This window comes from Streptomyces sp. NPDC043176 (assembly GCF_056436715.1).
Genome location: NZ_JBWKCA010000019.1, coordinates 56,265 through 113,935 on the forward strand (window position 1 = coordinate 56,265; position 57,671 = coordinate 113,935).

Sequence of the window (57,671 nt, forward strand, 5' to 3'; positions counted from 1 at the left end):
CACGGGTCCTCGCTCAGCGCAGCGGCCGCGTTCTCGCCGAGGGCGGCGGCGACCTGGCCGGCCAGGGCCTCGGGCGCACCGCCCTTGGCCAGGACCTCCCGCACGGCGGCCGTGGTGCCCGCCGTCGGCGCGGCGGCCCGCTCGGGCGCCGGGGGCCGTACGGTCGCGGCCGGGACCGCCTCGGGCGCGGGGCGCCCGGGGGCGGGCTCCGGGGCCTCGTAGAACGCGCTGCCCGTGGCCGCGCCGCCCTCCACGGCCCGCACCGCCGCGAGCAGGTCGGCCGCGGTGCCGCTCAGCTTGGCTCCGCTGGACACCGTGCCGTCCTTGTCGGCCTTCCGCGCCTCGATCCTCGCCCGCAGCTCCCGCTGCGCGGCCAGCTCGGCCTGCGCCTCGCTCAACTCCGGCGCGCCGCCCGCCCCGGCGACGGCCTCCCCACCCGAACCCGGCTCGGCAGCGGCTTCCGGCTCTCCACCGGCTTCCGGCTCTCCACCGGCCTCCGACTCCTCGCCTGCCCGCGGCTCTTCGGCGGCCGCCGACCTCTCGCCGGCTCTTGAGTCCTCAGCGGCTTCCGGCTCCTCAGCGGCTTCCGGCTCCTCGGCCGTGGCCGGCTCCTCGGGTCCGTCGGGTGCCTCGGGAGCGTCCGGGGCGGTGGTCCGGGTCTGGGCCCCGGGGGTTTCCTCCTGCGGGTCCTCGGTGGGCTGCGCGGCCTCGGGCGCGGTCTCCCCGGAAGGCTCGGTCACAAGGTGCTCCAGTCGTGATCCGGATAGCGGTGCACGGGCGCCGACACATCGTCCAGCGCCCGACAGATCTCGTCAGGAAGACTAAGGGTCTCCACCGACAACGCGGCCGTGAGCTGCCGCGCCGTGCGCGCGCCGACGATGGGGGCGGTCACCCCGGGCCGGTCGCGGACCCAGGCGAGGGCCACGTGCAGGGGTGTCGTCGCGAGGCCGTCGGCGGCCGTCGTGACCGCGTCGACGATCCGGCTCGCGGCGTCGTCCAGGTACGGCTCCACGAACGGCGCCATGGTCTCCGAGGCGCCCCGGGAGTCCGTGGGCGTCCCGCCGCGGTACTTGCCGGTGAGGACCCCGCGCCCGAGCGGTGACGAGGGCAGCAGGCCCATGCCGAGGTCCAGGGCGGCCGGCAGCACCTCGCGCTCGACGCCCCGCTGGAGCAGCGAGTACTCCAGCTGGGCCCCGGCGAGGCGGGTCCGGTCGCCGGCGAGCTGCCAGGTGCCGGCCTTGGCCAGCTGCCAGCCGCAGAAGTTCGCCACGCCCGCGTACCGGGCGCGCCCGGTACGTACGGCGATGTCGAGTGCCTGGAGGGACTCCTCCAGGGGCGTGTGCGGGTCGAAGGCGTGCAGCTGCCAGAGATCGACGTGGTCGGTGCCGAGCCGGGCGAGGGAGGCGTCGAGCGCGGCGAGCAGGTGTCCGCGCGAGCCGTCGATGCGCCGGTCGGGGTCCGGCACGCTGCCCGCCTTGGTGGACAGGACGAGGTCCTGTCGGGGGACCAGCCGGTCCATGAGGCGGCCGAGCAGGTACTCCGCCTCGCCCCCGCCGTACACGTCGGCGGTGTCCACGAGCGTGCCGCCCGCGTCCCAGAACGCCTTCAACTGCTCGGCGGCGTCGTGCTCGTCGGTGTCCCGGCCCCAGGTGAGGGTGCCGAGTCCGATGCGCGACACACGCAGGCCGGTACGTCCGAGATGCCTCTGCTCCATGGGCGCGAGATTACTGGCCAGGGCACCACGCGGAGAGAGCCTGTGGACAACCATGCCCTGACGGATGCCGCGACCGCGCGCTAGAGTCCGGCCCAGAGAGACGTTACCGATGGGTAAGGGGTGTGTGGAATGCGGCTCGGCATCAACCTCGGCTACTGGGGCGCCGGCATGGACGGCGACAACCTCGCCGTCGCCCAGGAGGCGGACCGCCTCGGCTACGACGTCTGCTGGGCCGCGGAGGCGTACGGCTCCGACGCCCCCACCGTCCTCGCCTGGGTCGCGGCGAAGACCGAGCGGATCGACGTCGGCTCCGCGATCATGCAGATCCCGGCCAGGCAGCCCGCCATGACGGCGATGACCGCCGCCACCCTCGACTCGCTCACCGGCGGCCGTTTCCGCCTCGGCCTCGGTGTCTCCGGGCCACAGGTCTCCGAGGGCTGGTACGGCGTGAAGTTCGACAAGCCGCTCGCCCGGACCCGCGAGTACGTCGAGATCGTCCGCAAGGCCATGACCCGCGAGCGCCTCAGCTACGAGGGCGAGCACTGGACCCTGCCGCTCCCGGGCGGCCCCGGCAAGCCCATCAAGCTCACGGTCCACCCGCAGCGCGAGCACATCCCGCTGTACATCGCCGCCATCGGCCCCAAGAACCTGGAGCAGACCGGCGAGATCGCCGACGGCGCCCTGCTGATCTTCCCCTCCGCCGACCACCTGGAGGAGACCGCGCTCCGTCACCTGCGGGCGGGCCGGGAGAAGGCGGGCCTGACCATGGACGGCTTCGACGTCTGCCCCACCCTGCCGCTCGCCCTGGGCGAGGACGTGAAGGCCCTCGCCGACGTGTTCCGCCCGTACACCGCGCTGTACGTCGGCGGCATGGGCAGCCGCAAGCAGAACTTCTACAACCAGCTCGCGCAGCGGATGGGGTACGAGAAGGAGGCCGCCGAGATCCAGGACAAGTACCTGGCCGGCGACAAGGCGGGGGCCGCGGCCGCCGTGCCGCACTCCCTGATCGACCAGACCGCCCTGCTCGGCTCCGTGGAGCGGATCGCCGAGCGGATGACGGCCTACGCCGAGGCCGGCGTCACCACCCTCACCCTCGCCCCGGCCGGCTTCACCCTCGACGAGCGACTCGCGGCCCTGCGGGCCGGCGTCGAGGCGATGGAGCGCGCGGGTCTGGCGTAACGCCGTCCGCGAGGAGTGGTCTGCGGCCGTGGTGGGGGCTCGGGGGTCTTCCCCGCCACGGCCGTCATGCAGCACAACGCCTCCGCGGGGTCCCCGGTTACGCCTCCGGGTCTCACTCTTTCGGCCGAGTCGCCGGGTCCTGCTGTTGCCCGGCGCGCCGGACCGGACTTGACTCGTTCTCCCCGGACGTACCGGAGTACGGGCGTCCGCACGGAGGTGGCGGCGATGCTCACGGCCAAGGGCCTGTTCCAGGAAATCATCGACAACGACGAGTCCTTCCGGCTCTTCTGTTCCATCGCCGCGAGCGGCGAGGCCCAGGGAGGCTGGGAGAACGCCCGGATCGCGGCCCTCGTCGCGCCCGGCATGCGGGACCTCACGCCCAAGATCACCCGGCACGGCGCCGACGAGGACAAGCACGGCCGGATCTTCCACGCGCTGATGAGGAAGCGCGGCCTGGACCCCGTCCCGGTCCCGGCCGACACCGACTACACGATGCTGCTCGAGGAGCGGGGCATCGGTCTCGCCCACGAGAAGCTCCGCGCCGACCGGCCGCTGACCGAGGAGGACGTCATCGTCTACCTCGCCCACAGCCGGGTCACCGAGCAGCGCGCCGCCGACCAGATGGGCATGCTCGTCACGTACTTCGGGGACCACCCCGAACTGGGCAAGGCCATCCACATGATCGACAACGACGAGGCGAACCACCTCGCCTACTGTCACGAGGAACTGCTCCGGCTGGCGCGCCAGGGCCACGGCCGGCTCATCCAGCGGACCCTGCGGGAGTCCGCCCTCGCCGAGATCCAGGTCTACCGCGACGTCAGCCTCGCGGTGATGCGCCACATGGGCCGGATCCTGAAGTGGCCGAAGCCCAAGGCGGCCGCCCTCTCCGCCGGGATCCACGCCGTGTACGTGTACGAACGGGCCGCCGGCTGGCACAAGATGGTCGACCTGCGGATGCCCGAGCGGCTGAACGCCCTCGGCGGCCCCATGACCCCGGCGCCCGCCTTCTGAGCGCACCCGCCTTCCGTGCGCACCCGCCTTCCGGGCACGCCCGGCCCGGGCGGGTCTCACATCCAGCCGCGCCGCTTGAACACCCGGTACAGCATGACGACGATGCCCGTCATCACGACGATCACCACCGGGTACGACCAGGTCCACCGCAGCTCCGGCATGTGCTCGAAGTTCATGCCGTAGATCCCGGCGACCATCGTCGGGACGGCGGCCATGGCGGCCCACGCCGAGATCTTCCGCATGTCGTCGTTCTGGCGCACCCCCATCTGCGCGAGATGGGCCGACAGCACGTCGGACAGCAGCCGGTCGAGCCCCTCCACCTGCTCGTTGGAGCGCAGCAGGTGGTCGTTGACGTCGCGGAAGAAGGGCTGCGCTTCCTCGTTCACGAACGGCACCGCACCGGCCGTCAGCCGGGACATCGGCCCGGCCAGCGGCCCGCTGGCCCGCCGGAACTCCAGGACCTGGCGCTTGGCCGTGTAGATCCGTTCGGCGGTGTTCGCCGGATTGCCCCCGGAGGGCGCGAAGACGTCCGCCTCCAGCTCCTCCAGGTCCACCTGGAGTTCGGCCGTCACGTCCAGGTAGTGGTCCACGATCGCGTCGCTCACCGCGTACAGCACCGCCGTCGGCCCGTGCTTGAGGAGCTCCGGGTCGGCCTCCAGGCGCTTGCGCACCGCCATCAGGGGTGCGCCCTCGCCGTGTCGGACGGTCACCACGAACGAGTCGCCCATGAAGATCATGAGCTCGCCGGAGGAGACCCGGTCGCTCTTCGGCTCGTACACGACCGGCTTGAGCACCACGAACAGCGAGTCGTCGTAGACCTCCAGCTTGGGCCGCTGGTGGGCCTTCAGCGCGTCCTCGACGGCGAGCGGATGCAGCGCGAACTCGGAGGCGACATGGTCGAACTCCGCCGCCGTGGGCTCGTGCAGCCCCACCCACAGGAAGGCGTCCCCGGCGGCCCGGGCCTCCTCCAGGGCGTCGGAGAGATCGGCGGGCCCGTCCGTGCGGCGCCCGTCGCGGTAGATGGCTGAGTCCACGATCACGCGGCGCATTCTCCCCCGAACGCCTCCGTCGCGCACGTGTGCGTCCGCGGGGAAGGCCCGTGACCGGGCTCACACGTGCGTGAGTCCGCCCAGGGTGTCCTGCCGGTCGTGGGGGGGGGGGGGGGCCCGCCCCCCCCCCCCCCCCCCCCCCCCCCCCGGCCTGCACACCGCCTAGGCTGGCCCGCATGGCCACGTTGATCCTCGTCCGGCACGGACGCTCCACCGCCAACACCTCCGGGGTACTCGCCGGGCGCACGCCCGGGATCGCGCTCGACGAGCGCGGGGCCGCGCAGGCCGCGGCCCTGCCGGGGCGCCTGGCGGGCGTCCCGCTCGCCGCCGCCGTCTGCAGCCCCCTCCAGCGCTGCCGGGAGACCCTGCGGCCCCTCCTGGACGCCCGCCCGGAGCTCCCCCTCCACGTCGAGGACCGGATCAACGAGTGCGACTACGGCGACTGGTCGGGCCGCAAGCTGGCCGAGCTCAACGACGAGCCGCTGATGGACGTCGTCCAGGCGCACGCGTCCGCCGCCGCCTTCCCGGGCGGCGAGTCGATGCGCGCCATGCAGAACCGCGCCGTCGAGGCCGTGCACGACTGGAACGCCCGCGTCGAGGCCGAGCACGGCGAGGACGCCACGTACCTCATGTGCTCCCACGGGGACATCGTGAAGTCGATCGTGGCCGACGCCCTCGGCCTCCACCTCGACCTGTTCCAGCGCGTCCACGTCGACCCCTGCTCGGTCACCGTCATCCGCTACACGCGCCTGCGTCCCTTCCTCCTCCGCCTCGGCGACACCGGTGACTTCGCCGGCCTCGCGCCCCGCGACCACCCCGACAGCAGTGGGGCGGCGGAGGTCGGTGGTGGTGCGGGCGCACCGTGATCCCCTTGCGCAGTAGGGTGGACGCGCCGCTGTAGTACGACCGTCGAGACGCAAGGGAGTCGGGAACGTGTCCCGTCAGGTGTTCCTCTACGACCCACCGGAGCGTTTCGTGGCCGGCACGGTCGGGCTGCCTGGCCGCCGCACCTTCTTCCTCCAGGCGTCCGCGGCCGGCCGGGTCACCAGCGTCGCCCTGGAGAAGACGCAGGTCGCCGCGCTCGCCGAGCGCATCGACGAACTCCTCGACGAGGTCGTGCGCCGCACCGGGGGCAACGCCCCGGTCCCCGCCGTCGCCCCGGCCGAGATCACGGACACCGCGCCGCTCGACGCGCCCGTCGAGGAGGAGTTCCGGGTCGGCACCATGGCGCTCGCCTGGGACGGCGAGGAGCAGCGCATGATCGTCGAGGCGCAGGCCCTCGTGGAGCTCGACGTGGACTCCGAGGAGGACCTCGCCGAGGCGGAGGAGCGGCTGCTCCAGGACGAGGAGAACGGCCCGCCGATGCTCCGGGTCCGCCTCAGCGGGGCCCAGGCCCGGGCCTTCGCCAAGCGGGCCCTCGACGTCGTCAACGCCGGCCGGCCGCCGTGCCCGCTGTGCAGTCTGCCGCTCGACCCCGAGGGGCACGTCTGCCCGCGCCAGAACGGATACCGCCGCGGCGCATGAGCAGCAGCCCTTCGACCCCGCAGGACGCCGAACTGCTCGCCCGCGGTGAGCTGACCGTGCGCGGCCGGGTCCGCGAGGCGTCCAACGCCGTGCTGTACTGCTCCGTCGCGTACGGGGGCCGTGAGACGGCCTGCGTCTACAAGCCGGTCGCGGGGGAGCAGCCGCTGTGGGACTTCCCCGACGGCACCCTCGCGCAGCGCGAGGTGGCCGCGTACGAGCTCTCCGAGGCCACCGGCTGGGGGCTGATCCCGCCGACCGTGCTCCGTGACGGACCGTACGGGGAGGGCATGGTCCAGCTGTGGATCGAGGCGGACCCCGAGGCGCGGCTGCTGGCGCTCACCGAGGACGACGAGGCCGGCGAGGGCTGGAAGGCCGTCGGGCCCGCCCAGGTGGACGAGGACCGCACCGCCCTGCTGGTGCACGCGGACACCCCCGAGCTGCGGCGGCTGGCCGTCCTGGACGCCGTCATCAACAACGGCGACCGCAAGGGCGGGCACCTGCTGCCTGCGCCGGACGGCCGGCTGTACGGCATCGACCACGGCGTCACCTTCCACGTGGACGACAAGCTGCGGACGCTGCTGTGGGGCTGGGCGGGCGAGGAACTGCCCGTCGAGGCGGCCGGGGTGCTCGACCGGCTCGCCGGTTCCCTGGCTCCGGGAGCGCCGCTCGCCGCCCGTCTGGCGGAACTGCTCACCGGTGCCGAGGTGGCGGCCGTACGCGCCCGCGTGGAGGCCCTGCGGGTGACCGGGCGGCACCCGGAGCCCTCGGGCCGGTGGCCGGCGATCCCCTGGCCTCCGGTCTGAACCGGGCCGAAAGGTTTCGGCCAAGGCGCCGAAGGGCGTAGGGACCCCTAGGGGGTATGCACGCACGCCCCTCACCCGCAAGAGCGCCTAATCGGTCAAGATCCCGGATCCGGTTCGTATCCGGAACACCTGTCCGGTTAGGCTCGGGTCATGCATGCCTGGCCCGCTTCTGAGGTCCCCGCCCTTCCCGGCAAGGGCCGCGACCTCCGGATCCACGACACCGCGACCGGCGGACGAGTCACCCTCGCCCCCGGCCCCGTCGCCCGTATCTACGTCTGCGGCATCACGCCGTACGACGCGACCCACATGGGTCACGCGGCGACCTACAACGCGTTCGACCTCGTTCAGCGCGTGTGGCTCGACACCAAGCGGCAGGTGCACTACGTCCAGAACGTGACGGACGTGGACGACCCGCTCCTGGAGCGCGCGATCCGCGACGGCATCGACTGGGTCGGCCTCGCCGAGCGCGAGACCGCCCTGTTCCGCGAGGACATGACCGCCCTGCGGATGCTGCCCCCGCAGCACTACATCGGCGCCGTCGAGGCCATACCGGGCATCGTCCCGCTCGTCGAGCGGCTCCGGGACTCGGGCGCCGCCTACGAGCTGGACGGCGACATCTACTTCTCCGTCGACGCCGACCCGCACTTCGGCGAGGTCTCGCACTACAGCACCGAGCTGATGCGCCACCTGTCCGCCGAGCGCGGCGGGGACCCGGAGCGCCCCGGCAAGAAGAACCCGCTCGACCCGATGCTGTGGATGGCGGCCCGCGAGGGCGAGCCGAGCTGGGACGGCGCCGGCCTCGGCGCCGGCCGTCCCGGCTGGCACATCGAGTGCGTCGCCATCGCCCTCGACCACCTCGGCATGGGCTTCGACGTGCAGGGCGGCGGTTCCGACCTGATCTTCCCGCACCACGAGATGGGCGCCTCCCACGCCCAGACCCTCACCGGCGAGTACCCGATGGCCAAGGCGTACGTCCACGCCGGCATGGTCGCGCTCGACGGCGAGAAGATGTCCAAGTCCCGGGGCAACCTGGTCTTCGTCTCGAAGCTGCGCAAGGACGGCGTCGACCCGGCCGCCATCCGGCTCGCGCTCCTGTCCCACCGCTACCGTGACGACTGGGAGTGGACCGACCAGGTCCTCCGGGACGCCGTCGACCGCCTCGGCCGCTGGCGCGCCGCGGTGTCCCGCCCGGACGGCACGCCCGCGGACGCGCTGGTCGAGGAGCTCCGCGAGGCGCTCTCCGACGACCTGGACACCCCCACCGCGCTCGCCGCGGTGGACCGCTGGGCCGCGCTCCAGACGGCCGAGGGCGGCGACGACGACTCCGCCCCCGGACTCGTCTCCCGCGCCGTCGACGCGCTCCTCGGCGTCGCCCTGTAGCAGGCGATCCGTACAACTCGCCTAAGGGCAACCGCTCTTGGACTTCTTCAGGAAGTCCGGGGGCGGTTCCTTTTTGTCCTGTCGCGATGCTCGAATCTGCGCTAAATAGGCCCCATGCAATCATCAATGCGCATGAGAGCTGCAGTCGTCGGTGCACTCCTCGGGTTCGTCGCCACCCTCGCGGGACCCGGAGCCACCGCCACGGCCGAACCGTCCGACACCACCGTCGGCGACGTCACCGGCTTCGCCGCCGACGGCCCCGTCTACCGGCTGACCGCCGGTCAGGCCGAGGCCCGCGTCTCCTTCGTCACCGCCGACACCTTCCGCATCGAACTCGCCCCCGACGGCAGGTTCACCGACCCCACCGGCACCGACATCACCCTGCCCCAGGGCCCGGCGCCGGCCACCACCTGGCGCGACCTCGGCGACCGGTACGAACTCGGCACCGCCGACGTGACCCTGCGGGCCTACAAGGCTCCGCTCCGCTTCGCGGCCGTCCGGGCCGACGGCACCCCCCTCTGGAGCGAGACCCGGGGCCTCACCTGGAACCAGGACCGCACCGTCCAGACCCTCGCCCGCGGCGCCACGGAGCAGTTCTACGGCGCCGGCATGCAGAACGGCCGCGGCAACACCTCCCACCGCGACAAGACCGTCGAGGTCGGCGTCGACTACGACTGGAACGACGGCGGCCACCCCAACTCCGTCCCGTTCTACCTCTCCTCCGCCGGCTACGGCGTCTACCGCAACACCTACGCCCCCAACACGTACGCCTTCACCGCGCCCGTCACCACCACCGCGAAGGAACGGCGCTTCGACGCCTACTACTTCACCGGCGCCGGCCGCGACGCCGCCAAGGACGTCATCGGCCAGTACACCCGGCTCACCGGCAAGCCGTTCATGCCGCCCGTGTACGGCCTGGAGATCGGCGACGCCGACTGCTACCTCCACAACGCCAACCGCGGTGAGCGCCACACCCTCGACGCCCTGAAGGTCGCCGACGGCTACGTCGAGCACGACATGCCCAACGGCTGGATGCTCGTCAACGACGGCTACGGCTGCGGCTACGAGAACCTCGCCGAAGCCTCCGCCGGGCTCGGTGAGCGGGGCATGAAGCTGGGCCTGTGGACCGAGGACGGCATCGACCGGCTCGGCGAACAGGTCAAGGCCGGCCAGCGGGTCGCCAAGCTCGACGTCGCCTGGGTCGGCGAGGGCTACAAGTTCGCCCTCGACGGCTGCAAGGACGCCCACGCCGGCATCGAGGCCAACAGCGACGCCCGGGGCTTCACCTGGGCCCCCGAGAGCTGGTCGGGCGCCCAGCGCTGCGGCGTCCAGTGGTCCGGCGACCAGTCCGGCAGCTGGGAGTACATCCGCTGGCAGATACCCACCTACGCGGGCGCGTCCATGTCCGGCCTCGCCTACACCACCGGTGACGTCGACGGCATCTTCGGCGGCAGCGCCAAGACGTACACCCGCGACCTCCAGTGGAAGACGTTCCTGCCCGTCACCATGACCATGGACGGCTGGGCGGCCAGCGACAAACAGCCCTTCCGGTACGGCGAGCCGTACACCACGATCAACCGCGCCTCCCTCAAGCTGCACGAGGCCCTGCTCCCGTACATCTACAGCCACGCCCACCGGGCCACGAAGACCGGCGTCGGCCTCGCCCGGCCGCTGGCCCTGGAGTACCCGGACGACCCGAAGGCCGCGGGCGACGCCGCGAAGTACGAGTTCCTCAGCGGCGAGGACTTCCTGGTCGCGCCCGTCTACCAGGACGCCGTCGAACGCGACGGCATCCACCTGCCCGCCGGCACCTGGATCGACTACTGGAGCGGGCGCGTCCACCAGGGCCCGGTGACCCTCGACGACTACAGCGCGCCGCTCGACACCCTGCCCCTGTTCGTACGGGCCGGGGCGGCCGTGCCGATGTGGCCCGGCGGCATCCGCTCGTACACCGACCGCGCCCCCGGCGACCCGCTCGCCTGGGACGTCTACCCCAAGGGCACCTCGTCCTTCGAGCTGTACGAGGACGACGGCGTCACCCGCGAGCACCGCACCGGCCGGTACGCCACCCAGCGCGCCGAGGTCCGCGCCCCGAACGCGGGTCCCGGCGACGTCTCCGTCCGCGTCGGACCCAGCACCGGCTCGTACACCGGCAAGCCGGCCGCCCGGCCGTACGCCTTCACCGTCCACACCGGCGACGCCCCCGGCAGCGTCCGGCTCGACGGCCGCAGGCTGCCCGGCCTCACCTCCCGTGCCGCCTTCGACGGGGCCGCCGAGGGCTGGTGGTACGACCGCGACGAGCGCGGGGGAGTGGTCCGCGTCAAGACCGCGGCCCTGTCCACCGCCCGCGGCTTCGAGCTGCGGCTGACCGAGACCAGCGCGGTCGGCGGCGCCGTCCCGGGCGCCGCCGCCGTCCTGGCCGCACCCACCGGCCAGGAGCTCGGGGCCGGCGCCCCCGGCACCGTCGCCGTGGACGTCACGGCCGGCGCCGCGGACGCCACCGACGTCCGGGTCTCCCTGGACGTCCCGGCCGGCTGGCAGGTCACCCCGGCGGCGCCGCTCGGCCGCGTCCCGGCCGGCACCACCCGCCGGGTCCAGGTCGCCGTCACCCCCGCCGCGGACGCGAAGCCCGGCGAGGCCACCCTCACGGCGACCGCCCGGCACCGCGCCGCGGGCACCGACCGCACCGCCTCCCAGCGGCTCGCGGTCGGCGTGATGCCCCCGCCGCCGAGCGGCGACGCCTGGGCGGGCGACCTGGTCTGGCTGCGCTCCGTGAACGGCTGGGGACCGCCGGAACGCGACCGCTCCAACGGCGAGTCCGGCGCCGCCGACGGCCGGCCCCTGACCCTCGCGGGCAAGACCTACGCCAAGGGGATCGGCGCCCACGCCGACTCCGACATCGAGGTCTACCTCGGAGGCCGCTGCACCGCCCTGACGGCCGACGTCGGCATCGACGACGAGATCGACGGATACGGGGACGTGGCCTTCTCCGTCGAGGCCGACGGCCGGGTCCTGTGGACCTCGCCCCGGCTGACCGGAGCCTCCGCGACCCTGCCCGTGAACGTCGACGTGACCGGGGCACGGCACCTCAGGCTGCGGATCACCGACACCAACGGGTCCAAGAGCGGCGACCACGGGGACTGGGCGGCGGCCCGCCTCAGCTGCGGCTGATCCCGGCCTCGCAGCCGCGAGATCCGGCCAAGCCCCCCGAGGGGAAAGCGCGTTGTGATGGGCTGTGAGTGCCAGTAGACCGTTTGTACGAAAGGGCACTCAGTGCAGCATCCCCTCGCACGCAGAGGATTCCTGGGAGCCGCCGTCGCCCTCGGCGCGGCGGCTCTCACCGGCCCCCTCGCCGCCGGCCCGGCGCAGGCGGCCGCACCCGGCGGGCGGTGGCCGACCGAGCTCCCGCTCCCGCTGGGCTTCCAGCCGGAGGGCGTCGCCATCGGCCACAGCCCGTACGCCTACTTCGGCTCGCTCGGCAACGGCGCCGTCCACCGCGCCTCGCTGGCGACCGGTGAGGGCCGGATCGTCCACCAGGGCCTCGGTGACGGCCACAGCACCGTCGGGCTCAAGATCGACCGGGCCGAGCGCCGGCTCTTCCTCTCCGGCGGCTGGAGCCGGGAGATCCGGGTCGTCGACGCCCGCTCCGGCGCGCTCCTGCGCCACTTCACCGGCCTCGGTGCCGACACCACCATGGTCAACGACGTCGTCCTGACCCCCGGCGCCGCCTGGTTCACCGACTCCTTCCAGCCCCAGCTGTACCGGCTGGACGTCGACCGCGCCGGCGAACCCGGCGACGCGGTGACGACCGTCCCGCTGGGCGGCGACTGGGCGCAGGGCGGCGACTTCACCGCCAACGGCATCGAGCGCACCCCCGACGGCCGGGCGCTGCTCGTGGTCAACGTCTTCAAGGACGGCGGCACGCTCCTGCGCGTCGACCCGCGCACGGGCACCGCCCGCACGGTCGACCTCGGCGGCCTGAAGATCCCGCACGGCGACGGCCTGCTGCTCCTCGGCCGCCACCTGTACGTCGTCCAGCAGGCGATCGACCAGATCGACGTGGTCCGGCTCGACGCGTCCGGATCGCGCGGCACCGCCATCGCCCGGATCACCGACCCGGAGCGGTTCCGCGTCCCGACCACCGCGGCCGCCTGGGGCGACCGGATCTACCTGCCCAACGCCCGGTTCGGCCTGGACCCCGACCCGGCCACCGCCACCTACGACGTGGTGTCCGTGCCGCGGGTCTGACCCCCGGCCGGCCCGGGCGTGCCCGAGGCCGGAAAGCCGTACGGGAGGGGCGGCCGCGCCACCCCTCCCGCACCGGTCACTCCTCCGCGTCGCCGCCCGCGCCCCCGGCGGGCGGCTCGGGCTCGGCGCCAGGGCTCCCGTCCGACGGCCCTGGCTCGGCGCGAGGGCCTCCGTCCGACGGGTCGGGCTCGGCGCCCGGGCCTCCGTCCGACGGCCCTGGCCCGGCGCCCGGGTCCTCGGCCGCTTCGGGGCCCCTCGCCTTCGCCGGTCCGCCGGCCGCCTCCGCGTCCGGCGCCGGTCCGGGATCCGGCTGCTCCGCACCAGGGACCGCCTCCGGTCCGGGCTGCTCGGGCTTCGGCGGCCGCGTCCGGCCGCTGCCGGACTCCCGCAGGAACGGGGAGTCGCCGCCGTCCGTCGCCACGCCGGGGCCCGGCCCGGTGCCGGGCTCGCGCCGCCGCAGGTACCGCTCGAACTCGCGGGCGATCGCCTCGCCCGAGGCCTCCGGCAGCTCCGCCGTGTCCCGCGCCTCCTCCAGGGTCTGCACGTACTCGGCGACCTCGCTGTCCTCGGCGGCCAGCTGGTCCACGCCCAGCTGCCAGGCCCGCGCGTCCTCGGGCAGCTCGCCCAGCGGGATGCGCAGACCGATCAGGTCCTCCAGGCGGTTGAGGAGCGCCAGGGTCGCCTTGGGGTTCGGCGGCTGCGACACGTAGTGCGGCACCGCGGCCCACAGGCTCACCGCCGGCACGCCCGCGTGCGTGCACGCCTCCTGGAGGATGCCGACGATGCCCGTCGGGCCCTCGTACCGGGTCTCCTCCAGGTCCATCGTCCGCGCCAGGTCGGGGTCGGAGGTGACCCCGCTGACCGGGACCGGCCGGGTGTGCGGGGTGTCGCCGAGCAGCGCGCCCAGGATCACCACCATCTCCACGCCCAGCTCGTGGGCGAAGGCGAGCAGCTCGTTGCAGAAGGAGCGCCAGCGCATCGAGGGCTCGATCCCGCGCACGAGCACCAGGTCGCGGGGCTTGTCGCCGCCGACCCGGACCACGGAGAGCCGGGTCGTCGGCCAGGTGATCTTCCGGACGCCGTTGTCCAGGAAGACCGTGGGCCGGTTGACCTGGAAGTCGTAGTAGTCCTCGGCGTCGAGCGCCGCGAACACCTCGCCCTTCCATTCCCGGTCCAGATGGGCGACCGCGGTGGAGGCGGCGTCGCCGGCGTCGTTCCAGCCTTCGAACGCGGCCACCATGACCGGGTCGATCAGCTCGGGTACCCCCTCGAGCTCGATCACCCAGCGCCTCCTTTTCGAAGTTCCTGTCGTACGGAGCAACCTTACGGCTTTCCGGTGGCCCGTCCGCAGCCCCCGGACATCCCCGAAAACCCGTGCGGCCTTGATCGACTACCCAGGAACTCCCCTCCGCACACGGCCGGCTCACTCCTCCCAGAGCGTGCTCGGCGCCTCCCTCCGCACCACCGGCGCGATCTCCTCCGCGAAGCGCTGGAGCGTCTCGGCCTGCTCGGCCGTCGACTGGCCGAAGGTGTCGACCGTGACCGACTGCAGGTCGTGCCCGTAGTGCTCGTGGTAGCCGAGGATCTTGTCGATGATCTGCTGGGGCGAGCCGATCAGCTGGGGGCCGCCCGCGATCGCGTCCTCGATGGTGCGGAACGGCGTGTTGTACCCGGCCTTGCCCTCCAGGTGCGGGCGGAAGCTCTGCCGCACCTTCGCCTCGTACAGGTCCTTGTAGCGGGCGACCGCCCGTTCGGCGGTGTCGGCGATGAGCAGGCCGCCGGAACCGGCCGCCACGCGCGCGTGGGCCGGGTCGTGGCCGTGCTCCTCGAACTTCTCGCGGTAGTGCGCGATGAGCCTGGCGTACGCCTCCCTGGGCTGGATGGCGTTGGCGGTGAACAGCGGGTCGCCGTGCTCGGCCGCGAGCTCGGGGGAGTTCAGGCTGGTGGCCGAGCCGTGCCAGATCCGCGGCGGGCCGGCGTACGGACGCGGCACGGTGGTGACGTTCTTCAGCGGCGGGCGGAACTCGCCCTCCCAGTCGACGCCCTCCTCCGTCCAGAGCCGGCGGAGCAGCTCGTACTTCTCCCTCTGGAGGTCCCACTGCCGCTCCTCGTCCAGCCCGAAGAGGTCGAAGTGCCCGGCCTCCGCGCCCTTGCCGACGACGAGTTCGAGCCGGCCCCGGGAGAGCTGGTCGAGGGTGGCGTAGTCCTCGGCGACGCGGACGGGGTCCAGGACCGCGACGACGGTGACGCCGGTCAGCAGCCTGATCCGGGTGGTCCGGGCGGCGAGGGCGGCCAGCAGGACGGTCGGGGCCGAGGAGAGGAACGGGCCCGCGTGCCGCTCTCCCACCGCGTACGCGTCGAAGCCGAGCCGCTCGGCGGTCTCGCCGAGCGTGACGACCTGCTCCAACCGGTCGGCGGCGGAGAGGATCTCTCCGGTGAGCGGGTGCGGGGAGTGGTGGACGATCGACAGCACCTGAAACTTCATGCGTCCACTCTGCGCGCCGAGTGTTGCGGCCGTGTGGACGGCGCGTGGCACGCGGCAGGGGCGGCCCCTCGGAGAGGAACCGCCCCTGGCCGTACGCCGGTTACTTGCGCAGCATCGAATCGACGCCGGCACGGATCTCGTCCGTCGCGAGACCGCGGATCGTCAGCGTGGTGCGGCGGCGCAGCACGTCGTCCGCCGTCTCGGCCCACTCGTGGTCGCGGGCGTAGGCGACCTGCGCCCAGATCTCCGGCGCGTCCGGGTGGATCCGGCGGGCCAGCTCGGGGTTCTCGTTCGCCATGCGGGCGATCTCGAAGGAGAGCGAACCGTAGTGCGTCGCCAGGTGCTTGGCGGTGTCGGCGGCCATCCGGGGGCCGGGCGCCGGGCCGTCGACGAGCAGCCGGTGCGCGACCGCGTTCGGGTTGGCTATGCCGGGCAGCGGCAGCCGCTTCGGCAGCGTCGAGACCGGCTCGTAGTCCTCGCCGAGCGGGTGGCCGGGGAGCTGCTCCAGCTTCTTCATGACCGTACGGCCGATGTGGCGGAAGGTCGTCCACTTGCCGCCGGCCACCGACAGCATGCCGCCGCGGCCCTCGGTGACGACCGTCTCGCGCTTGGCCTTGGAGGTGTCGCCGGGGCCGCCGGGGAGCACCCGGAGACCGGCGAAGGCGTAGGTGATGAGGTCCCGCGACAGCTGCTGGTCACGGATGGAGAAGGCGGCCTCGTCCAGGATCTGGGCGGTGTCCTTCTCGGTGACCTCGACCTGGCCGGGGTCGCCCTCGTACTCCTCGTCGGTGGTGCCGAGGAGGAGCATGTCCTCCCAGGGGAGGGCGAAGGTGATGCGGTACTTGTCGATCGGGGTGGCGAGCGCCGCCTTCCACGGCGAGGTCCGCTTGAGGACCAGGTGCGCGCCCTTGGAGAGACGGATGGAGGGGGCCGCGTTCGGGTCCTCCATCCTGCGCAGGTGGTCGACCCAGGGGCCGGTCGCGTTGAGCACCAGGCGGGCGGTGACGCCGAACTCGTCGCCGCTGGTGCGGTCCTTGAGCTCGGCGCCGGTGACCCGGCCGCGGGTGAAGCGCAGTCCGGTGACCTCGGCGTGGTTGAGGACGGTGGCGCCGGCGTCGACCGCCGCGCGGACCGTCATCAGGGCCATGCGGGCGTCGTTCATCTGGTCGTCGCCGTAGACGGCCACGGCCTTCAGGTTGTCCGTCCGCAGCTCCGGCACGTCCTGCGCGGCCTTGGCGGGGGAGAGCAGGTGCCCGACGCCGTCGCCGAAGGCCGACAGGGCGGAGTAGGCGAAGACGCCGGCTCCGAGCTTGGCCGCGCCGTGCGGGCCGCCCTTGTAGACGGGCAGGTAGAAGGTGAGGGGGTTGGCGAGGTGCGGTGCCACCTGGCGGGAGACCGCACGCCGCTCGAAGTGGTTCTCCGCGACCAGCTTCACCGCGCCGGTCTGCAGGTAGCGCAGACCGCCGTGGAGGAGCTTGGAGGAGGCGGAGGAGGTGGCGCCGGCGAAGTCGCCGGCGTCCACCAGGGCCACCCGCAGGCCCGACTGCGCGGCGTGCCAGGCGGTGGAGATGCCCAGGATGCCGCCGCCGATCACCAGGAGGTCGTACGTCGCCTTGGAAAGCTGTTCCCGGGTCTCGGCGCGGCTCGGCAGGGAGCCGGACGCCGGGTGCGTCCCGAGGGCAGGGACGCTCTGCAGGGTGGTCATGTCGAATTACTCCTCGTCCTCGATCCAGCCCATGGTCCGCTCGACGGCCTTGAGCCAGCTCTTGTACTCGCTGTCACGCTTGTCGGCGTCCATGCGAGGGGTCCATTCCGCCGCCCGGCGCCAGTTGGCGCGCAGCGCGTCGGTGTCCGGCCAGAAGCCGACGGCCAGGCCGGCGGCGTAGGCGGCGCCGAGGCAGGTGGTCTCGGCGACCATCGGGCGCACGACGGGCGCGTCCAGGAAGTCCGAGAGGGTCTGCATCAGCAGGTTGTTGGAGGTCATGCCGCCGTCGACCTTCAGCGCGGTCAGCTCGACGCCGGAGTCCTTCGTCATGGCGTCGGTGATCTCGCGGGTCTGCCAGGCGGTGGCCTCCAGGACGGCGCGGGCGATGTGCGCCTTGGTGACGTACCGGGTGAGGCCGGCGATCACGCCGCGGGCGTCGGAGCGCCAGTACGGGGCGAACAGGCCGGAGAAGGCCGGCACGAAGTAGGCGCCGCCGTTGTCCTCGACCGAGGACGCGAGGGTCTCGATCTCGGCGGCGGACTTGATGAGGCCCATCTGGTCGCGCATCCACTGCACCAGCGAACCGGTGACGGCGATCGAGCCCTCCAGGGCGTAGACCGGCTTCTGGTCGCCGATCTGGTAGCCGACCGTGGTCAGCAGGCCGCTGTAGGAGTTGATGATCTTGTCGCCGGTGTTCATCAGCATGAAGGTGCCGGTGCCGTACGTGGACTTGGCCTCGCCCTCGGCGAAGCAGGTCTGGCCGAACAGGGCGGCCTGCTGGTCGCCGAGCGCCGAGGCGACCGGGACACCGGCGAGGGCGCCGTCCTTGACGTGGCCGTAGACCTCGGCGGAGGACCGGATCTCGGGGAGGACGTTGAGGGGGACCCCCATCGACTCCGCGATCTTCTCGTCCCAGGCCAGGGTGTGCAGGTTCATCAGCATGGTGCGCGAGGCGTTGGTGACGTCGGTGACGTGCACGCCGCCGTCGGTGCCACCCGTGAGGTTCCAGATGACCCACGAGTCCATGGTGCCGAAGAGGATGTCGCCGGCCTCGGCGCGCTCGCGCAGCCCCTCGACGTTGTCGAGCATCCAGCGGATCTTCGGGCCGGCGAAGTAGCTCGCAAGCGGCAGGCCGGTCTCACGGCGGAAGCGGTCCTGGCCGACGTTGCGGCCGAGCTCCTTGCAGAGCGAGTCGGTGCGGGTGTCCTGCCAGACGAGGGCGTTGTGGACGGGCTCGCCGGTGTTCCTGTCCCAGAGCAGCGTGGTCTCGCGCTGGTTGGTGATGCCGATGGCCTTGACGTCGGTGGCGGCGATGCCGCCCTTCGTCAGGGCGCCGGCGACGACCTCCTGGACGTTGGCCCAGATCTCGGCGGCGTCGTGCTCCACCCAGCCCGGCTTCGGGAAGATCTGCTCGTGCTCCTTCTGGTCGACCGAGACGATCCGGCCGTCCTTGTCGAAGACGATGCAGCGCGAGGAGGTGGTGCCCTGATCGATGGCCGCGATGAACGGGCCGGAGGTGTGTGCGTCGGTCACGGTGTGCTCCAAGGGGGGTCTGGAAGAAGGACGGCTCAGGCGAACGCGATGTTGTAGATACCCGCGGCGATGGCGCCACCGATCAGCGGACCGGCCACCGGGATCCAGGCGTAGCTCCAGTCGGAGGTGCCCTTGTGCGGCAGCGGGAGCAGGGCGTGCACGATGCGCGGGCCGAGGTCACGGGCCGGGTTGATCGCGTAGCCGGTCGGGCCGCCGAGCGAGAGGCCGATGGAGACCACGACGAACGCGGTGATCAGGGCGCCTATGACGCCGAGACCCTTGCCGCTGTCGTTGAGGCCCTGGGTGAGCACGGCCAGGACGAGCACGACGGTGCCGATGATCTCGGTGGCCAGGTTCTGCCAGGTGTTCCGGATCTCGGGGCCGGTGGAGAAGACGCCGAGCACCGGGCCGGGGCCCTCGATCGGCTTCTTGCCCGAGGCCTCCGGGTCGGCGAGGTGCGCCTGGAACTGGCCGTAGTAGGCCACCCAGACCAGCACCGCCCCGATCATCGCGCCGAGCATCTGGCCCGCGATGTAGACGGGCACGTCGCCCCACTCGCCGTCCTTGATCGCGATTCCGACCGTGACGGCGGGGTTCAGATGGGCGCCCGAGAGGGAAGCGGTCATGTAGACGGCCGTCATGACGGCGAAGCCCCACCCGAAGGTGATCGCGAGCCAGCCCGCGTTGCGGGCCTTGGAGCCCTTGAGCGTCACGGCGGCGCACACACCGCCGCCGAGCAGAATGAGTACGGCGGTACCGATGGTCTCGCCGAGGAAGATGTCGGAGCTGGACACCCGCGACTCCTTTGTCCTTCGTCCAGGGGAAGGCGAACCCCGGGTCCCTCCGGTGGTCCGCGCCCTCGTGTTGAGGGCGTTACCGGCCCTTGGCACTGCCACACTCTAGCGCGTATTGCCGTTAGGTGTTCGGCAATGCCGACCGGTGAACGGAAGTTTTGCCCCCGGGTGAACAGCGCGTCAAGGGTCCGGGGCGCGAAAAACCCGCCGATAACGCGATCGTTACCGACGGGTTCGGTCGTGCCCGGAGGCCGCTGGAAGGCGTACCTCCCCGGCGTGTCAGAAGCGGCCCGCCCCCAGGTCCCTGGACACCGCGCGGGCGCAGTCCCGCACCGCCGCCACCAGCTCCGGGCGCAGCTCGCCGTCCGGGCAGAGCCGCTCCACGGCGCCCGTCACGGCCACCGCGCCCACCGGCATCCGCCGCCGGTCGTGGATCGGCGCCGCCACCGACGCGACGCCCTCCCAGGTCTCCTCCGCGTCCGCCGCCCACCCGCGGGCCCGCACCAGGTCGAGCAGCGCCTCGAACTCCCCGGGCTCCGTGGTCGTCCGGGGCGTGAACGCCTCCCGCTCGACCTCGAGGGCCTCGCTGTGCGCCACCGGGTCGTACGCCGAGATGACCTTGCCGAGCGCCGTGGAGTGCAGCGGTTGCATGGCCCCGACCTCCAGCACCTGCCGGCTGTCGTCCGGCCGGAAGACGTGGTGCACGATCAGCACGCCGCGCTGGTGCAGCACCCCCAGGTGCACGCTCTCGCCGCTGGACCGCGCCAGGTCGTCCGTCCAGACCAGGGCGCGCGCCCGCAGCTCGTGCACGTCCAGATAGCTGTTGCCGAGCCGCAGCAGCTCCGCGCCCAGCTGGTAGCGGCCGGAGGTCGCCTCCTGCTCCACGAAGCCCTCCGCCTGGAGGGTGCGCAGGATGCCGTGCGCGGTGCCCTTGGCCAGTCCCAGTGAGGACGCGATGTCGGACAGTCCGAGCCGGCGCTCGCCGCCCGCGAGCAGTCGCAGCATGGCTGCCGCCCGTTCAAGCGACTGGATGTTCTTCGCCATCGCCCGGCCCCTTATCCCTCTCACGTTGTTCGACAATGCTGAACACTATCGGTCGATGCCGACCTTGTGCGTCACCTGACAGTGTCGGTCAAGAACGGGCCGGACCGGGAGTCCCCGCACACAGGATGCCGTCCGCCCCGTGGGACGCCGTGTCCACCCCGGGCCGAGCACGGTTACGCTGGCCACGTGCCCCCTCCACCGAGGGCGCAAAGCCGACAGCCGTCGCATCCCAGGGAGCTCATCCATGGCCTCGTTGCCGACCCCTTCCGCTGACAGCCGGACCCGTGTCGCAGCCCTTCGCGAGGCGCTCGCGAACCGGGTCGTCGTCGCCGACGGAGCCATGGGCACCATGCTCCAGGCCCAGGACCCCACCCTCGAGGACTTCCAGGACCTCGAAGGCTGCAACGAGATCCTGAACGTCACGCGCCCCGACATCGTCCGCTCGGTCCACGAGGCGTACTTCGAGGTCGGCGTCGACTGCGTCGAGACGAACACGTTCGGCTCCAACCACTCCGCGGCGGGCGAGTACGAGATCGCGGACCGCATCTTCGAGCTCTCCGAGGCGGGCGCCCGCATCGCCCGCGAGGTCGCCGACGAGTTCGGCGCCCGGGACGGCCGGCAGCGCTGGGTCCTCGGCTCCATCGGGCCCGGCACCAAGCTGCCGTCGCTCGGCCACACCACGTACGACGTGCTCCGGGACGGCTACCAGCAGAACGCCGAGGGCCTGCTGGCCGGTGGCTCCGACGCCCTGATCGTGGAGACGACCCAGGACCTGCTGCAGACCAAGGCGAGCCTGATCGGCGCCCGCCGCGCCATGGCCGCGCTCGGCGTGGACGTGCCCCTGATCTGTTCGCTCGCCTTCGAGACCACCGGCGTCATGCTGCTCGGCTCGGAGATCGGCGCCGCGCTCACCGCCCTGGAGCCGCTCGGCATCGACATGATCGGCCTGAACTGCTCGACGGGCCCGGCCGAGATGAACGAGCACCTCCGCTACCTCGCCCGTCACTCGCGCACGCCGCTGATGTGCATGCCGAACGCCGGCCTGCCCATCCTGACCAAGGACGGCGCCTACTTCCCGCTGACGGCGCCCGAGATGGCCGACGCGCAGGAGAGCTTCGTCCGCGACTACGGCCTCTCGCTGGTCGGCGGCTGCTGCGGCTCCACGCCCGAGCACCTGCGCCAGGTCGTCGAGCGGGTCCAGGGCCTCACGCCCCCCGAGCGCGCCCCGCAGCCCGAGCCCGGCGCCGCCTCGCTCTACCAGACCGTGCCGTTCCGCCAGGACACCTCCTACATGGCGATCGGCGAGCGCACCAACGCCAACGGTTCCAAGAAGTTCCGCGAGGCCATGCTGGAGGCCCGCTGGGACGACTGCGTGGAGATGGCCCGCGACCAGATCCGCGAGGGCGCGCACATGCTCGACCTGTGCGTCGACTACGTGGGCCGCGACGGCGTCGCCGACATGCGGGAACTCGCCGGCCGCTTCGCGACCGCCTCCACCCTGCCGATCGTCCTCGACTCCACCGAGGTCGACGTCCTGCGCGCCGGCCTGGAGAAGCTCGGCGGCCGCGCGGTCATCAACTCCGTCAACTACGAGGACGGCGACGGCCCCGAGTCCCGCTTCGCCAAGGTCACCCGCCTGGCCCAGGAGCACGGCGCCGCGCTGATCGCCCTCACCATCGACGAGGAGGGGCAGGCCCGCACCGCCGAACACAAGGTCGCGATCGCCGAGCGGCTCATCGACGACCTGACCGGCAACTGGGGCATCCGCGAGTCGGACATCCTCATCGACACCCTGACCTTCACCATCTGCACCGGCCAGGAGGAGTCCCGCAAGGACGGCATCGCCACCATCGAGGCGATCCGCGAGCTGAAGCGCCGCCGACCGGAGGTCCAGACGACCCTGGGTCTGTCGAACATCTCGTTCGGCCTCAACCCGGCCGCCCGCATCCTCCTGAACTCGGTCTTCCTCGACGAGTGCGTCAAGGCGGGCCTCGACTCGGCGATCGTCCACGCGTCGAAGATCCTGCCGATCGCCCGCTTCGACGACGAACAGGTCACCACCGCCCTCGACCTGATCCACGACCGCCGCTCCGAGGGCTACGACCCGCTGCAGAAGCTGATGGCCCTCTTCGAGGGCGTCGACACCAAGTCGATGAAGGCAGGCAAGACCGAGGAACTCCTCGCCCTGCCCCTGGACGAGCGCCTCAAGCGCCGCATCGTCGACGGCGAGAAGAACGGCCTGGAGGCCGACCTCGACGAGGCCCTGACGACCCGGGCCGCCCTCGACATCGTCAACGAGACCCTCCTCGACGGCATGAAGACGGTCGGCGAGCTCTTCGGCTCCGGCCAGATGCAGCTCCCCTTCGTGCTCCAGTCCGCCGAGGTCATGAAGACCGCGGTCGCGCACCTCGAACCCCACATGGAGAAGTCCGAGGCCGAGGGCAAGGGGACGATCGTCCTCGCCACCGTCCGCGGCGACGTCCACGACATCGGCAAGAACCTCGTCGACATCATCCTCTCCAACAACGGCTACAACGTCGTCAACATCGGCATCAAGCAGCCGGTCTCCGCGATCCTCGAAGCCGCCGAGGAGCACTCCGCCGACGTCATCGGCATGTCCGGCCTCCTCGTGAAGTCCACGGTCATCATGAAGGAGAACCTGGAGGAGCTGAACCAGCGCGAGCTGGCCGCCAAGTACCCCGTGATCCTCGGCGGCGCCGCCCTCACCCGGGCGTACGTCGAGCAGGACCTCCACGAGATCTACCAGGGCGAGGTCCGCTACGCCCGCGACGCCTTCGAGGGCCTGCGCCTCATGGACGCCCTCATCTCCGTCAAGCGGGGCGTCCCCGGCGCCACGCTCCCCGAGCTGAAGCAGCGCCGTGTCGCCAAGCCGGCCACCGCCGCGCTCCAGGTCGAGGAGCCGGAGCCCGGCGGCCGCTCCGACGTGGCCACCGACAACCCGGTGCCGACCCCGCCGTTCTGGGGCACCCGGGTGGTCAAGGGCATCCCGCTGAAGGACTACGCCTCCTGGCTCGACGAGGGCGCCCTCTTCAAGGGCCAGTGGGGCCTCAAGCAGAACCGCGCCGGCGACGGGCCGGCGTACGAGGAGCTGGTGGAGACCGAGGGCAGGCCGCGGCTGCGGGGCTGGCTGGAGCGCCTCCACACCGAGAACCTGCTGGAGGCGGCCGTCGTCCACGGCTACTTCCCCTGCGTCTCCAAGGGCGACGACCTGATCATCCTGGACGAGGCGGGCAACGAGCGGACCCGCTTCTCCTTCCCCCGTCAGCGCCGGGGCCGCCGCCTGTGCCTCGCGGACTTCTTCCGTCCGGAGGAGTCCGGCGAGACCGACGTCGTCGGCCTCCAGGTCGTCACCGTCGGCTCGCGGATCGGCGAGGCCACGGCCAAGCTGTTCGCGTCCGACTCCTACCGCGACTACCTGGAGCTGCACGGCCTCTCCGTCCAGCTGGCCGAGGCCCTCGCCGAGTACTGGCACGCCCGCGTCCGCGCCGAGCTCGGCTTCGCGGGCGAGGACCCGGCGGACGTCCAGTCCATGTTCGACCTCAAGTACCGCGGCGCGCGCTTCTCCCTCGGCTACGGCGCCTGCCCCGACCTGGAGGACCGCGCGAAGATCGCGGACCTGCTGCGCCCGGAGCGGATCGGCGTCCACCTGTCGGAGGAGTTCCAGCTCCACCCCGAGCAGTCCACCGACGCCATCGTGATCCACCACCCCGAGGCGAAGTACTTCAACGCACGGTGACCGCCCTCGCGGACGCGTGACGCAAATCCCCGCACCCGCGGTGATCCGGACGTACACTTGTCGGTCCAGTGCAGGCCGGTCTTCCTCCCCGTACCGGGGAGGGGGCCGGCCTTCTCGTCCCTTCGTGGAGGTGTGCCGATGACCAGTACGGTCCCCGCGTCCCTGTTCCGTACGAACGGCAGCTCCGCCCTGCAGGCGGTCTTCCTCGACATGGACGGGACCCTCGTCGACACGGAGGGGTTCTGGTGGGACGCGGAGGTGGAGGCCTTCGCCGACCTCGGGCACCGGCTGGACGAGGCATGGCGGGACGTGGTGGTCGGCGGTCCGATGACCCGCAGCGCGGGCTACCTCATCGAGTCCACCGGGGCGGACATCACCCTCGACGAGCTCACCGTGCTGCTCAACGAGAAGTTCGAGCAGCGCATCGCCCGGGGCGTCCCGCTGATGCCGGGCGCCGAGCGGCTGCTCGCCGAGCTGGCCAGGCACTCCATCCCGACCGCCCTGGTCTCCGCCTCGCACCGGCGGATCATCGACCGGGTCCTCGCCTCGCTCGGCCGCGACCGCTTCAGCCTGACCGTCGCCGGCGACGAGGTCGTGCGCACCAAGCCGCACCCCGAGCCGTACCTGACGGCCGCCCGCGGGGTCGGGGCCGACCCGGCTCTGTGCGCCGTCATCGAGGACACCTCGACCGGTGTGGCGGCCGCGGAGGCCGCCGGCTGCCGGGTCGTCGCGGTGCCCTCGGTCGCGCCGATCGCGGCCTCTCCCGGGCGGGTCGTCGTGCGCTCCCTCGAAGAGGTCGACGTGCCTTTCCTGCGCACCTTGATCTCCGGAATCTGAGCTTTATCTGAGCTCCCCCCGGACCTAATGCGCTTTCCCGCGAGGGAATCCGACGGGCCATTCACCGAGGCGGCATTCTCGTGACCTTCGTCACGCAGAGTGCCTGCCGGTGGGTGGCCCGTCGGCGCTTCCTGTCCGAAATGGGTGCGTTCCGTTGCCCTCATGTGTCCCGATTCGCGCAACGCGTCCCCATCGGGATGGCGCATGACTATCGAGAAGGCCGTATTCATGATCACGGTGCGGCAGCTCCCGTCGCCTTCCGCGGTCCGGCAATAGCGGCGCCGCCCACTAATCTTTCGCGAGTACTTCGCCGTATAACCGCGTGCACCGGCGCACACCCGAGCCGCCGTGAGCACAGGACCGATCGCAACACCCGGCCCGATCGCTCCCGCCCCGACCGGGCGGCCGGCGGCGGAGTTCCCACTGACCGCTGTATCCCAGTGCCGGATGAGGAGATCGTCCCTGATGAACCGCAAGACCCTGGTGCTGCCGGCCGTGGCCGGACTGCTCGCCCCGCTGCTCGCCGCCTGTGGAGCGGGGGAGAGCGGCGACGCGGCCATCGTCGTCGGCACCACGGACCAGTTCATCGCCACCGAGGACGCCCCCGCCCCGCTCGACCCGGCCTACGCCTACGACACCGGCGCCTGGAACATCCTGCGGCAGACCGTCCAGACCCTGATGCACACGCCCCGCGGCGGCGGCGAGCCCGTCCCCGAGGCGGCCGAGAGCTGCGGCTTCTCCGACAAGGCCAGCGAGAGCTACCGCTGCAAGCTCCGCCCCGGCCTCACCTTCGCGGACGGCACCCCCGTCACCGCCGAGGACGTCAAGTACTCCATCGAACGCGTCCTGAAGATCAAGTCGGACAACGGAACGGCCGCCCTCCTCGCGAACATCGACACCGTCGAGACCCAGGGCACCGACGGCGTCGTCTTCCACCTCAAGAGCCCGGACGCGACCTTCCCGTACAAGCTCTCCACCCCCGTCGCCGGCATCCTCAGCAAGGACAAGTACGCCGCCGACAAGCTCCGCGACGGCTTCGACGTCGACGGCTCGGGGCCGTACACCATGAAGGTCGAGCGCGACGGCGAGAAGGCCACCCGCTTCGTCTTCACCAGGAACCCGGCCTACAAGGGCGACATCACCCTGCGCAACGACAAGGTCGAACTGCGCCCCTACGCCGACGCCGGCGCCATGGGCGCGGCCCTGGAGAGCGACGACATCGACATGATGGCCCGCTCCCTGTCGCAGAAGCAGATCAAGGACCTCACCGAGACGCCCAAGGACGGCATCGAGGTCACCGAGGTCCCCGGCCTCGAGATCCGCTACCTCGGCTTCAACACGAACGCCCCCTCCGTCCAGGAGAAGGCCGTCCGCCAGGCCATGGCGTCCGTCGTCGACCGCGGCGCCCTGGTCAGCCTCGTCTACGGCCCCACGGCCGAGCCGCTCTACTCGCTGATCCCCTCCAGTATCACCGGCCACGCCACCCCGTTCTTCGACGAGTACGGCGAGCCCGACCCCGGCCGCGCCCGCAAGCTCCTCAAGGACGCGGGCGTCAAGACCCCGGTCAAGGTGACCCTGAACTACACCACCGACCACTACGGCGCCGAGACCGCCCAGGAGTTCGAGGCGATCAAGAAGCAGCTCGTCGCCTCGGAACTCTTCGACGCCACCGTCCAGGGCTCCGAGTGGTCGAAGTTCCGCACCGCCCAGAAGCGCGGCGACTACGCCGTCTACGGGCTCGGCTGGTTCCCGGACTTCCCGGACCCCGACAACTACGTCGCGCCCTTCCTCGACAGCGACAACTTCCTCAACACCCCCTACGTGAACAAGGTCGTCCGCGACCAGCTCATCCCGCGCTCGCGCCGCCTGGCCGACCGCACCGCCGCGGCGCCCGTCTACGCGCAGATCCAGAAGATCGTCGCCCAGGACGTGCCCGTCCTGCCGCTGTGGCAGGGCAAGCAGTACGTCGCCGCGCGCGACGACCTCAACGGGGTCGAGTACGCCCTCAACACCTCCTCCGACCTGCTGCTCTGGGAACTGGGCCGCGGCACCGCCTAACCCCTCGTCCGGATCGGTGGTTCCGGCCGCGCACCAGGGCGCGGCCGGTCTGACATAGAGATCAAGAGGCACGTTCTGTGAAGGCACACAACAAGTGGCTGACGGCCCCGCTCGCCGCGGGCCTGTCCGCCGCGCTCCTCAGCGGCTGCGGCACCGAGCAGGGCGGCTCCGCCGGCTCCGGGAGCGGCGTGCGCGTCGGCATGTCCGACGAGATCCTGGCCACCGACCCGGCCGCCGGCTACGACCCCGGCTCCTGGCTGCTGTTCAACAACGTCTTCCAGTCGCTGCTGGCCTTCCCCAAGGGCGGCTTCGAGCCCGAGCCGGAGGCCGCAGACAAGTGCGGCTTCTCCGGGGGCAGCAAGACCTACACCTGCACCCTGCGGGACGGCCTGACCTTCTCGAACGGCAACAAGCTCACCTCGGAGGACGTCAAGTTCTCCTTCGAGCGGGCCCTCAGGATCGCCGACCCCTCCGGCCCGGCGCCGCTGCTCTCCACCATCGACACCATCGAGACCCCGGACGAGCGGACCGTCGTCTTCCACCTCAAGGTCCCGGACGCCACCTTCCCCAGCAAGATCGCCTCCGGCGCCGGCTCCATCGTCGACCACCGGGAGTACCCCGCGGACGCGCTGCGCACCGACGGCAAGGCCACCGGCTCCGGCCCGTACAAGCTGGACTCCCTCAGCGAGACCACGGCCACCTTCTCCGCCAACTCCGGCTACCGCGGCCTCGCCCGGCCCAAGAACAGCGCGATCACCCTCAAGCTGTACCGCGGCGACCGCGCCGCCCTCGCCAAGGCCCTCGGCGACGGCGAGGTGGACATCGCCTACCGAGGCCTCTCCGCCGACGACATCGCCGCCCTCGAAACCTCCGAGACCACGGACGACAAGGGCATCGAGGTCATCCAGGGCAGCAGCGCCGAGGTCCAGCACCTGGTCTTCAACATGAAGGACCCGGTCGTCGGCAAGCTCGGCGTCCGCCAGGCCATCGCCCACCTCGTCGACCGCGAGGCCCTCGTCGAGCACGTCTACAAGTCGACGGCCACGCCGCTCTACTCGATCGTCCCCGCCGGCATCGCCGGCCACAACACCGCCTTCTACGACACCTACGGCACCCCCGACGCGGCGAAGGCCAAGAAGGCCCTGCGCTCCGCCGGCATCACCGACAAGGTGAAGCTCACCCTCTGGTCCACCCCGAGCCGTTACGGCCCCGCCACCGACCAGGAGCTGAAGGCCATCGCGGGCCAGCTCAACGAGAGCGGCCTCTTCGAGGCCGACGTCAAGTCCGTCGCCTACGACCAGTACGAGAAGGACATCGCGGCCGGCAAGTACGGGGTCTACGTCAAGGGCTGGGTCCCCGACTACCCCGACGCCGACAACTTCACCTCGCCCTTCTTCGGCGAGGGCAACGTCCTCGGCAACCACTACGAGAACAGCACCATCACCGGCCGCCTCCTCCCGGAGACCGCCGCCATCACCGACCGCGCCGGGACCGGCGACGAGTACGGGCAGCTCCAGGACCTCGTCGCCGAGGAACTCCCGCTGCTCCCGCTCTGGCAGGGCAAGCAGTACGCCGTCACCCGCGACGAGATCACCGGCCTCGAGTGGACCCTCGACGCCTCCACCGTCTTCCGCTTCTGGGAGATCCGAAAGGGCTGACGAAGGCCCCGGCCCCGGCCGTACGCCAGGGCAAGGGCCGACGGGCCCCCGGGCCACGGCCCTGGACCAGGGAAGGGCCCGGCGCGCATGCCGCGCGCCGGGCCCTTCCCGCGTCTTCGACCGCCGCTCCGGCTACTGGCCGCCGCCCGGCCGCACCAGACCGCTCTCGTACGCGTACACCGCCGCCTGCACCCGGTCGCGCAGCCCCAGCTTGGTCAGCACATGGCCCACGTGCGTCTTGACCGTGGTCTCGCTGACGAACAGGTCCGCCGCGATCTCCGCGTTCGACAGCCCCCGCGACACCAGCTTCAGCACCTCGACCTCACGGTCCGTCAGGGTGCTCAGCGTCTCCGGCATCCGCTCCTCGCCCGTGGGCAGGTGCGCCGAGTACTTGTCGAGCAGCCGACGCGTGATCGACGGCGCTAGCATCGCCTCGCCCGCCGCCACCACCCGGATCGCCTGCACCAGCTCGTTCGCCGGGGCGTCCTTCAGGAGGAAGCCGCTCGCCCCCGCCCGCAGCGCCTCCACCACGTACTCGTCCAGATCGAACGTGGTCAGCACCAGCACCTTCGCCGGACCGTCCCGGCCGGGCCCCGTGATCTGCCGGGTCGCCTCCACCCCGTCCATCCGCGGCATGCGGATGTCCATCAGCACCACGTCGGGCTGGAGCGCGCGCACCTGCTCCTGCGCCTGGAGACCGTCCCCGGCCTCACCCACCACCGCGATGTCCTGCTCCGCCTCCAGAATCATCCGGAAGCCGGTGCGCAGCAGCGGCTGGTCGTCCACCAAGAGGACGCGGATCGTCACAAGGGCTCCTTCACGGGGCGGGCCGGACACACGACGGCGACCCGGCTCACGGCGCGGGCAGGGCTCACGGCGCGGGCGGGGCCGGGTCCATTCTGCCCTGACCGGATTCGCCCGACTCCGCCGGGCGCGCGGAAACGATCTTCAGCGGGTACTCCGGGGGAGTCCCCCCGAACTCCGGACAGACCGCCTGGTGGTCGCACCAGCCGCACAGCTTCGTCGGCCGCGGCCGCCAGTCGCCCGTCTCGGTCGCCAGCCGGATCGCGTCCCACAGCGCGAGCAGCTTCCGCTCCACCCGCACCAGGTCCGCCTCCACCGGGTCGTACGTCAGCACGTCCCCGCTGCCCAGATAGACCAGCTGGAGCCGGCGCGGCAGCACCCCCCGCAGCCGCCAAACCACCAGGGCGTAGAACGTCATCTGGAACAGGGCCCCGTCGCGGTACTCGGGCCGCGGCGCCTTCCCCGTCTTGTAGTCCACGATCCGCACGTCACCCGAGGGCGCCACGTCGATCCGGTCGATCACACCGCGCAGCCGCAGCCCCGAATCCAGCTCCGTCTCCACGAACAGCTCGCGCTCGGCCGGCTCCAGCCGCGACGGGTCCTCCAGCGTGAACCACCGCTCGACCAGCCGCTCCGCCTCGTCCAGCCAGCCCGCGAGCCGCTCCCCGTCGGGATCCTCGGCGAACAGCTCGCCCAGCTCCGGCTTCGACTCCAGCAGCCGCTCCCACTGCCCGGGCACCATCGCCTTCGCCCGCGGCGCCGTCCGGTCCGTCGCCGGATCGTCGAAGAGCCGCTCGAGCACCGCGTGCACCAGCGTGCCCCGGGTCGCCGCCGCACTCGGCTTCTCCGGCAGCCGGTCGATCACCCGGAACCGGTACAGCAGCGGACACTGCATGAAATCGCTCGCCCGCGACGGCGACAACGACATGGGCGCCCGGGGTTCCGCCGGCACCTGCTCGCTCCTACTCATGACAAAGACCCTACGACCCGCCACCGACATCGCGCGGAATACCATCGACCCGGGACCCCGTCGCACTGCATGATCGAACCGTGACGCACCGACGCGGGTCACACCACGCGACGAAAGGAACCCGTGAACCAGGACGAGCCCAAGCCGCAGCGGACCGAGGAGCCCGGCGGCGGGATCCTCATGGGCCGCCCCTTCGGCGTGCCCGTCTACGTCGCCCCCAGCTGGTTCCTCGTCGCCGCCCTCATCACCTGGGTCTTCGGCGACCAGATCGAACGGGTCCTGCCCGAACTCGGCGCAGCCCGCTACCTGGTCTCCCTCTTCTTCGCCGTCGCCTTCTACGCCTCCGTGCTCGTCCACGAACTGGCCCACACCATCGCCGCGCTCCGCTTCAAGCTCCCGGTGCGCCGCATCCAGCTCCAGTTCTTCGGCGGCGTCTCCGAGATCGAGAAGGAGACCGAGACCCCCGGCCGCGAGTTCGTCCTCGCCTTCGTCGGCCCCCTCCTCTCCCTCGTCCTCGCCGGCGTGTTCTACCTCTCGCTGTACGCCGTCGAGCCCGGCACCGTCCCCGGCGTCCTGCTCGCCGGCCTGATGATCTCCAACCTGATCGTCGCCGCCTTCAACCTGCTCCCCGGCCTCCCGCTCGACGGCGGCCGGATGCTCCGCGCCGTCATCTGGAAGATCACCGGCAAGCCCATGAGCGGCACCGTCGCCGCCGCCTGGGTCGGCCGTGCCCTGGCCGTCCTCGTCCTCGTCGGCCTGCCCCTGCTCACCCGCACCGGCCTCCTCGGCAACTCCACGGACGACATCAGCGGCTTCACCACCGTCACCGACGCGCTGCTCGCCGCGATCCTCGCCGCCATCATCTGGACCGGGGCCGGCAACAGCCTCCGCATGGCCCGGCTCCGCGAGCACCTCCCCGAACTCCGCGCCCGCGTCCTCACCCGCCGCGCCATCCCGGTCGAGAACGCGACGCCCCTCTCGGAGGCCCTCCGCCGTGCCAACGAGGCCGGCGCGCGCGCCCTCGTGATCGTCGACGGCAACGGCGACCCCACCGGCATCGTCCGGGAGACCGCCATCGCCGCCGTCCCCCAGCACCGCCGCCCCTGGGTCGCCGTCAGCAGCCTCGCCCAGGACATCACCGACGGCATGCGGGTCCCCGCCGAGCTCACCGGCCAGCCCCTCCTCGACCACCTCCGCGCCAGCCCGGCCACCGAGTACCTCGTCGTCGAGGACAGCGGCGAGATCTACGGCGTCCTCGCCACCACCGACGTCGAGCGCGCCTTCGTCAAGGCCATGGCACGACCGTCCTCGTAACCCCGGTACTCTTGTTCACATGTCCGAACCGACCGGTGCCGCCCGCCGACGCGGGCCCTTCAAGGTCGGGGACCAGGTTCAGCTGACCGACCCCAAGGGCCGTCACTACACGTTCACGCTCGAAGAGGGAAAGAACTTCCACACCCACAAGGGTTCCTTCCCGCACGACGAACTGATCGGCGCCCCCGAGGGCAGCGTTGTCCGTACCACCGGAAACGTCGCCTACCTCGCGCTGCGCCCCCTGCTCCCCGACTACGTCCTGTCCATGCCCCGCGGCGCCGCCGTGGTCTACCCGAAGGACGCGGGTCAGATCCTGGCCTTCGCCGACATCTTCCCCGGCGCCCGCGTCGTCGAGGCGGGTGTGGGCTCCGGCTCGCTCAGCAGCTTCCTGCTCCGCGCCATCGGCGACAGCGGCATGCTGCACTCCTACGAGCGCCGCGAGGACTTCGCCGAGATCGCGAAGGGCAACGTCGAGCGCTACTTCGGCGGCCCGCACCCCGCGTGGCAGCTGACCGTGGGCGACCTCCAGGACAACCTCTCCGACACCGACGTCGACCGGGTCATCCTGGACATGCTCGCTCCCTGGGAGTGCCTGGAGGCCGTCTCCAAGGCGCTCGTCCCCGGCGGCATCCTCTGCTGCTACGTGGCGACCACCACCCAGCTCGCGCGCACCGTGGAGTCCATCCGCGAGTTCGGCTGCTACGCCGAGCCGCAGCCGTGGGAGTCCATGATCCGCAACTGGCACGTCGAGGGCCTCGCCGTCCGCCCCGATCACCGCATGATCGGCCACACCGGCTTCCTCGTCACCGCCCGCCGCCTCGCGGACGGGGTCGAGCCCCCGATGCGCCGCCGCCGTCCCGCCAAGGGCGCCTACGGCGAGGACTACGAAGGCCCCAACAAGGGCTGACGTCCCGACATCCACACAGCGCCGCCGTCGAGTTCCCGCCCACGGGTGGGAACTCGACGGCGGCGTCCTCACGTTCGGCCGCCCGTGGCGGACCCCGGCTGTTCCGTCGGAGTGTGACGTGTGGCACGATGCCGGAAACCCCGCCGCACCACCCCTCAGGAGACGTCTCGCGTGCAGCACTCCGCCGCTCCGGACCTCGCGGACCTCGCGCACACCCACGCCCGGTCGGCCCACTGGCTGGCCACCGCCACCGCGACGGCCGCGGTGGTCGCCCTCGCGGGGCTGCTGCAGCCGGGCCCGGCCGGAGCCACGGCCGCCCCGGTGCCCGCCCCGGCGCCCGAGGCCGCCGGGGCCGACTACCCCCTGGACTGCGGGGGAGGACCCCGTACGGTCGCGAAGCGGGTCACCGGCGACCTCGACGGGGACGGAAACCCGGAGACCGTTGCGGTCGCGCACTGCGAAGCCGGCTCCGGCAACCCGCCGCAGGGCGTCTACGTCCTCACCCGCGGCAAGGCGAAGGGCGCCCCCGCGCGCGTGGTGGCCACGCTCGTCGAACCCGCGCTGCACCGGAACGTCACCGAGCTCGCCGTCCGTGACGGAGTGGTGCACGCCACACTGCTCGGCTACTCGACGCCCGACGTGCCCCGCTGCTGCCCCGACGAGAACGAGCAGGTCAGCTGGCGCTGGCAGGGCGGCGCCTTCGTCCGCGCAGGCGAGGCCGACGCGCGCGGCGCCTGACCCGTCAGTCCGCGTCGGGGCCGTACACCTCGACCCGGTCCGCGACCCGGCGCACGTGGATGCAGTCGCCCGGGCACTCCTTCGCGGAGTCCACCACGTCCTGGAGGAGCGGCAGCGGCACCGGGGTCGTGGCCCCCGCGTCCTGAAGGAGCTCGTCGTCGGCGCTCTTCACATAAGCGAGCCCGTCGATATCGAGCTCGAACACCTCGGGGGCGTACTGCACGCAGATCCCGTCCCCGGTGCACAGGTCCTGATCGATCCAGACTTCCAGCGCCTCCTCGGCGCCCGTCGCCGGGGCCTCGTGCTGCACGGTCATATCTCCTGCCGTTTCTGCTTCGCGCGGTAAGTCGGGCCACCCCTGACGGGTGTTGGCCGAACACGACGATACAACCGCCCGCTTTCAAGCGGTGAAGGGTGGGTATTCCCCTGGCGAGAGGGGAAGCGCAAGGGTGAAGATCGGACACGCCCCACAGTCTTTTTGATCTAGGGGTTTCAATCATCACCCACGCAGGTAGGGTCAGGAAGCGTCCAGCTCCCCCTGGAGGAGGTGAGGACCGTGGCAGCCCACGACGACGACATCAACCGCGGCATCCGGCCCGGGCGAGGGTCTGAGGACCCCGCCGGACAGGTTGCCTATCTCGAGCAGGAAATCGCCGTCCTGCGCCGCAAGCTCGCCGACTCTCCGCGCCACACGAGGATTCTCGAAGAGCGGATCGTCGAGCTGCAGACCAGCCTGGCCGGCGTGTCCGCACAGAACGAACGACTGGCGAACACGCTCCGTGAAGCCCGCGACCAGATCGTGGCGCTCAAGGAGGAGGTCGACCGGCTCGCGCAGCCGCCGGCCGGCTTCGGTGTCTTCCTGCAGGCCAACGAGGACGGCACGTGCGACATCTTCACCGGGGGCCGCAAGCTCCGGGTGAACGTGAGCCCCAGCATCGAGCTCGAAGAGCTCAAGCGCGGCCAGGAAGTCATGCTCAACGAGGCGCTCAACGTGGTCGAGGCCATGGAGTTCGAGCGCGCCGGGGACATCGTCACCCTCAAGGAGATCCTCGAGGACGGCGAGCGCGCCCTGGTGGTGGGGCACACCGACGAGGAGCGGGTGGTGAGGCTCGCCGAGCCTCTGCTGGACGTCACCATCCGCGCCGGCGACGCCCTGCTGCTCGACTCCCGGTCCGGCTACGTCTACGAGGTGGTCCCGAAGAGCGAGGTCGAAGAGCTCGTCCTCGAAGAGGTCCCGGACGTCGACTACGAGAAGATCGGCGGTCTGGGCGGCCAGATCGAGATGATCCGCGACGCGGTCGAGCTTCCGTACCTCTACCCGGACCTCTTCAAGGAGCACGAACTGCGGCCGCCCAAGGGCATCCTGCTCTACGGCCCTCCCGGCTGCGGCAAGACGCTGATCGCGAAGGCCGTGGCCAACTCCCTGGCCAAGAAGGTGGCCGAGGTGACCGGCCAGCCCGCGGGGAAGTCCTACTTCCTCAACATCAAGGGCCCCGAGCTCCTCAACAAGTACGTCGGCGAGACCGAGCGGCACATCCGCCTCGTCTTCCAGCGTGCCCGGGAGAAGGCGAGCGAGGGCACCCCCGTCATCGTCTTCTTCGACGAGATGGAATCCCTCTTCCGCACCCGCGGCTCCGGTGTCAGCTCGGACGTGGAGAACACCATCGTCCCGCAGCTTCTCGCCGAGATCGACGGTGTGGAGGGCCTGGAGAACGTCATCGTCATCGGCGCCTCCAACCGCGAGGACATGATCGACCCCGCGATCCTGCGGCCCGGCCGGCTCGACGTGAAGATCAAGATCGAGCGTCCGGACGCGGAGGCGGCGAAGGACATCTTCGCGAAGTACCTCACGGCGAACCTGCCGCTCCACTCGGACGACATCTCCGAGCACAGCGGCTCCAAGGCCGCCGCCGCCCACGGAATGATCCAGTCCGTGGTCGAGCAGATGTACGCGGAATCCGAGGAGAACCGCTTCCTCGAAGTCACGTACGCGAACGGCGACAAGGAAGTCCTCTACTTCAAGGACTTCAACTCCGGTGCGATGATCCAGAACATCGTCGACCGGGCCAAGAAGATGGCCATCAAGGCCTTCCTCGACCACAACCAGAAGGGCATCCGGGTCTCCCACCTCCTCCAGGCGTGCGTGGACGAGTTCAAGGAGAACGAGGACCTGCCCAACACCACCAACCCCGACGACTGGGCCCGTATCTCCGGAAAGAAGGGCGAGCGGATCGTGTTCATCCGCACCCTCGTCACCGGAAAGCAGGGCGCGGACACCGGACGCTCCATCGACACGGTGGCGAACACCGGTCAGTACCTGTAAGAACGCGAGCCGGCTGCGGATGTCCGGAAACCGGGCATCCGCAGCCGTCGCATTCCGTCGGCATTTTCCGCCAGCCCGGGAATTGCCGCAAGTGATCTCCCCACCAGCGCGGAGCCGTTCTAGGCTCTTCGGTAACGCCGAGTCGCGCACTGTGAGCGACGCCGGGCAAGGAGGGCCGCATGACCGTACGGCGAGTAATGGGCATCGAGACGGAATACGGGATCTCCGTCCCGGGGCACCCGAACGCCAATGCCATGCTCACCTCGTCCCAGATCGTCAACGCCTACGCGGCGGCGATGCACCGGGCGCGCCGTGCCCGCTGGGATTTCGAGGAGGAGAATCCGCTGCGGGACGCCCGCGGCTTCGACCTCGCCCGTGAGGTCGCCGACTCCAGCCAGCTCACCGACGAGGACATCGGCCTGGCCAACGTGATCCTCACCAACGGTGCGCGGCTCTACGTGGACCACGCCCACCCCGAGTACAGCTCGCCCGAGGTCACCAACCCGCGGGACGCCGTGCTCTGGGACAAGGCCGGCGAGCGGATCATGGCCGAGGCGGCCGTGCGCGCCGCCCAGCTCCCCGGCGCCCAGCCCATCCACCTCTACAAGAACAACACCGACAACAAGGGCGCCTCCTACGGCACGCACGAGAACTACCTGATGAAGCGGGAGACCCCCTTCTCGGACATCGTGCGCCACCTGACGCCGTTCTTCGTCTCCCGCCAGGTCGTGACGGGCGCGGGGCGGGTCGGCATCGGGCAGGACGGCCGCGAGAACGGCTTCCAGATCAGCCAGCGCGCGGACTACTTCGAGGTCGAGGTCGGCCTGGAGACCACCCTCAAGCGGCCCATCATCAACACCAGGGACGAGCCGCACGCCGACGCCGAGAGGTACCGGCGCCTGCACGTGATCATCGGCGACGCGAACCTGTCGGAGATCTCGACCTACCTCAAGCTGGGCACCACCGCGCTGGTCCTGTCGATGATCGAGGACGGCTTCATCACCGTCGACCTCGCCGTCGACCAGCCGGTACGCACGCTCCACCAGGTCTCGCACGACCCGGCCCTCCAGTACCTGGTCACGCTCCGCAGCGGCCGGACGCTGACCGCGGTGCAGCTCCAGATGGAGTACTTCGAGCTGGCCAGGAAGTACGTGGACGAGCGGTACGGCTCCGACGCGGACGAGCAGACCAAGGACGTCCTCACGCGCTGGGAGGACACCCTCAACCGGCTCGAGAACGACCCGATGAGCCTGGCCGGCGAGCTCGACTGGATCGCCAAGCGGGAGGTCATGGAGGGCTACCGCCGCCGCGACGGCCTGGACTGGGACGCGGCCCGGCTCCACCTGGTGGACCTCCAGTACGCGGACGTGCGCCCCGAGAAGGGCCTGTACAACCGCCTGGTGGCCCGCGGGCGCATGAAGCGGCTCCTGGACGACGCCGACGTGCTGCGGGCCGAGACGGCGCCGCCGGAGGACACCAGGGCCTACTTCCGGGGCCGCTGCCTGGAGCAGTACGCCGACGACGTCGCCGCGGCCTCCTGGGACTCGGTGATCTTCGACCTGCCCGGCCGGGACTCGCTCCAGCGCGTCCCGACCATGGAACCGCTGCGCGGCACCAAGGCGCATGTGAAATCGCTCCTGGACCGCTGCCGGACGGCCGAGGAACTCGTGCGCGTGCTTTCCGGCGGCTGAACCGGGGGCCCGGCGCGGGCCTGAAATGCCCCGGCACTGGGAATCATGGAATCAGTGCCCGGACGTTGTGGAAACTGCGGGGCCGAAGTCGGACCCGCCCTATAGGGTCTGATCTTGTACGGACTCGGCCGAGTCCCGTACGGACTCAACCGAGCGGGTCGAATCGAGCGGGGTGAGGGATATGGCGGCCAAGGACACCGGCGGCGGACAGCAGAAGGCGACGCGTTCCACGGAGGAGGTCGAGGAGACCACCACGGAGGCGAGCTCCGACCTCCAGGAACGCCAGGAGAAGCTGAGCGAGGACGTGGACTCCGTCCTGGACGAGATCGACGACGTGCTCGAGGAGAACGCCGAGGACTTCGTGCGCTCGTTCGTTCAGAAGGGCGGCCAGTAGCCGCCTCGCGCGTCTGTCGTCCTCCGTCCCCGGAGCCCCGGAGAAAGCCGCGGGCCCGGGGACGGATGACAGGCGGTGGCACGGGTATGGTCCGTGCACAGCAACCAAGATCGCCCCGCGCTTCCCACGGCGGGCCGACTCTCCCACCCGGAAGGAATCGCGTGGAAGCCAACCCTCGTAGCACCGGGCGTCTGCCGGCGGCCTTCCTGACGCCGGGCTCGTCCTCCTTCATGGACTTCCTGGCCGACCACTCGCCGGAGATGCTCCCGGGCAACCGGAAGCTCCCGGAGGGCATCGTCGAGGCCCCGCACGGCACGACCATCGTCGCGGCCACCTTCGCCGGCGGCGTCGTCCTCGCCGGTGACCGGCGGGCCACCATGGGCAACATGATCGCCCAGCGGGACATCGAGAAGGTGTTCCCGGCGGACGAGTACTCGGCCGTCGGCATCGCCGGCACCGCCGGTCTCGCCGTGGAGATGGTCAAGCTGTTCCAGCTGGAGCTGGAGCACTTCGAGAAGGTGGAGGGCGCGACGCTCTCCCTGGAGGGCAAGGCGAACCGTCTCTCCACCATGATCCGGGGCAACCTCGGCATGGCCATGCAGGGGCTCGCCGTCGTTCCGCTCTTCGCGGGCTGGGACGAGAGCAAGGAGAAGGGCCGGATCTTCTCCTACGACGTGACCGGCGGCCGCTCCGAGGAGCACGGGTACGCCGCCACGGGCTCCGGCTCGATCTTCGCGCGCGGGTCGATGAAGAAGCTGTACCGCGCCGACCTCACCGAGGAGCAGGCCACCACGCTGGTCGTGCAGGCGCTGTACGACGCGGCGGACGACGACTCGGCGACCGGCGGGCCGGACATGGCGCGCAGGATCTTCCCGATCGTCACCGTCATCACCGACGAGGGCTTCCGCAGGCTCAGCGAGGCCGAGTCCTCCGCTCTGGCCCGGTCGATCACCGAGCGGCGTCTCGAGCAGCCCGACGGGCCGCGCGCCGCCCTGCTCTGACCGTTCGTCGCCCGTAGAAGCCCTTCAGACCGGAAGAAAGGGACGGTAGCCGGTGTCCACGCCGTTCTATGTCTCACCTCAGCAGGCCATGGCCGACCGGGCCGAGTACGCCCGCAAGGGCATCGCGCGGGGCCGCAGCCTCGTCGTCCTCCAGTACACGGACGGCATCGTCTTCGTCGGCGAGAACCCGTCGCGCGCACTCCACAAGTTCAGCGAGATCTACGACCGGATCGGCTTCGCGGCCGCCGGCAAGTACAACGAGTACGAGAACCTCCGCATCGGCGGTGTGCGCTACGCCGACCTGCGGGGCTACACCTACGACCGGGACGACGTGACCGCGCGCGGCCTGGCCAACGTCTACGCCCAGACGCTGGGCACCATCTTCTCCAGCGCGGGGGAGAAGCCCTACGAGGTGGAGCTCGTCGTCGCCGAGGTCGGCGCCGAGCCCGAGGGCGACCAGATCTACCGGCTGCCCCACGACGGCTCGATCGTGGACGAGCACGGCTCGGTCGCGGTCGGCGGAAACGCGGAGCAGATCAGCTCCTACCTGGACCAGCGGCACCGGGACGGCATGTCCCTCGCCGAGGCCCTGAAGCTGGCCGTGCAGGCGCTCTCGCGGGACACCAACGGCACCGAGCGGGAGATTCCCGCGGAGCGTCTCGAGGTGGCGGTCCTGGACCGCACCCGCCCGCAGCAGCGCAAGTTCAAGCGGATCGTCGGCCGTCAGCTGTCCCGCCTCCTGGAGGCGGACAACGCGGCCGTGACGAAGACGGACGAGCCCTCGGACGAGGCTCCCGAGGACTAGAGGTTCCGGCCCGGAGGGGTCCCGCTCCCCACGGAGCGGGACCCCTCCGGCGTGTCCGCCGTCAGACGGCCGGTGCGGGGCCGGTGGAGCCGCGCCGCACGAGGGCCACGGGCAGGGTGACCGGCGGGGCCGGTTCGCCCGCGAGGACGGCGAGGAGCGCCTCCATGCCCCGTCTGCCGAACTCCTCGGCGGGCAGCCGGACCGTGGTGAGCTCGGGGTCGACCGCGGTGGCGAGGGCCAGGTCGTCGAAGCCGGTGATCGAAAGGTCCTCGGGGACGCGCAGGCCGAGGCGGCGGGCGACCTTGAGGACGCCGACCGCGAGGATGTCGTCGTCGCAGATCACCGCGGTGGGCCGGGGCTCCCGGGTGTCGAGCGCGGTGAGGGCGGCCGTCCAGGCGTCGGCGACGTTGAGCGGGGAGCGCACGGTACGCAGCTCCGCGCCGCCCAGGGCGTCGGCGAGGGCGGCCGCACGTACGTCGAAGGTCCAGGACGGGACGGCGGACGCGAGGTGCAGGAAGCGGCGGTGGCCCAGGCCGAGCAGGTGCTCGGTCACCCGCCGCATGCCGTCGGCGACGTCGATGTTCAGGTGCGCGGAGGCGCCGGGGTCGGACGGGTCGCTGTCGAGCATGACGAGGGGCAGGTCGGTGCCCCGGAAGGCCTTGAGGGCGTCGGCGGCCATGGAGGAGGCGATGACGCCGTCCAGGGCGGCCTGGGCCGAGGCGAACGGGTCGCGGGCGGGGCCGACGCCGTCGGGGGAGGGGTAGAGGACGACGCCGAAGCCGTGCCGCGCCGCGGCGACGGCCGCGCCCGTGTAGACGTGGGCGAAGAACTCGTTGGTGAGGGCCGGCACGACGAGCATGGCGGTCCGGGTGCGGCCGAGCCGGAGGTTGCGGGCGGCCAGGTTGGGCCGGTAACCGAGGTCACGGGCGGCGGCCCGCACGGTCTCCGCGGTGCGCTCGGAGACGCGGCCGCGCCACTTCTCGCCGAGCACGAGGGAGACCGTGGCCTGCGAGACGCCCGCGGTCCGGGCGACGTCCCGGCTGGTCGGGCGGGTGCCGCCGAGCGGCTCCGGGGTCTGCACACAAGCCTCCGCGTCGGACGGTCCCAGGGTGCGGGGTGGACCCGCGTGATGTCGACATGGTACGTATGACTCCTGAAGTTATACGTAAAACCTCGGCCGGGTGCCGAGGTGAGGGGAGACCGACATGGCCACCGAGGCCCCCGCGCACGGCGGCTATCTCGACATACTCCGGGCGCCGCACGCCGCCCGGCTGCTCGCCGGCACCCTCGTCGGCCGGCTGCCCAACGGCACCGGCCCCATCGCCATGACCCTGTTCGTCCGGGACCTGGGCGGCAGCTACACCCTGGCCGGCGGCCTGATCGCCGCGTACGGCGTGGCCAACGCCGTCGGGCAGCCGCTCCTCGGCAGGGCCGTGGACCTCAAGGGCCAGCCCCGCGTCCAGCTGCCCGCGGCGGTCCTGTCGGCGCTCGGCATGGCCCTGTTCGCCTTCGTCGGCATCGGCCACCTCGCCGTCGCCTACGCGGCCGTCGTGGTCGCCGGACTCTTCACGCCGCCGCTGGAGGGCGGGCTGCGGGCCCTGTGGCCGAGCGTCCTCGGCCGCGAGGACCGGGTCCACCGGGCGTACGCGCTCGACGCGGTCGCCCAGGAGGTCATGTTCACCGTCGGTCCGCTACTCGTGACGCTCCTCGTCGCCGTGTGGTCGCCCGCCGCCGCCCTCCTGGCCATCAACGTCCTGGGAATCCTCGGCGCCCTCGCCGTCGTCCTGTCCGAGCCGTCCCGCGCGTGGCGCTCCGCCACCCGCGAGGCCCACTGGCTGGGCGCCCTCCGCTCGCCCGGCCTGCTCGCCCTCCTCGGCTCCTTCTTCTTCGTCGGCCTCGCCCTCGGCTCCATCACGGTGGCCGCGGTCGCCTACGCCGACGACCGCGGCACCCCGTCGGTGTACGGCTGGCTGATGGCCGCCCTCGGCCTCGGCGCCCTCCTCGGCGGCACCGTCTACGGCGCCCGGCAGTGGGAGGGCGCCCCCGAACGGCGGCTGCGGGTCCTCGTGCTGCTCCTCGCGGTCTGCTACCTGCCGCTCACGCTCACCCCCGGCCCCGTCGCCATGACCGGCCTCTCGGTGCTCTCCGGGGTGTTCCTCGCCCCCGTCCTCGCCTGCGCCTTCATCGTGGTCGACCGGCACGCCCCGCGCGGCACGGTCACCGAGGCCTTCTCCTGGCTCGTCACCACCTTCGGCGTCGGGGCGGCCCTCGGCTCCGCCGTCGCCGGGCCCGCGGTCGAACTGGCCGGGACCGTGGCCGGGTTCGCCGTGGCCGGAGCGGGCGGCCTCGTGGCCCTGCTGGTCCTCCTGGCCACCGGCCGTGTCCTGACCGTCCCCGACACGCCGGGCGCCCCCGAGGACGCCGCGCGACACGCCGTCGGAGAGACGGTCCCCACCGTCGTACACGCCGAAAAGAACGCGCGCTGATCGGAAAATGATCGAAACGGGAACGCTCAACCCGGTTTCAGCACAGGCCGTCAGGCGTAATGTTCAGACATGGACCGCCGCATTTTCGGGCTGGAGAACGAGTACGGCGTCACGTGCACGTTCAGGGGACAGCGCCGACTGTCTCCTGACGAAGTGGCGCGCTACCTCTTCCGCCGTGTCGTGTCATGGGGCCGCAGCAGCAATGTCTTCCTGCGGAACGGCGCCCGCCTGTACCTCGACGTGGGATCGCATCCGGAATACGCCACACCGGAATGCGACAACGTGACCGAACTGGTCACCCACGACAAGGCCGGCGAGCGCATTCTCGAAGGCCTTCTCGTCGACGCCGAACGCCGCCTGCACGAGGAGGGAATCGCCGGCGACGTCTACCTCTTCAAGAACAACACCGACTCGGCGGGAAACTCCTACGGCTGCCACGAGAACTATCTCGTCGCCCGTCACGGAGAGTTCTCCCGGCTGGCGGACATCCTCATTCCCTTCCTCGTCACCCGGCAGCTGATCTGCGGCGCGGGAAAGGTCCTCCAGACGCCGCGGGGCGCGGTCTTCTGCGTCTCCCAGCGCGCCGAGCACATCTGGGAGGGCGTCAGCTCCGCCACCACGCGCTCGCGGCCCATCATCAACACCCGGGACGAGCCGCACGCCGACGCCGAGCGGTACCGCCGGCTCCACGTCATCGTCGGCGACTCCAACATGTCGGAGACGACCATGCTGCTCAAGGTCGGCGCCACCGACCTGGTGCTCCGCATGATCGAGGCCGGCACCGTCATGCGCGACCTGACGCTGGAGAACCCCATCAGGGCCATCCGCGAGGTCAGCCACGACATCACGGGCCAGCGCAAGGTCCGGCTCGCCAGCGGCCGCGAGGCCTCCGCCCTGGAGGTCCAGCGCGAGTACTACGAGAAGGCCGTCGACTTCGTGGACCGCCGCGGCATCCGCTCCGGCACCGTCGCCCAGGTCCTGGAGCTGTGGGGCCGTACGCTCGACGCGATCGAGAGCGAGCAGCTCGACCGCATCGAGACCGAGATCGACTGGGTCATGAAGCACCGGCTCATCGAGCGCTACCGGGCCAAGCACAACATGACCATGTCGAACCCGAGGGTCGCGCAGATAGACCTCGCCTACCACGACATCCACCGCCGTCGTGGGCTCTACTACCTGCTCCAGAAGAACGGGCAGGCGGCGCGGATCTGCAACGACCTGAAGATCTTCGAGGGCAAGTCGGTGCCCCCGCAGACCACTCGGGCCCGGCTCCGCGGCGACTTCATCCGCCGCGCCCAGGAGCAGCGCAGGGACTTCACCGTCGACTGGGTGCACCTGAAGCTGAACGACCAGGCACAGCGCACCGTGTTGTGCAAGGACCCGTTCCGCTCCGTCGACGACCGGGTGGAAAAGCTGATCGCCGGAATGTAAGACCAGGTCGTACGCGCCCCGGGCCCCGCACGTTTGACGTGCGGGGCCCTTCCGTCGGCAGGAGGGTCCCCTAGAGTGTCGGCACAACTACTGTGCCGTCTGAGATCTGAGGAACACGTGCGCCGACTTGCCGGCCTTCTCGTCGTCCCGCTGCTGCTGCTCTCCACAGCGGCGTGCGGCAGCGACGACAAGGGCTCCGATTCCGCCTCGATGAAGAACGGGCTGCCCGCCATCACGGCGGGGGAGAAGTTCGGCGAGAAGCCGACCCTCTCCAAGGGCGAGGGCGACCCGCCCAAGGAACTGAAGGTCAACGTCATCAGCGAGGGCAAGGGCGCGGTGACGAAGAAGGGCGACGCGCTCCAGGTGAACTACCTGGGTCAGGCCTGGGACTCCACCACCCCCTTCGACAACAGCTTCGACCGCGGTGAGCCCTTCAGCCTGACGCTGGGCGACGGCCAGGTCATCAAGGGCTGGGAGCAGGCCCTCGAAGGGCAGAAGGTCGGCAGCCGGCTCGAGGTCGGCATCCCGCCGGAGCTCGGCTACGGCGAGGCCGGCTCGCCGCCGAAGATCCAGCCCAACGCCACCCTCGTCTTCGTCGTGGACGTCCTGAAGGCCGTCACCATCCCCAAGTCCGCCACGGGCACCCCGGTCGCCCAGGACAACAAGGACCTGCCGAAGGTCGGTACCAACACCGACGGCAAGGCGCCCTCGCTGACGGTCCCCAAGACCGACCCGCCGACCAAGCTCGTCTCGAACTACGTGCTCGAGGCCAACGGTGAGGCCGTCAAGGCCACCGACACGGTCGTCGTGAACTACGTCGCCGCCCTCTGGAAGGACGGCAAGGTCTTCGACTCGACCTACTCCACCGGCAAGCCCGCGAACTTCCCGCTGGAGCAGCTCACGCTGAAGGGCCTCAAGGACGGCCTCGTCGGCAAGAAGGTCGGCAGCCGCGTCCTCATCGTCGCCCCGCCCTCCGAGGCCTTCGGCAACGAGGAGAAGCAGGGCATCCCGAAGAACTCCACGCTGGTCTTCGCCGTGGACATCCTGACGAAGGTGTAAGACTGTCCCGATCACGCAGTACATCAGCATGAGGAGCAGTGCAGTGAGCATCGAGAAGCCCGAGATCGACTTCCCGGGCGGCGAGCCGCCGAAGGACCTGGAGATCAAGGACCTCTGGGAGGGTGACGGCGAGGTCGCCGCCGCCGGTGACTTCGTCAAGGTCCACTACGTGGGCGTGGCCTTCTCCACCGGTGAGGAGTTCGACGCCTCCTGGAACCGCGGCAGCGCGCTCGACTTCAACCTCGGCGCCGGTCAGGTCATCCAGGGCTGGGACCAGGGCATCCAGGGCATGAAGGTCGGCGGCCGCCGCCAGCTGATCATCCCCGCCCACCTCGCCTACGGCGACCGTGGCGCCGGCAGCTCGATCGCCCCGGGCGAGACGCTGATCTTCGTCTGCGACCTCGTGGCCGTGAAGAAGCGCTGACCCGCGCACACAGCGACCGCTCGCGGTCGCTCCGGGGCCCCCGCCGTCCGTGGTGGGGGCCCTCGGCTTTGGCCGCGACACCCCGGGGCGGTACGGTCGGACGTCCGAGAAGTGGATCCGCGGAAGAGGTGCAGGGCGTCGATGGCGATTGCCAAGTCCGAGCGGCTGATGAATCTCGCGCTGTGCCTGCTCGGGACGCGCCGACCGTTGAGCAAGCGGGAACTCCGCGGCTCCATCGAGGCCTACCTCGAAGCCTCCGGAGACGACGCCTTCAACCGGATGTTCGAGCGCGACAAGGACGACCTGCGCGAGCTCGGCCTGGTCATCGAGACCGTCGAGAACCTGGAGGGCGAGACCGGCTACCTCGCCCGCCGCGACTCCAACCGGCTGCCCCCCATCACCCTGGACGCCGAGGAGGCCGCCGCGCTCGGCCTCGCCGCCAAGGTGTGGCAGCAGGCCCGCCTCGCCGGGGCCGCCAGCGGCGCCCTCCAGAAGCTCCGCGCCGCCGGCATGCCCGAGGCGGAGGACTCGTACGAGACGCAGCCCAGCGCCCTCGAACCCCGCATCCCGGTCCACGAGGCGGCCTTCGAGCCGCTCATGCTGGCCTGCCGCGACCGCCGCCCGGTCGTCTTCGACTACCGCAAGGCCAACGCCGCCCGCCCCGAGTCCCGCCAGGTCGAGCCCTGGACCCTCGAATGCTGGCGCGGCCACTGGTACCTCGCGGGCTGGGACCGCGAGCGCGGTGCCGAGCGCGTCTTCCGCCTCTCCCGGATCACCGGCAAGGTCCGCTCCCGGGCCGGTGCCTTCACGGCGCCCGTGCCCGACGTCGTCACCGTCCGGGAGACCGTCGAGAGCTGGGCGGGCGAGACCGCGACCCGCACCGCCCGGATCAGGCTGCGCGGCGGCTGCGGCTACCCGCTGCGCGCCCGCGCCCTGTCCGTGCGGGAGGGCGCCGACGGCTGGGACGAGCTGGAGATCCCGTACGGCCACGGGCTCGACGCCTGGCTCGTCGAGTTCGGCCCCGACGTCGTCGTGGACGAGCCCGCCGATCTGCGGGCCGATGTGATGGACCGGCTGCGCGCCGTGGCCAAGGGCTGAGGGGGAGACGAACCGCATGGCTGCCAACGCGATCGACCAGACGAGGCGGATGCTCTCCCTCGTCACCTACCTCCGCGAGCGCCCCGGCGCCCACGTCGCCGACGTCGCGCGCGCCTTCGGGATCACCGAGGACGAGCTGATCTCCGACCTGGACGTGCTGCCCATGTGCGGCACCAGCTTCCGCGGCGGCGACCTCCTCGACATCGACACCGACGGCGACCGCATCTGGTGGCACAACCCGGACGACGTCGCCGCGCCGCTGCGGCTCGCCGCCGACGAGGCCACCGCCCTCCTCGTCGCCGCCCGCGCCGTCGCCACCCTGCCCGGGCTCCGCGAGAGCGACCGGGAGGCGCTGCTCCGCGCCACCGCCAAGCTGGAGGCCGCCGCCGGCGAGGCCGCCGGGGCCAGCTCCCGGCTCTCGGTCACCTTCGAGTCCGAGGGCGGCGTCTTCGCCGAGGTCGACCGGGCCATCTCCGAACGCCGGCGCCTCTGGGTCCGCTACTACTCGCCCGCCCGTGACGAACTCACCGAGCGCGAGGTCGACCCGATCCGGCTCTTCGCCGTCGGCCACACCTACATGGAGGCGTGGTGCCGGCTCTCCGAGGCGCGCCGCACCTTCCGCCTCGACCGCGTCGTCGAGATCCGCATCCTCGATGAGGCCGCCGCGCCGCCGGAACTGGAGCTGCGCGACCTCTCCGAGGGCCTCGTGCAGCCGTCCGCCGACGACCCCGAGGTCGTGGTCGAGGTGGGGCCCGGGGGCCGCTGGGTCGCCGAGTACTACCCGCACGACCGGGCCGACGAGCTGCCCGACGGCGGACTGCGGATCACGCTGCGGACGCCGGACCCCGCCTCGCTGCGCAGGCTCGCGCTCCGGCTGGGCAGCGACGGGCGGATCGTGGCGCCGGCCGACCTCGCCGACAGCGCCAGGACGGCGGCCGCGGCCGCGCTCGCCGCGTACGAGGGAGTGTGACGGTCCGCGCGACCGCGACGCTGTTACTGACGTACCGAAGGTGCAGAGAGAGATGAGGGAAGTGTCCGCGATGCACGGTCTCACGGCGACGATCGCCCCGGTCCTCTTCAAGGCCGCCTGCCCCGACTGCCGCTCCCGCTTCGAACTCTCCGCGAGCGCCCTGCGGCTGGCCATCGGCGCCAGCCGCCGCACGACCTTCTACTCCTTCACCTGCCCCGAGTGCGGAAGCTCCGTCCGCAAGCCCGCCGGCGAGCGCATCGTCGAACTGCTCACCGGCGGCGGGGTGCGTACCCTGCGGCTCCACACGACGGTCTGAGTAGGCTCAGCACATGTTCTGGCCCATGCTCGCCATCGCCCTCGGATTCCTCGGGATCGCCGTCCTCGGCGTCCTCGCCGTCAAGGTCTTCGTCGAAGTCCGGCGCCTCGGGCGCCAAGTGGCGCACACCACAGAACGGATCAGCCGGGCGGCCGAGGAGCTCGAAACCGCCGCCGTGGGCCTGGCCAGAACGGGGGAGACACTGCGCTGAGCCCGTGCCGTACCCTGCGTGAAAGGGCCCCCACCCGGGTTCGTGCCACGAAATCGGGAGTATGCAAGGGCATTGCCCTGCGTTTACTCCTGCGGGTTACGATCGCAGGCAGCGCGGTGGTAGGACGCATGTCCGACCCGCCGGGCAACCGCACTCCATGTCGCCTCGGTGAAGAAGGTAAACGCTATGGGTAGGCTCGGCCCCACCGAGATCATTCTGATCCTCGTCGTGATCATCCTCCTGTTCGGCGCCAAGAAGCTTCCGGACATGGCGCGCTCGCTGGGCAAGTCGGCCCGCATCCTCAAGAGCGAGGCCAAGGCGATGAAGTCGGACGACCAGCAGAGCGCCCCCGCCGACCCGCCGCACGCGGGCACCGCACCGCAGGAGCCCGCGCCGCGCACCATCCAGGCCGCTCCCGGCGACGTGACCAGCTCGCGCCCGGTGGCCGAGCCCTCGGACACCACCAAGCGCTGACCCGGTCCGCCGCGGCCGCCGCACCGGGCGGCGGCTGCCGCACGAGATGAGGACGTGGGTTGCCCAAGTCTGCCCGCAAGCAGGAGAAGGATCCCGAGGGTCGGATGCCCCTCGTGGAGCACCTGCGTGAACTCCGCAACCGACTGGCGAAGGGTCTCCTCGCCATCGCAGCGGTGACGATCGTGGCCCTCGCGTACAGCGAGGAGCTGATGCAGTTCCTGACGAAGTCGGTGCCCACCTGCGCACCGAACGTCACCAGTGACGGCGGCAACTGCGCGATCGTCTCCTTCAACACGCTGATGGCTCCCTTCAGCACGACGATCCAGCTGTCGCTGACGGCCGGTCTCGTCGTGGCGAGCCCGGTGTGGCTCTACCAGCTGTGGGCGTTCGTCGCGCCCGGGCTGCACAAGAACGAGAAGAAGTACACGTACGCCTTCGTGGGCGCGGCCGTGCCGCTGTTCGCGGCGGGCGCCTACCTCGCGTACCTCATCCTCCCCGTCAGCGTGAAGGTCCTCATCAGCCTCACGCCCGCCGGCTCGGCGAACATCCTGTCGCTGAACGACGTCCTGGACTTCACCCTGCGCATGGTGCTCGTCTTCGGCCTCGCCTTCGAGCTGCCGCTCGTCCTGGTGATGCTGAACCTCACCGGGGTGCTCACCGGTCGCCGGATGGCCGGCTGGTGGCGCGGCGTGATCATGGGCGTCTTCGTGTTCGGCGCGGTCATCACCCCGACCACCGACCCGGTCGGCATGATCGCCCTCGCGGGACCGATCACGGTCCTGTACTTCGCGGCCGTCGGCTTCTCCCTCCTCAACGACCGGCGACGCCGGCGCGGCAACCCCGACGCCGAACTCGACGACGACGAGGCCTCCGCGCTCGACCTCACGCCCCAGGCCGTCGGCGCCGTCGAACCCGTCACCGCCGCCCGCGCCCTGCCCGAGCAGGCCACCGGTGAGCACGGCGGCAGCGCGCACCGGCTCAACGGTTACGACGACATCACCTGATCTCGTAGGGTCCCCCGGACTCGGTCCGGGGGACCCCGACGCCCCGAGGCCCCCGGCTGCGCCGACGGGGAGCCCCTGGGGTGCCGCCGCTCGCCGTGGAGTGCGTCCCCGGAGCCCTGCGCGTCCTCGCCCCCGTCGGGACAAGGCCCGGAACCCAAGGCTCCGCATCCCCTCGATAAAGATCGCGTCACTGTCACAGGTGGCGGGTAGGCTCGACAACAAGATGACAGAGGACCTCACACCAGCCCAGGCGTACGCGGCCGCCCGCGCCCGCAACGCCGAGCAGCGCACCGCACTGGCACCCTTCCGCGAGCTGTACGAGTTCGGACTGGACCCCTTCCAGATCGAGGCGTGCCAGGCTCTCGAGGCGGGCAAGGGCGTGCTCGTCGCCGCGCCCACGGGCTCCGGCAAGACCATCGTCGGCGAGTTCGCCGTCCACCTGGCCCTCACCCAGGGCCGCAAGTGCTTCTACACGACGCCCATCAAGGCGCTGTCGAACCAGAAGTTCGCCGACCTCGTCAAGCGGTACGGCCCCGACAAGGTCGGACTCCTGACCGGCGACAACAGTGTGAACGGCGACGCGCCGATCGTCGTCATGACCACCGAAGTCCTCCGCAACATGCTCTACGCCGGATCCCAGGCCCTCTCCGGCCTCGGGTACGTCGTCATGGACGAGGTCCACTACCTCTCCGACCGCTTCCGCGGCGCGGTCTGGGAGGAAGTGATCATCCACCTCCCCGAATCCGTCACGCTCGTCTCGCTCTCCGCGACCGTCTCCAACGCCGAGGAGTTCGGCGACTGGCTCGACACCGTCCGCGGCGACACCGAGGTGATCGTCTCCGAGAGCCGCCCCGTGCCGCTCTGGCAGCACGTCCTCGCCGGACGCCGGATGTACGACCTCTTCGAGGAGGAGACCGACCACGGCGGCCGCGGCTCCTCCCGCCGCGAGGTCAACCCCGACCTGATGCGCCTGGCCCGCACGGAGAACACGGCGTACAACCCCCGCGACCGGCGCCGCGGCAAGATGGTCCGCGAGGCCGACCGCGAGCGCGAGCGCCGCCAGCGCTCCCGCATCTGGACCCCCGGCCGCCCCGAGGTCATCGAACGCCTCGACGCCGAGGGGCTCCTGCCCGCCATCACCTTCATCTTCAGCCGCGCCGGATGCGAAGCCGCCGTCCAGCAGTGCCTGTACGCCGGACTCCGGCTCAACAACGACGAGGGACGCCGCCGCGTCCGCGAGATCGTCGAGGCGCGCACCGCCGCCATCCCCACCGAGGACCTCCACGTCCTCGGCTACTACGAGTGGCTCGAAGCGCTGGAGCGGGGCATCGCCGCCCACCACGCGGGCATGCTCCCGACCTTCAAGGAAGTCGTCGAGGAGCTCTTCGTCCGCGGGCTCGTCAAGGCGGTCTTCGCGACCGAGACCCTCGCCCTCGGCATCAACATGCCCGCGCGGTCCGTGGTCCTCGAGAAGCTCGTCAAGTGGAACGGCGAACAGCACGCCGACATCACTCCCGGCGAGTACACCCAGCTCACCGGCCGCGCCGGCCGCCGGGGCATCGACGTCGAGGGCCACGCCGTCGTCCTCTGGCAGCGCGGCCTCGACCCCGGCCACCTCGCCGGACTGGCCGGCACGCGCACGTACCCCCTGCGCTCCAGCTTCAAGCCCTCGTACAACATGGCGGTCAACCTCGTCGACCAGTTCGGCCGGCACCGCTCCCGCGAGCTCCTCGAGACCTCCTTCGCCCAGTTCCAGGCCGACCGCTCCGTCGTCGGCATCTCGCGCCAGGTGCAGAAGAACGAAGAGGGACTCGAGGGCTACCGCGAGGGCATGACCTGCCACCTCGGCGACTTCGAGGAGTACGCGCGGCTCCGCCGCGACCTCAAGGACCGCGAGACCGAACTGGCCCGGCAGGGCGCCGCCCAGCGCCGCGCCCAGGCGGCCAACTCGCTGGAGAAGCTCAAGCCGGGCGACATCATCCACGTGCCCACGGGCAAGTTCGCCGGCCTCGCCCTGGTCCTCGACCCCGGCATCCCGGCGGGCCGCACCAACGGCCACCGCGGCTTCGAGCACCACGACGGCCCGCGCCCCCTCGTCCTCACCGCCGAGCGGCAGGTCAAGAGGCTCGCCTCCATCGACTTCCCCGTCCCGGTCGAGGCGCTGGAGCGGATGAGGATCCCCAAGACCTTCAACCCGCGCTCCCCGCAGTCCCGTCGCGACCTCGCCTCCGCCCTGCGCAGCAAGGCCGGGCACATCAACCCCGAGCGCCACCACAAGCAGCGCTCCGCCGCCGCCGACGACCGCGAGATCTCCCGGCTGCGCACCGAGCTCCGCGCCCACCCCTGCCACGGCTGCGACGAGCGCGAGGACCACGCCCGCTGGGCCGAGCGCTACCACCGCCTCCAGCGCGACACCCAGCAGCTGGAGCGGCGCATCGAGGGCCGTACCAACACCATCGCCCGCACCTTCGACCGGATCGTCGCGCTCCTCACCGAACTCGACTACCTGCGCGGCGACGACGTCACCGACAACGGCAAGCGGCTCGCCCGGCTCTACGGCGAACTCGACCTGCTGGCCAGCGAATGCCTCCGCGACCGCGTCTGGGAGGGCCTCACTCCGCCCGAACTCGCCGCCTGCGTCTCCGCCTTGGTGTACGAGTCGCGTCAGGCAGACGACGCCGTCGCGCCCAAGCTGCCGACCGGAAACGCCAAGGCGGCACTCGGCGAGATGGTCCGCATCTGGGGCCGCCTCGACGCCCTCGAAGAGGAATTCAAGATCAACCAGGCCGAGGGCGTCGGCCAGCGCGAACCCGACCTCGGCTTCGCCTGGGCCGCCTACCAGTGGGCCTCCGAGAAGAGCCTCGACGAGGTCCTCCGCGAGGCCGAGATGCCCGCCGGCGACTTCGTGCGCTGGTGCAAGCAGGTCATCGACGTCCTCGGGCAGATCTCGGCGGCCGCGCCCAGGGAGAACAGCACCGTGGCGAAGAACGCCCGCAAGGCCGTGGACTCGCTGCTCCGCGGAGTCGTCGCCTACAGCTCCGTGGGCTGACGGCCCGTCGCATTCCGGAGGGGCCCGTGGCGTTCGCGCCGCGGGCCCCTCCCGCGTACCGTCCGCGGGGAGTTGTCCACAGGTCGTCGTCCACAGGGCTGGCGCGGGGGACGGCCCTTCCGCTTGCATGGACTCGTACACACGCACAGGGAGTTGGGGAGGGGACGTACGTGACCAGGCAAGCCGGTCCCGACGCCGGGACACGCGCGACGCAGCCGACCGCGACCATCGCCGAAGGCCCCCGGGGAGTGCCGCTCCTCGGCAATCTGCCCGCCTTCGGCAAGGACCCCCTCGCCTTCTTCGAGCAGCTGCGGGAGCGCGGCGACTTCGTCCGCTGGCGCTTCGGCCGGGGCCCCGCACTCTTCATCGCCCACCCCGACACGATCGGCGAGCTCCTCACCGAGGTCGAGCGCACCTTCGACCAGCCCGACCTCGGCATCGCCTTCCGCACCCTCCTGGGCAACGGCGTGGTCGTCGCCAAGGGCGCCGACTGGCGGCGCAAGCGCTCCCTGGTCCAGCCCTCGGTCCGCCCCAAGCAGGTCCGCTCCTACGCCGCGACGATGGCCGAGTGCGCCGTCGCCCTCGCGGACCGCTGGGCCGACGGGCAGCGGATCGACATCAAGAAGGAGATGGCGGCCCTCACCCAGCTCATCGCCGTCCGCACCATCTTCGGGGTCGACACCGCGGCGGACGCCGAATCCATCGGCTGTGCCATGGACATCGCGCAGAAGGAGATCGGAGCCGAGTTCAGCGGCATCGGAGCCGTACTCCCCGACTGGGTCCCCACCCCCGGGCGCGCCCGCATCAAGCGCGCCACCGCCGTCATCGACGCCGAGGTCTCCCGCGTCGTCGACCGCCACCGCGACGGCGACACGGAGCGGCCCGACCTCCTCAGCCGCCTCCTCGCCGCCCGGGACGAGACCGGCGCCCGCCTCTCCGACCGGGAGATCCGCGACGAGACCGTCACGCTCTACATCGGCGGCCACGAGACCACCAGCTCCACCCTCGTGTGGGCCTGGCACCTGCTCTCGCGCAACCCCCGGGTCCGCGACGCCCTCACCGAGGAACTCGACCGGGTGCTCGCCGACCGCGAACCCGGCTACGACGACTACGCCTCCCTTGCCTACACCCAGGCCGTCGTCAAGGAGACCCTCCGCCTCTACCCCACGATCTGGCTCATCACCGGCATCGCCAAGGAAGGCGCCACCCTCGGCGGCGCTCCCGTCCCCGCCGGCACCCGCGTCTGGTCGAGCCAGTGGGCCACCCACCGCGACCCCCGCTGGTACGGCGACGCCGACGCCTTCCGTCCCGAGCGCTGGCTCACCACCGGGGACGGCGAACCGGCCGAGCAGATACCCGAATACGCCTGGTTCCCCTTCGGCGGCGGCCCCCGGGTCTGCCTCGGCACCCGCTTCGCCCTCGTCGAGGCCGTCCTCGTCCTCGCCGTCCTCGCCCGCCGCTACCACCTCGACCTCACCACCGACGACATCCGCCCCGTCCCCAGCCTCACCCTCCAACCGGACCGCGACGTCCACGCCACGGTCCGCGCCCGCGGCTGACACACCGGAGGCGGTCGTCGGCCGACGGTTGGCTATCGTCGCCGGATGGCTCAAGATCACGAGAAGTTCGACACCGCGATGGCCACCTGGCAGGAATGGCAGGAGGCCCCCTGGGGCCGCCTCCGCTACACGCTCGCCGAGGTGAACGTGGCGCGCCACCTCGACGGCGGCCCGGGAGGCGGGCCGCTGCGGATCCTCGACCTCGCCGGCGGCGACGGCGGGGACGCGCTGCGGCTCGCCGCGCGCGGCCACCACGTCACCGTCGTCGACCACGCCCCCGCCATGCTGGCCGCCGCCGGGACCCGTGCCGCCGCGAGCGGCCTGTCGGACCGCGTCACCTGTATCCGGGCCGATGTGGCCGCCCTGCCCGCGGACATCGCGGCCGGGGGCTTCGACGTGGTCCTGTGCCACAACCTCCTGCAGTACGTGGACGACGTTCCCGGCACCCTCGCGGCGTCCCTCGCCCCCCTGAAGGACGGGGGCCTCTTCTCCCTGATGGCGATCAACCGCCACTCCGCGCCCCTGAACATCGCCGTCCGGCAGCTCGACCCCGCCGCGGCCCTCGCCGCCCTCGACGCCGACCTCCTCCGCAACGAGATGTTCGATTCCGAACTCACCCTGCACACCGCGGAGGAGATCACCCCCCTGCTCGAGGACCTCGGCTGCGCGGACGTCCACCACTACGGCATCCGCAGCTTCTGCGACTACCTCACCGACGACTCCCGCAAGTACGACCCCGCCTACTACGCCGACCTCGAACGCCTCGAACTCGCCACCACCGCCCGCCCGCCGTACATGCACACCGCCCGTCTCTTCCAGCTCACCGCCCGGAAGCGGGCCACCGCCTGACGGGAGCGGCTCCTCGGGCGGCTCGGCATCCGGTCATGCGGGGGCAATGGGAGAGAGGGCCCCGGGCCGGGTGACGCGGCGGGTGTAGAGGGTGCGGAGGACGAGGAAGAGGGGGAGGGCGAGGGGGGACAGGAGGATGGTGAGGACGAGGAGGGGGGACATGAGGAGCGGGGGGATGGCCAGGCGGCGGGACTCGCGGTACATCCACTGGCCGAGGAGGAGGTCCCAGGCGAGGACCTGGGCCCAGAGGGCGGCGGCGCCGTTCGCGAGGACGGTGAGGTCGCGGAAGGCGTCGATGTCGGGGCTGGTGACCGCGGTCCAGAGTTCGGGCAGGACGGGGACGGCGAACACGGCCCAGAGGGCGAGCAGCGGGAGGACGGTGAAGGGGGAGGCGGCGACGCGCTCGGTGATCCGCAGGTGAGGGGCGAGGATCATGAGCAGCCAGACCGGCGCCGCCAGGAAGAAGGTCAGTTCGAAGAGGACGCCGGTCATGCCGAGACCTCCTCGGCGGGCTTCGGAGCCGGGGCCGGAAGGGGGGAGGCGGGCGTGGTGCGGAGGGACAGCGCGGCGGCCACCGCGGTGAGCAGGGCGATCGCGGCAGCGGTGGTCAGCGTCGCGCCGTCCGGGGAGAACAGGGCCTGGCCGCGCAGCGCCTGCCAGGTCAGGAGGACGAAGGCCGCGGCGTAGGCGCCGGCCGCGGTGACGGTGAGGCGGAGGCGTACGCGTTCGTCGGCGAGACGGCCGAAGCGCGGGGCGAGCGCGGCGAGGACGAGCAGCAGCAGCGGGAGCAGCTGGAGCGCGTGCATGCCGAGGAAGTGCGGGATGCGCAGGTCGCCGCCGGTGGTGGACCAGCCGGTCAGCGGCATGGACGGGCCGCCGTCGGGGACTCCGACGCTGTGGGCGCCGTTGAGGGGGGCCTCGTCGACCGCGAGTTGTTCGGAGGTCGGACGGACCATCAGGAACCCGACGGCGGCGCCCGCCAGCGCGATCAGGGAGGACAGCCGGACGGCCCAGGCGGTGGCGCGGTCCAGGATCCGGGCGCGCAGCAGGAGTACCGCGATGGTCAGGGCGCCGAGCCACAGCACGGCGACCGTGGCGCCCATGATCTGGAAGACGGCGGCGTCGAACGGCGTCGCCTGGTTGAAGTGGCTCTGGGTGCCGCGGGCCACCTGGAGCGTGATGAGGGCCATCTCGACGGCGCCGGTGACGGTGACCACCGTGCCGGCCCACCAGCCGATCCGGTGGGCGCGCGGCAGGGGTGCGAGCAGCGAGAGCATCCAGGCGAGCGAGAGCCCGTACGCGATGAACGACAGCGAGAACTTGAGGGGCTTGGTCCAGATCGGCACGCCGACCAGGACCCGGTCGTCGGCGACCAGGCCGACGGCGGAGACGAGGGCGAGGACGCCCATCGAGGCGGCGAACCAGACCAGCGGCCGGTGCAGGCGGATGAGCGGGTGCAGTAAGGACATGTGATCCCCCGTGGGAAAGCCGTGACGGTACGGACGAACGAGATATGGATAGTGGCACTAACCGCTATCTGATAGCGCCACTATCTATGATGGAGGTGCCGGTCGGCAAGACCGGAGAAGGATCGGGAAGGTGAACACGCTTTGCGCATCGGAGAGTTGAGTCGCAGGACCGGAGTGTCCGTGCCGACCGTCAAGTTCTACGTACGGGAAGGGCTGCTGCCGGCCGGGGAGTTGACGAGCCCGAACCAGGCCTCGTACGGGGAGATGCACGTGAAGCGGCTCCGCCTGATCCGGGCGCTCCTCGACGTGGGCGGCATGTCGATCGCCGAGATCCGGTGCGTCATCGAGGCGGTCGACGACCCCGACCGGCCGGTGCACGAGGTGCTCGGCACGGCGGCCAGCCGGATGGTGCCGCGCCACGACCGCGAGCCGGGCGCCGGGATCGAGGAGGCGCGGCGGAAGGTCGACGAGCTGATCACCGCGCGCGGCTGGCACACGGTTCCGAGCAACCTGGCGTCAGAGGCGCTGGCGACGGCGCTCGCGGCGCTCGACGAGGTCGGCCACGGCGCCTTCGCCGAGGTGCTGGACGTGTACGCGGACGCGGCGGAGCGCGTGGCGCGGGCGGACCTGGACTACGTGGCGCGCAACGTGGCGCGCGAGGAGCTCGTGGAGAGCACGGTCGTCGGCACGGTCCTCGGCGACGCGATCTTCTCGGCCCTGCGCCGGATGGCCCATGTGGACGCCTCCGACCGCATCTTCGGGGAGGCGAAGTAGGAAGCCGCCGGGATCCGGAAAAGGGGCGGGGCGGGTGCCGTCGGCACCCGCCCCGCCCCCGAGGGCGGGCCTCAGCTCTCCTGCTCGCGCTCCACCTGCTCGTTCCACTCGCGCTTGATCGCGCGCCAGGCCTCGTCCGACTTGCCCAGGCGCCAGTAGCCCGAGATCGACAGGCGCTCGCGCGGCACACCGCGGTCGAGGCGGAGGTGGCGGCGCAGGTCCTTCACGAACCCGGCCTCGCCGTGGACGAAGGCGTGGACGTCGCCCGCCGGGAAGTCCAGGGTCCGGACGGCCTCGACCAGCGCCTCACCGGCCGGCCGGTCACCGCGGTGCAGCCAGGTGACGTCCACCCCCGCCGCCGTCGAGAGCTTCTGCTCCTCCGCCGCGTCGGACACCTCCACGAACGCGTGCACCCGGGCGCCGGACGGCAGTCGCTCCAGGGCCACCGCGATCGCCGGCAGCGCGCTCTCGTCGCCGACGAGCAGGTGCCAGTCCGCCGACGGGTCCGGCGCGTAACCGCCGCCGGGGCCGAGGAAGCGCACGGTCTCGCCCGCCTGGGCGCGCGCGGCCCACGGGCCGGCCAGGCCCTCGTCGCCGTGGACCACGAAGTCGACCGTCAGCTCGCGCTGCACCGCGTCCCACGCCCGCACCGTGTACGTGCGGGTCGTCGGCCACTGCTCCCGCGGGAACTCCGCCCGGATCCGCTCCATGTCGAACGGCTCCGGGTAGGTGACGCCGTCCGGGGCGAAGAGCAGTTTCACGTAGTGGTCGG

Annotated in this window: 50 protein-coding genes (2 of these 50 cut by a window edge); 34 read left to right on the forward strand and 16 right to left on the reverse strand. The window is 71.5% G+C overall.

Going from position 1 to position 57,671, the window contains the following annotated elements; genetic code table 11:
- Both AC067A_RS27285 and AC067A_RS27290 read right to left on the reverse strand, forming a co-directional pair.
- Positions 1-740: the 5' portion of a helix-hairpin-helix domain-containing protein gene (locus AC067A_RS27285; protein WP_479245132.1), read on the reverse strand. It extends 1,582 nt beyond the left edge of the window; only the first 740 of its 2,322 coding nucleotides appear in the window; it begins with the start codon at positions 738-740; its stop codon lies off the left edge, out of view.
- Positions 737-1,714 (reverse strand): aldo/keto reductase, encoded by a 978-nt coding sequence (locus tag AC067A_RS27290; protein WP_479245133.1) that lies wholly within the window; start codon positions 1,712-1,714, stop codon positions 737-739. The genes AC067A_RS27285 and AC067A_RS27290 overlap by 4 nt, the downstream gene beginning before the upstream one ends.
- A 129-nt stretch (positions 1,715-1,843) precedes the next feature.
- On the opposite strand from AC067A_RS27290, the gene AC067A_RS27295 reads away from it, so the two are divergent.
- On the forward strand, positions 1,844-2,893 hold the full coding sequence (locus tag AC067A_RS27295; RefSeq protein ID WP_479245134.1) for an LLM class F420-dependent oxidoreductase: 1,050 nt from the start codon (positions 1,844-1,846) through the stop codon (positions 2,891-2,893).
- 225 nt (positions 2,894-3,118) lie between these two features.
- Positions 3,119-3,904, forward strand: coding sequence for a ferritin-like domain-containing protein (locus tag AC067A_RS27300; RefSeq protein WP_479245135.1), 786 nt, complete (start codon positions 3,119-3,121; stop codon positions 3,902-3,904).
- Positions 3,905-3,960: 56 nt separating this feature from the next.
- On the opposite strand, the gene corA is transcribed toward AC067A_RS27300, so the two are convergent.
- Entirely contained in the window at positions 3,961-4,953 is a 993-nt protein-coding gene (corA, locus tag AC067A_RS27305; RefSeq protein WP_479245136.1) for a magnesium/cobalt transporter CorA, read from the reverse strand.
- A 176-nt stretch (positions 4,954-5,129) separates the two neighbouring features.
- Between corA and AC067A_RS27310 the strand changes: the two genes are divergently transcribed.
- The 6 genes from AC067A_RS27310 (at position 5,130) to AC067A_RS27335 (ending at position 12,908) form a co-directional block, all read left to right on the forward strand.
- Positions 5,130-5,819 (forward strand): histidine phosphatase family protein, encoded by a 690-nt coding sequence (locus AC067A_RS27310; protein WP_479245137.1) that lies wholly within the window; start codon positions 5,130-5,132, stop codon positions 5,817-5,819.
- Positions 5,820-5,886: 67 nt separating this feature from the next.
- Positions 5,887-6,477: a DUF3090 domain-containing protein gene (locus AC067A_RS27315; RefSeq protein ID WP_479245138.1), complete on the forward strand. Its 591-nt coding sequence runs from the start codon at positions 5,887-5,889 to the stop codon at positions 6,475-6,477.
- A complete protein-coding gene (locus AC067A_RS27320; protein WP_479245139.1) occupies positions 6,474-7,280 on the forward strand; it encodes an SCO1664 family protein in 807 nt (268 codons plus the stop codon). Before AC067A_RS27315 ends, AC067A_RS27320 begins: the two co-directional genes overlap by 4 nt.
- A gap of 150 nt (positions 7,281-7,430) precedes the next feature.
- Positions 7,431-8,660: a cysteine--1-D-myo-inosityl 2-amino-2-deoxy-alpha-D-glucopyranoside ligase gene (gene mshC, locus AC067A_RS27325; RefSeq protein WP_479245140.1), complete on the forward strand. Its 1,230-nt coding sequence runs from the start codon at positions 7,431-7,433 to the stop codon at positions 8,658-8,660.
- A gap of 114 nt (positions 8,661-8,774) precedes the next feature.
- On the forward strand, positions 8,775-11,831 hold the full coding sequence (locus AC067A_RS27330; protein WP_479245141.1) for an NPCBM/NEW2 domain-containing protein: 3,057 nt from the start codon (positions 8,775-8,777) through the stop codon (positions 11,829-11,831).
- Positions 11,832-11,933: 102 nt separating this feature from the next.
- Positions 11,934-12,908, forward strand: coding sequence for an SMP-30/gluconolactonase/LRE family protein (locus AC067A_RS27335; protein ID WP_479245142.1), 975 nt, complete (start codon positions 11,934-11,936; stop codon positions 12,906-12,908).
- Between the two features lie 76 nt (positions 12,909-12,984).
- On the opposite strand, the gene AC067A_RS27340 is transcribed toward AC067A_RS27335, so the two are convergent.
- The 6 genes from AC067A_RS27340 to AC067A_RS27365 form a co-directional block, all read right to left on the reverse strand.
- Positions 12,985-14,190 carry a PAC2 family protein gene (locus AC067A_RS27340; protein WP_479245143.1) on the reverse strand — a complete coding sequence of 402 codons (1,206 nt, stop codon included), beginning with the start codon at positions 14,188-14,190 and terminating at the stop codon, positions 12,985-12,987.
- Positions 14,191-14,331: 141 nt separating this feature from the next.
- Positions 14,332-15,393: an LLM class flavin-dependent oxidoreductase gene (locus tag AC067A_RS27345; RefSeq protein ID WP_479245144.1), complete on the reverse strand. Its 1,062-nt coding sequence runs from the start codon at positions 15,391-15,393 to the stop codon at positions 14,332-14,334.
- A 100-nt stretch (positions 15,394-15,493) separates the two neighbouring features.
- A complete protein-coding gene (locus tag AC067A_RS27350; RefSeq protein WP_479245145.1) occupies positions 15,494-17,098 on the reverse strand; it encodes a glycerol-3-phosphate dehydrogenase/oxidase in 1,605 nt (534 codons plus the stop codon).
- A gap of 6 nt (positions 17,099-17,104) precedes the next feature.
- The gene (gene glpK / locus AC067A_RS27355) at positions 17,105-18,631 is read right to left on the reverse strand and encodes a glycerol kinase GlpK (protein WP_479245146.1); all 1,527 of its coding nucleotides are present in this window, start codon (positions 18,629-18,631) and stop codon (positions 17,105-17,107) included.
- Positions 18,632-18,666: 35 nt separating this feature from the next.
- Positions 18,667-19,425, reverse strand: a complete 759-nt coding sequence (locus AC067A_RS27360) for an MIP/aquaporin family protein (RefSeq protein WP_386255964.1) — start codon at positions 19,423-19,425, stop codon at positions 18,667-18,669.
- A gap of 279 nt (positions 19,426-19,704) precedes the next feature.
- Positions 19,705-20,469, reverse strand: coding sequence for an IclR family transcriptional regulator (locus AC067A_RS27365; protein WP_479245147.1), 765 nt, complete (start codon positions 20,467-20,469; stop codon positions 19,705-19,707).
- A 244-nt stretch (positions 20,470-20,713) separates the two neighbouring features.
- Between AC067A_RS27365 and metH the strand changes: the two genes are divergently transcribed.
- From metH to AC067A_RS27385, 4 genes are all read left to right on the forward strand, one after another.
- Positions 20,714-24,226 carry a methionine synthase gene (gene metH, locus AC067A_RS27370; RefSeq protein WP_479245148.1) on the forward strand — a complete coding sequence of 1,171 codons (3,513 nt, stop codon included), beginning with the start codon at positions 20,714-20,716 and terminating at the stop codon, positions 24,224-24,226.
- 138 nt (positions 24,227-24,364) lie between these two features.
- Complete coding sequence (locus AC067A_RS27375; protein ID WP_479245149.1) at positions 24,365-25,063, forward strand: HAD family hydrolase; 699 nt, start codon at positions 24,365-24,367, stop codon at positions 25,061-25,063.
- Positions 25,064-25,528: 465 nt separating this feature from the next.
- On the forward strand, positions 25,529-27,121 hold the full coding sequence (locus AC067A_RS27380; protein ID WP_479245150.1) for an ABC transporter substrate-binding protein: 1,593 nt from the start codon (positions 25,529-25,531) through the stop codon (positions 27,119-27,121).
- Between the two features lie 77 nt (positions 27,122-27,198).
- On the forward strand, positions 27,199-28,779 hold the full coding sequence (locus tag AC067A_RS27385; RefSeq protein ID WP_479245151.1) for an ABC transporter substrate-binding protein: 1,581 nt from the start codon (positions 27,199-27,201) through the stop codon (positions 28,777-28,779).
- 132 nt (positions 28,780-28,911) lie between these two features.
- On the opposite strand, the gene AC067A_RS27390 is transcribed toward AC067A_RS27385, so the two are convergent.
- Together AC067A_RS27390 and AC067A_RS27395 are read right to left on the reverse strand one after the other, a co-directional pair.
- Entirely contained in the window at positions 28,912-29,586 is a 675-nt protein-coding gene (locus AC067A_RS27390; RefSeq protein WP_479245152.1) for a response regulator, read from the reverse strand.
- A 64-nt stretch (positions 29,587-29,650) separates the two neighbouring features.
- Positions 29,651-30,553 carry a RecB family exonuclease gene (locus AC067A_RS27395; protein WP_479245153.1) on the reverse strand — a complete coding sequence of 301 codons (903 nt, stop codon included), beginning with the start codon at positions 30,551-30,553 and terminating at the stop codon, positions 29,651-29,653.
- A gap of 180 nt (positions 30,554-30,733) precedes the next feature.
- Here AC067A_RS27395 and AC067A_RS27400 point away from each other — a divergent pair, with 180 nt between their 5' ends.
- From AC067A_RS27400 to AC067A_RS27410, 3 genes are all read left to right on the forward strand, one after another.
- On the forward strand, positions 30,734-31,867 hold the full coding sequence (locus AC067A_RS27400) for a site-2 protease family protein (protein WP_479245214.1): 1,134 nt from the start codon (positions 30,734-30,736) through the stop codon (positions 31,865-31,867).
- 19 nt (positions 31,868-31,886) lie between these two features.
- Positions 31,887-32,774 (forward strand): tRNA (adenine-N1)-methyltransferase, encoded by an 888-nt coding sequence (locus AC067A_RS27405; protein ID WP_015032448.1) that lies wholly within the window; start codon positions 31,887-31,889, stop codon positions 32,772-32,774.
- Between the two features lie 171 nt (positions 32,775-32,945).
- On the forward strand, positions 32,946-33,512 hold the full coding sequence (locus AC067A_RS27410; RefSeq protein ID WP_479245154.1) for a hypothetical protein: 567 nt from the start codon (positions 32,946-32,948) through the stop codon (positions 33,510-33,512).
- Between the two features lie 4 nt (positions 33,513-33,516).
- On the opposite strand, the gene AC067A_RS27415 is transcribed toward AC067A_RS27410, so the two are convergent.
- Positions 33,517-33,828, reverse strand: coding sequence for a ferredoxin (locus tag AC067A_RS27415; protein ID WP_479245155.1), 312 nt, complete (start codon positions 33,826-33,828; stop codon positions 33,517-33,519).
- A gap of 240 nt (positions 33,829-34,068) precedes the next feature.
- Here AC067A_RS27415 and arc point away from each other — a divergent pair, with 240 nt between their 5' ends.
- From arc to prcA, 5 genes are all read left to right on the forward strand, one after another.
- Positions 34,069-35,835 (forward strand): proteasome ATPase, encoded by a 1,767-nt coding sequence (gene arc, locus AC067A_RS27420; protein ID WP_479245156.1) that lies wholly within the window; start codon positions 34,069-34,071, stop codon positions 35,833-35,835.
- A gap of 179 nt (positions 35,836-36,014) precedes the next feature.
- Positions 36,015-37,526: a depupylase/deamidase Dop gene (gene dop / locus AC067A_RS27425; RefSeq protein WP_479245157.1), complete on the forward strand. Its 1,512-nt coding sequence runs from the start codon at positions 36,015-36,017 to the stop codon at positions 37,524-37,526.
- A gap of 181 nt (positions 37,527-37,707) precedes the next feature.
- Complete coding sequence (locus AC067A_RS27430; RefSeq protein ID WP_479245158.1) at positions 37,708-37,920, forward strand: ubiquitin-like protein Pup; 213 nt, start codon at positions 37,708-37,710, stop codon at positions 37,918-37,920.
- Positions 37,921-38,081: 161 nt separating this feature from the next.
- The gene (gene prcB, locus AC067A_RS27435; RefSeq protein ID WP_479245159.1) at positions 38,082-38,921 is read left to right on the forward strand and encodes a proteasome subunit beta; all 840 of its coding nucleotides are present in this window, start codon (positions 38,082-38,084) and stop codon (positions 38,919-38,921) included.
- 52 nt (positions 38,922-38,973) lie between these two features.
- Complete coding sequence (gene prcA / locus AC067A_RS27440; RefSeq protein WP_479245160.1) at positions 38,974-39,726, forward strand: proteasome subunit alpha; 753 nt, start codon at positions 38,974-38,976, stop codon at positions 39,724-39,726.
- A gap of 61 nt (positions 39,727-39,787) precedes the next feature.
- Here prcA and AC067A_RS27445 read toward each other — a convergent pair whose 3' ends face one another.
- Entirely contained in the window at positions 39,788-40,807 is a 1,020-nt protein-coding gene (locus AC067A_RS27445; protein WP_479245161.1) for a LacI family DNA-binding transcriptional regulator, read from the reverse strand.
- A 124-nt stretch (positions 40,808-40,931) separates the two neighbouring features.
- Here AC067A_RS27445 and AC067A_RS27450 point away from each other — a divergent pair, with 124 nt between their 5' ends.
- The 13 genes from AC067A_RS27450 (at position 40,932) to AC067A_RS27510 (ending at position 54,656) form a co-directional block, all read left to right on the forward strand.
- Positions 40,932-42,212, forward strand: a complete 1,281-nt coding sequence (locus AC067A_RS27450) for an MFS transporter (RefSeq protein WP_479245162.1) — start codon at positions 40,932-40,934, stop codon at positions 42,210-42,212.
- 69 nt (positions 42,213-42,281) lie between these two features.
- Complete coding sequence (gene pafA, locus AC067A_RS27455; RefSeq protein WP_017241694.1) at positions 42,282-43,643, forward strand: Pup--protein ligase; 1,362 nt, start codon at positions 42,282-42,284, stop codon at positions 43,641-43,643.
- A gap of 117 nt (positions 43,644-43,760) precedes the next feature.
- The gene (locus AC067A_RS27460) at positions 43,761-44,702 is read left to right on the forward strand and encodes an FKBP-type peptidyl-prolyl cis-trans isomerase (RefSeq protein ID WP_479245163.1); all 942 of its coding nucleotides are present in this window, start codon (positions 43,761-43,763) and stop codon (positions 44,700-44,702) included.
- A 43-nt stretch (positions 44,703-44,745) separates the two neighbouring features.
- Positions 44,746-45,126 (forward strand): FKBP-type peptidyl-prolyl cis-trans isomerase, encoded by a 381-nt coding sequence (locus AC067A_RS27465; RefSeq protein WP_479245164.1) that lies wholly within the window; start codon positions 44,746-44,748, stop codon positions 45,124-45,126.
- 141 nt (positions 45,127-45,267) lie between these two features.
- Positions 45,268-46,224 carry a helix-turn-helix transcriptional regulator gene (locus tag AC067A_RS27470; RefSeq protein WP_479245165.1) on the forward strand — a complete coding sequence of 319 codons (957 nt, stop codon included), beginning with the start codon at positions 45,268-45,270 and terminating at the stop codon, positions 46,222-46,224.
- A gap of 16 nt (positions 46,225-46,240) precedes the next feature.
- Entirely contained in the window at positions 46,241-47,194 is a 954-nt protein-coding gene (locus AC067A_RS27475; protein ID WP_479245166.1) for a helix-turn-helix transcriptional regulator, read from the forward strand.
- A gap of 52 nt (positions 47,195-47,246) precedes the next feature.
- Entirely contained in the window at positions 47,247-47,510 is a 264-nt protein-coding gene (locus AC067A_RS27480) for a CpXC domain-containing protein (protein ID WP_017241699.1), read from the forward strand.
- Between the two features lie 13 nt (positions 47,511-47,523).
- Positions 47,524-47,721, forward strand: a complete 198-nt coding sequence (locus tag AC067A_RS27485; RefSeq protein WP_479245167.1) for a hypothetical protein — start codon at positions 47,524-47,526, stop codon at positions 47,719-47,721.
- A 186-nt stretch (positions 47,722-47,907) separates the two neighbouring features.
- On the forward strand, positions 47,908-48,195 hold the full coding sequence (tatA, locus tag AC067A_RS27490; RefSeq protein WP_479245168.1) for a Sec-independent protein translocase subunit TatA: 288 nt from the start codon (positions 47,908-47,910) through the stop codon (positions 48,193-48,195).
- A 104-nt stretch (positions 48,196-48,299) separates the two neighbouring features.
- The gene (gene tatC / locus AC067A_RS27495) at positions 48,300-49,199 is read left to right on the forward strand and encodes a twin-arginine translocase subunit TatC (protein ID WP_479245215.1); all 900 of its coding nucleotides are present in this window, start codon (positions 48,300-48,302) and stop codon (positions 49,197-49,199) included.
- A 223-nt stretch (positions 49,200-49,422) separates the two neighbouring features.
- Positions 49,423-52,248 carry a DEAD/DEAH box helicase gene (locus tag AC067A_RS27500; protein ID WP_479245169.1) on the forward strand — a complete coding sequence of 942 codons (2,826 nt, stop codon included), beginning with the start codon at positions 49,423-49,425 and terminating at the stop codon, positions 52,246-52,248.
- Between the two features lie 170 nt (positions 52,249-52,418).
- Positions 52,419-53,807 (forward strand): cytochrome P450, encoded by a 1,389-nt coding sequence (locus AC067A_RS27505; protein WP_479245170.1) that lies wholly within the window; start codon positions 52,419-52,421, stop codon positions 53,805-53,807.
- 45 nt (positions 53,808-53,852) lie between these two features.
- The gene (locus AC067A_RS27510) at positions 53,853-54,656 is read left to right on the forward strand and encodes a methyltransferase domain-containing protein (protein WP_479245171.1); all 804 of its coding nucleotides are present in this window, start codon (positions 53,853-53,855) and stop codon (positions 54,654-54,656) included.
- A gap of 33 nt (positions 54,657-54,689) precedes the next feature.
- Here AC067A_RS27510 and AC067A_RS27515 read toward each other — a convergent pair whose 3' ends face one another.
- Together AC067A_RS27515 and AC067A_RS27520 are read right to left on the reverse strand one after the other, a co-directional pair.
- Positions 54,690-55,148: an ABA4-like family protein gene (locus AC067A_RS27515; protein WP_479245172.1), complete on the reverse strand. Its 459-nt coding sequence runs from the start codon at positions 55,146-55,148 to the stop codon at positions 54,690-54,692.
- On the reverse strand, positions 55,145-56,125 hold the full coding sequence (locus tag AC067A_RS27520) for a hypothetical protein (RefSeq protein ID WP_479245173.1): 981 nt from the start codon (positions 56,123-56,125) through the stop codon (positions 55,145-55,147). The genes AC067A_RS27515 and AC067A_RS27520 overlap by 4 nt, the downstream gene beginning before the upstream one ends.
- A 180-nt stretch (positions 56,126-56,305) precedes the next feature.
- Between AC067A_RS27520 and AC067A_RS27525 the strand changes: the two genes are divergently transcribed.
- Positions 56,306-56,899 (forward strand): MerR family transcriptional regulator, encoded by a 594-nt coding sequence (locus AC067A_RS27525; protein WP_479245174.1) that lies wholly within the window; start codon positions 56,306-56,308, stop codon positions 56,897-56,899.
- Positions 56,900-56,970: 71 nt separating this feature from the next.
- On the opposite strand, the gene AC067A_RS27530 is transcribed toward AC067A_RS27525, so the two are convergent.
- Positions 56,971-57,671: the 3' portion of a siderophore-interacting protein gene (locus AC067A_RS27530; protein WP_479245175.1), read on the reverse strand. It continues 133 nt past the right edge of the window; the window shows 701 of its 834 coding nt (coding positions 134-834); its start codon lies beyond the right edge, outside the window; its stop codon occupies positions 56,971-56,973.

What these genes read in the sequence shown, in the direction of transcription:
- AC067A_RS27290 (WP_479245133.1), bottom strand. Translation starts at nt 1,714, where the DNA reads ATGGAGCAGAGGCATCTCGGACGTACCGGCCTGCGTGTGTCGCGCATC.
- AC067A_RS27295 (WP_479245134.1), top strand. Translation starts at nt 1,844, where the DNA reads ATGCGGCTCGGCATCAACCTCGGCTACTGGGGCGCCGGCATGGACGGC.
- AC067A_RS27300 (WP_479245135.1), top strand. Translation starts at nt 3,119, where the DNA reads ATGCTCACGGCCAAGGGCCTGTTCCAGGAAATCATCGACAACGACGAG.
- corA (WP_479245136.1), bottom strand. Translation starts at nt 4,953, where the DNA reads ATGCGCCGCGTGATCGTGGACTCAGCCATCTACCGCGACGGGCGCCGC.
- AC067A_RS27310 (WP_479245137.1), top strand. Translation starts at nt 5,130, where the DNA reads ATGGCCACGTTGATCCTCGTCCGGCACGGACGCTCCACCGCCAACACC.
- AC067A_RS27320 (WP_479245139.1), top strand. Translation starts at nt 6,474, where the DNA reads ATGAGCAGCAGCCCTTCGACCCCGCAGGACGCCGAACTGCTCGCCCGC.
- mshC (WP_479245140.1), top strand. Translation starts at nt 7,431, where the DNA reads ATGCATGCCTGGCCCGCTTCTGAGGTCCCCGCCCTTCCCGGCAAGGGC.
- AC067A_RS27330 (WP_479245141.1), top strand. Translation starts at nt 8,775, where the DNA reads ATGCAATCATCAATGCGCATGAGAGCTGCAGTCGTCGGTGCACTCCTC.
- AC067A_RS27345 (WP_479245144.1), bottom strand. Translation starts at nt 15,393, where the DNA reads ATGAAGTTTCAGGTGCTGTCGATCGTCCACCACTCCCCGCACCCGCTC.
- AC067A_RS27350 (WP_479245145.1), bottom strand. Translation starts at nt 17,098, where the DNA reads ATGACCACCCTGCAGAGCGTCCCTGCCCTCGGGACGCACCCGGCGTCC.
- AC067A_RS27365 (WP_479245147.1), bottom strand. Translation starts at nt 20,469, where the DNA reads ATGGCGAAGAACATCCAGTCGCTTGAACGGGCGGCAGCCATGCTGCGA.
- metH (WP_479245148.1), top strand. Translation starts at nt 20,714, where the DNA reads ATGGCCTCGTTGCCGACCCCTTCCGCTGACAGCCGGACCCGTGTCGCA.
- AC067A_RS27375 (WP_479245149.1), top strand. Translation starts at nt 24,365, where the DNA reads ATGACCAGTACGGTCCCCGCGTCCCTGTTCCGTACGAACGGCAGCTCC.
- AC067A_RS27380 (WP_479245150.1), top strand. Translation starts at nt 25,529, where the DNA reads ATGAACCGCAAGACCCTGGTGCTGCCGGCCGTGGCCGGACTGCTCGCC.
- AC067A_RS27395 (WP_479245153.1), bottom strand. Translation starts at nt 30,553, where the DNA reads ATGAGTAGGAGCGAGCAGGTGCCGGCGGAACCCCGGGCGCCCATGTCG.
- AC067A_RS27400 (WP_479245214.1), top strand. Translation starts at nt 30,734, where the DNA reads ATGGGCCGCCCCTTCGGCGTGCCCGTCTACGTCGCCCCCAGCTGGTTC.
- AC067A_RS27405 (WP_015032448.1), top strand. Translation starts at nt 31,887, where the DNA reads ATGTCCGAACCGACCGGTGCCGCCCGCCGACGCGGGCCCTTCAAGGTC.
- AC067A_RS27415 (WP_479245155.1), bottom strand. Translation starts at nt 33,828, where the DNA reads ATGACCGTGCAGCACGAGGCCCCGGCGACGGGCGCCGAGGAGGCGCTG.
- dop (WP_479245157.1), top strand. Translation starts at nt 36,015, where the DNA reads ATGACCGTACGGCGAGTAATGGGCATCGAGACGGAATACGGGATCTCC.
- AC067A_RS27430 (WP_479245158.1), top strand. Translation starts at nt 37,708, where the DNA reads ATGGCGGCCAAGGACACCGGCGGCGGACAGCAGAAGGCGACGCGTTCC.
- AC067A_RS27450 (WP_479245162.1), top strand. Translation starts at nt 40,932, where the DNA reads ATGGCCACCGAGGCCCCCGCGCACGGCGGCTATCTCGACATACTCCGG.
- pafA (WP_017241694.1), top strand. Translation starts at nt 42,282, where the DNA reads ATGGACCGCCGCATTTTCGGGCTGGAGAACGAGTACGGCGTCACGTGC.
- AC067A_RS27470 (WP_479245165.1), top strand. Translation starts at nt 45,268, where the DNA reads ATGGCGATTGCCAAGTCCGAGCGGCTGATGAATCTCGCGCTGTGCCTG.
- AC067A_RS27475 (WP_479245166.1), top strand. Translation starts at nt 46,241, where the DNA reads ATGGCTGCCAACGCGATCGACCAGACGAGGCGGATGCTCTCCCTCGTC.
- AC067A_RS27480 (WP_017241699.1), top strand. Translation starts at nt 47,247, where the DNA reads ATGAGGGAAGTGTCCGCGATGCACGGTCTCACGGCGACGATCGCCCCG.
- AC067A_RS27485 (WP_479245167.1), top strand. Translation starts at nt 47,524, where the DNA reads ATGTTCTGGCCCATGCTCGCCATCGCCCTCGGATTCCTCGGGATCGCC.
- tatA (WP_479245168.1), top strand. Translation starts at nt 47,908, where the DNA reads ATGGGTAGGCTCGGCCCCACCGAGATCATTCTGATCCTCGTCGTGATC.
- tatC (WP_479245215.1), top strand. Translation starts at nt 48,300, where the DNA reads ATGCCCCTCGTGGAGCACCTGCGTGAACTCCGCAACCGACTGGCGAAG.
- AC067A_RS27500 (WP_479245169.1), top strand. Translation starts at nt 49,423, where the DNA reads ATGACAGAGGACCTCACACCAGCCCAGGCGTACGCGGCCGCCCGCGCC.
- AC067A_RS27510 (WP_479245171.1), top strand. Translation starts at nt 53,853, where the DNA reads ATGGCTCAAGATCACGAGAAGTTCGACACCGCGATGGCCACCTGGCAG.
- AC067A_RS27515 (WP_479245172.1), bottom strand. Translation starts at nt 55,148, where the DNA reads ATGACCGGCGTCCTCTTCGAACTGACCTTCTTCCTGGCGGCGCCGGTC.
- AC067A_RS27520 (WP_479245173.1), bottom strand. Translation starts at nt 56,125, where the DNA reads ATGTCCTTACTGCACCCGCTCATCCGCCTGCACCGGCCGCTGGTCTGG.